At 70.4% G+C, this 54,896-nt stretch carries 54 protein-coding genes and 1 tRNA gene (2 of these 55 cut by a window edge); 21 read left to right on the top strand and 34 right to left on the bottom strand.

The window, feature by feature from the left end; all coding sequences use genetic code 11:
* From ABS772_RS20075 to ABS772_RS20030, 10 genes are all read right to left on the bottom strand, one after another.
* Positions 1–447, bottom strand: the beginning of a protein-coding gene (locus tag ABS772_RS20075) for a phosphotransferase (RefSeq protein WP_238258692.1). The gene continues 489 nt to the left of window position 1, outside the view; 447 of the gene's 936 nt are visible here — the first part of the coding sequence; its start codon is at positions 445–447; its stop codon lies off the left edge, out of view.
* Positions 448–457: 10 nt separating this feature from the next.
* Complete coding sequence (locus ABS772_RS20070) at positions 458–1,438, bottom strand: phosphotransferase (protein WP_350396503.1); 981 nt, start codon at positions 1,436–1,438, stop codon at positions 458–460.
* A complete protein-coding gene (locus tag ABS772_RS20065; protein ID WP_350396502.1) occupies positions 1,435–2,739 on the bottom strand; it encodes a Zn-dependent hydrolase in 1,305 nt (434 codons plus the stop codon). The genes ABS772_RS20070 and ABS772_RS20065 overlap by 4 nt, the downstream gene beginning before the upstream one ends.
* Before the next feature lie 32 nt (positions 2,740–2,771).
* Entirely contained in the window at positions 2,772–4,610 is a 1,839-nt protein-coding gene (locus tag ABS772_RS20060) for an ABC transporter ATP-binding protein (RefSeq protein ID WP_350396501.1), read from the bottom strand.
* Positions 4,610–5,533 (bottom strand): ABC transporter permease, encoded by a 924-nt coding sequence (locus ABS772_RS20055; protein WP_350396500.1) that lies wholly within the window; start codon positions 5,531–5,533, stop codon positions 4,610–4,612. The genes ABS772_RS20060 and ABS772_RS20055 overlap by 1 nt, the downstream gene beginning before the upstream one ends.
* The gene (locus ABS772_RS20050) at positions 5,533–6,513 is read right to left on the bottom strand and encodes an ABC transporter permease (protein ID WP_350396498.1); all 981 of its coding nucleotides are present in this window, start codon (positions 6,511–6,513) and stop codon (positions 5,533–5,535) included. Before ABS772_RS20050 ends, ABS772_RS20055 begins: the two co-directional genes overlap by 1 nt.
* 65 nt (positions 6,514–6,578) lie before the next feature.
* A complete protein-coding gene (locus tag ABS772_RS20045) occupies positions 6,579–8,162 on the bottom strand; it encodes an ABC transporter substrate-binding protein (protein WP_238257053.1) in 1,584 nt (527 codons plus the stop codon).
* A gap of 266 nt (positions 8,163–8,428) precedes the next feature.
* A complete protein-coding gene (locus ABS772_RS20040) occupies positions 8,429–10,969 on the bottom strand; it encodes a TonB-dependent receptor (protein ID WP_350396497.1) in 2,541 nt (846 codons plus the stop codon).
* Positions 10,970–11,138: 169 nt separating this feature from the next.
* Complete coding sequence (locus tag ABS772_RS20035) at positions 11,139–12,110, bottom strand: FecR family protein (RefSeq protein ID WP_350396496.1); 972 nt, start codon at positions 12,108–12,110, stop codon at positions 11,139–11,141.
* A 96-nt stretch (positions 12,111–12,206) separates the two neighbouring features.
* Positions 12,207–12,749 (bottom strand): RNA polymerase sigma factor, encoded by a 543-nt coding sequence (locus ABS772_RS20030; RefSeq protein WP_373875195.1) that lies wholly within the window; start codon positions 12,747–12,749, stop codon positions 12,207–12,209.
* Between the two features lie 619 nt (positions 12,750–13,368).
* Here ABS772_RS20030 and ABS772_RS20025 point away from each other — a divergent pair.
* From ABS772_RS20025 to ABS772_RS19990, 8 genes are all read left to right on the top strand, one after another.
* On the top strand, positions 13,369–13,554 hold the full coding sequence (locus ABS772_RS20025) for a hypothetical protein (protein WP_350396495.1): 186 nt from the start codon (positions 13,369–13,371) through the stop codon (positions 13,552–13,554).
* A 118-nt stretch (positions 13,555–13,672) separates the two neighbouring features.
* The gene (locus ABS772_RS20020; RefSeq protein WP_350396494.1) at positions 13,673–15,454 is read left to right on the top strand and encodes an IucA/IucC family protein; all 1,782 of its coding nucleotides are present in this window, start codon (positions 13,673–13,675) and stop codon (positions 15,452–15,454) included.
* A complete protein-coding gene (locus ABS772_RS20015; RefSeq protein WP_350396492.1) occupies positions 15,438–18,446 on the top strand; it encodes an IucA/IucC family protein in 3,009 nt (1,002 codons plus the stop codon). The genes ABS772_RS20020 and ABS772_RS20015 overlap by 17 nt, the downstream gene beginning before the upstream one ends.
* Before the next feature lie 8 nt (positions 18,447–18,454).
* Positions 18,455–19,804: a DUF6005 family protein gene (locus tag ABS772_RS20010; RefSeq protein WP_350396581.1), complete on the top strand. Its 1,350-nt coding sequence runs from the start codon at positions 18,455–18,457 to the stop codon at positions 19,802–19,804.
* A complete protein-coding gene (locus ABS772_RS20005; RefSeq protein ID WP_350396491.1) occupies positions 19,801–20,637 on the top strand; it encodes a sugar phosphate isomerase/epimerase family protein in 837 nt (278 codons plus the stop codon). The genes ABS772_RS20010 and ABS772_RS20005 overlap by 4 nt, the downstream gene beginning before the upstream one ends.
* Positions 20,638–20,658: 21 nt before the next feature.
* A complete protein-coding gene (locus ABS772_RS20000) occupies positions 20,659–20,937 on the top strand; it encodes a DUF2218 domain-containing protein (RefSeq protein ID WP_350396490.1) in 279 nt (92 codons plus the stop codon).
* A 289-nt stretch (positions 20,938–21,226) separates the two neighbouring features.
* On the top strand, positions 21,227–21,727 hold the full coding sequence (locus ABS772_RS19995) for a GNAT family N-acetyltransferase (protein ID WP_350396489.1): 501 nt from the start codon (positions 21,227–21,229) through the stop codon (positions 21,725–21,727).
* Between the two features lie 166 nt (positions 21,728–21,893).
* Entirely contained in the window at positions 21,894–22,586 is a 693-nt protein-coding gene (locus ABS772_RS19990; RefSeq protein ID WP_350396488.1) for a DUF4142 domain-containing protein, read from the top strand.
* A 353-nt stretch (positions 22,587–22,939) separates the two neighbouring features.
* On the opposite strand, the gene ABS772_RS19985 is transcribed toward ABS772_RS19990, so the two are convergent.
* The 5 genes from ABS772_RS19985 to ABS772_RS19965 all read right to left on the bottom strand — a co-directional run bounded on the left by ABS772_RS19985 (position 22,940) and on the right by ABS772_RS19965 (position 26,504).
* Positions 22,940–23,512 carry a cytochrome b gene (locus ABS772_RS19985; RefSeq protein WP_350396487.1) on the bottom strand — a complete coding sequence of 191 codons (573 nt, stop codon included), beginning with the start codon at positions 23,510–23,512 and terminating at the stop codon, positions 22,940–22,942.
* A gap of 176 nt (positions 23,513–23,688) precedes the next feature.
* Positions 23,689–24,468, bottom strand: a complete 780-nt coding sequence (locus ABS772_RS19980) for a TetR/AcrR family transcriptional regulator (protein WP_238257164.1) — start codon at positions 24,466–24,468, stop codon at positions 23,689–23,691.
* 70 nt (positions 24,469–24,538) lie between these two features.
* On the bottom strand, positions 24,539–25,369 hold the full coding sequence (gene proC, locus ABS772_RS19975) for a pyrroline-5-carboxylate reductase (RefSeq protein WP_350396486.1): 831 nt from the start codon (positions 25,367–25,369) through the stop codon (positions 24,539–24,541).
* Between the two features lie 22 nt (positions 25,370–25,391).
* Complete coding sequence (locus tag ABS772_RS19970; protein ID WP_238257166.1) at positions 25,392–25,898, bottom strand: type III secretion system chaperone family protein; 507 nt, start codon at positions 25,896–25,898, stop codon at positions 25,392–25,394.
* A 324-nt stretch (positions 25,899–26,222) separates the two neighbouring features.
* Positions 26,223–26,504 (bottom strand): accessory factor UbiK family protein, encoded by a 282-nt coding sequence (locus ABS772_RS19965; RefSeq protein ID WP_350396485.1) that lies wholly within the window; start codon positions 26,502–26,504, stop codon positions 26,223–26,225.
* A 504-nt stretch (positions 26,505–27,008) separates the two neighbouring features.
* Here ABS772_RS19965 and ABS772_RS19960 point away from each other — a divergent pair.
* Positions 27,009–27,731, top strand: coding sequence for a response regulator (locus tag ABS772_RS19960; RefSeq protein ID WP_238257168.1), 723 nt, complete (start codon positions 27,009–27,011; stop codon positions 27,729–27,731).
* Positions 27,728–29,275, top strand: a complete 1,548-nt coding sequence (locus ABS772_RS19955) for an ATP-binding protein (RefSeq protein WP_350396484.1) — start codon at positions 27,728–27,730, stop codon at positions 29,273–29,275. The genes ABS772_RS19960 and ABS772_RS19955 overlap by 4 nt, the downstream gene beginning before the upstream one ends.
* Positions 29,276–29,325: 50 nt before the next feature.
* On the opposite strand, the gene ABS772_RS19950 is transcribed toward ABS772_RS19955, so the two are convergent.
* Positions 29,326–29,982, bottom strand: coding sequence for a glutathione S-transferase family protein (locus ABS772_RS19950; RefSeq protein ID WP_238257323.1), 657 nt, complete (start codon positions 29,980–29,982; stop codon positions 29,326–29,328).
* A 380-nt stretch (positions 29,983–30,362) separates the two neighbouring features.
* Between ABS772_RS19950 and ABS772_RS19945 the strand changes: the two genes are divergently transcribed.
* Both ABS772_RS19945 and rpsU read left to right on the top strand, forming a co-directional pair.
* The gene (locus ABS772_RS19945) at positions 30,363–31,577 is read left to right on the top strand and encodes a polyhydroxyalkanoate depolymerase (RefSeq protein ID WP_238257324.1); all 1,215 of its coding nucleotides are present in this window, start codon (positions 30,363–30,365) and stop codon (positions 31,575–31,577) included.
* 305 nt (positions 31,578–31,882) lie between these two features.
* Positions 31,883–32,191: a 30S ribosomal protein S21 gene (gene rpsU, locus ABS772_RS19940; protein ID WP_238257325.1), complete on the top strand. Its 309-nt coding sequence runs from the start codon at positions 31,883–31,885 to the stop codon at positions 32,189–32,191.
* Between the two features lie 271 nt (positions 32,192–32,462).
* On the opposite strand, the gene ABS772_RS19935 is transcribed toward rpsU, so the two are convergent.
* Positions 32,463–32,852 carry a response regulator gene (locus ABS772_RS19935; protein ID WP_350396483.1) on the bottom strand — a complete coding sequence of 130 codons (390 nt, stop codon included), beginning with the start codon at positions 32,850–32,852 and terminating at the stop codon, positions 32,463–32,465.
* 282 nt (positions 32,853–33,134) lie between these two features.
* Here ABS772_RS19935 and ABS772_RS19930 point away from each other — a divergent pair, with 282 nt between their 5' ends.
* Positions 33,135–33,920, top strand: a complete 786-nt coding sequence (locus ABS772_RS19930; protein ID WP_350396482.1) for a class II glutamine amidotransferase — start codon at positions 33,135–33,137, stop codon at positions 33,918–33,920.
* A 151-nt stretch (positions 33,921–34,071) separates the two neighbouring features.
* Positions 34,072–34,863, top strand: a complete 792-nt coding sequence (locus ABS772_RS19925; protein WP_350396480.1) for a TSUP family transporter — start codon at positions 34,072–34,074, stop codon at positions 34,861–34,863.
* A 28-nt stretch (positions 34,864–34,891) separates the two neighbouring features.
* On the opposite strand, the gene ABS772_RS19920 is transcribed toward ABS772_RS19925, so the two are convergent.
* Complete coding sequence (locus tag ABS772_RS19920; RefSeq protein WP_350396479.1) at positions 34,892–35,938, bottom strand: MaoC family dehydratase; 1,047 nt, start codon at positions 35,936–35,938, stop codon at positions 34,892–34,894.
* Between the two features lie 199 nt (positions 35,939–36,137).
* Positions 36,138–36,428, bottom strand: a complete 291-nt coding sequence (locus ABS772_RS19915; RefSeq protein WP_238255408.1) for a YggT family protein — start codon at positions 36,426–36,428, stop codon at positions 36,138–36,140.
* Positions 36,429–36,550: 122 nt separating this feature from the next.
* On the opposite strand from ABS772_RS19915, the gene ABS772_RS19910 reads away from it, so the two are divergent.
* Positions 36,551–36,626 (top strand) — tRNA-Ala (locus ABS772_RS19910).
* Between the two features lie 294 nt (positions 36,627–36,920).
* On the opposite strand, the gene ABS772_RS19905 is transcribed toward ABS772_RS19910, so the two are convergent.
* The 7 genes from ABS772_RS19905 to ABS772_RS19875 all read right to left on the bottom strand — a co-directional run bounded on the left by ABS772_RS19905 (position 36,921) and on the right by ABS772_RS19875 (position 42,214).
* The gene (locus ABS772_RS19905) at positions 36,921–37,550 is read right to left on the bottom strand and encodes an FRG domain-containing protein (RefSeq protein ID WP_003604313.1); all 630 of its coding nucleotides are present in this window, start codon (positions 37,548–37,550) and stop codon (positions 36,921–36,923) included.
* A 172-nt stretch (positions 37,551–37,722) separates the two neighbouring features.
* On the bottom strand, positions 37,723–38,910 hold the full coding sequence (locus ABS772_RS19900; protein ID WP_012455858.1) for a carbohydrate kinase family protein: 1,188 nt from the start codon (positions 38,908–38,910) through the stop codon (positions 37,723–37,725).
* A complete protein-coding gene (locus ABS772_RS19895; RefSeq protein WP_017484369.1) occupies positions 38,907–39,227 on the bottom strand; it encodes a hypothetical protein in 321 nt (106 codons plus the stop codon). Before ABS772_RS19895 ends, ABS772_RS19900 begins: the two co-directional genes overlap by 4 nt.
* Before the next feature lie 36 nt (positions 39,228–39,263).
* On the bottom strand, positions 39,264–39,908 hold the full coding sequence (locus ABS772_RS19890; RefSeq protein WP_003604316.1) for a 7-cyano-7-deazaguanine synthase: 645 nt from the start codon (positions 39,906–39,908) through the stop codon (positions 39,264–39,266).
* Positions 39,905–41,089: a nucleoside 2-deoxyribosyltransferase gene (locus tag ABS772_RS19885; protein ID WP_003604317.1), complete on the bottom strand. Its 1,185-nt coding sequence runs from the start codon at positions 41,087–41,089 to the stop codon at positions 39,905–39,907. The genes ABS772_RS19890 and ABS772_RS19885 overlap by 4 nt, the downstream gene beginning before the upstream one ends.
* A complete protein-coding gene (locus ABS772_RS19880) occupies positions 41,086–41,487 on the bottom strand; it encodes a hypothetical protein (RefSeq protein ID WP_003604318.1) in 402 nt (133 codons plus the stop codon). Before ABS772_RS19880 ends, ABS772_RS19885 begins: the two co-directional genes overlap by 4 nt.
* 61 nt (positions 41,488–41,548) lie before the next feature.
* Complete coding sequence (locus ABS772_RS19875) at positions 41,549–42,214, bottom strand: 8-oxoguanine DNA glycosylase (RefSeq protein ID WP_012455859.1); 666 nt, start codon at positions 42,212–42,214, stop codon at positions 41,549–41,551.
* Between the two features lie 114 nt (positions 42,215–42,328).
* Between ABS772_RS19875 and ABS772_RS19870 the strand changes: the two genes are divergently transcribed.
* Positions 42,329–42,661 (top strand): helix-turn-helix domain-containing protein, encoded by a 333-nt coding sequence (locus ABS772_RS19870; protein WP_003604320.1) that lies wholly within the window; start codon positions 42,329–42,331, stop codon positions 42,659–42,661.
* A gap of 185 nt (positions 42,662–42,846) precedes the next feature.
* The gene (locus tag ABS772_RS19865; RefSeq protein WP_350396478.1) at positions 42,847–43,773 is read left to right on the top strand and encodes a type II toxin-antitoxin system PemK/MazF family toxin; all 927 of its coding nucleotides are present in this window, start codon (positions 42,847–42,849) and stop codon (positions 43,771–43,773) included.
* 300 nt (positions 43,774–44,073) lie between these two features.
* On the opposite strand, the gene ABS772_RS19860 is transcribed toward ABS772_RS19865, so the two are convergent.
* Positions 44,074–44,820, bottom strand: a complete 747-nt coding sequence (locus ABS772_RS19860) for a hypothetical protein (RefSeq protein ID WP_003596783.1) — start codon at positions 44,818–44,820, stop codon at positions 44,074–44,076.
* A gap of 147 nt (positions 44,821–44,967) precedes the next feature.
* Positions 44,968–45,501, bottom strand: a complete 534-nt coding sequence (locus ABS772_RS19855) for a hypothetical protein (RefSeq protein WP_003596784.1) — start codon at positions 45,499–45,501, stop codon at positions 44,968–44,970.
* Positions 45,502–45,903: 402 nt separating this feature from the next.
* On the opposite strand from ABS772_RS19855, the gene ABS772_RS19850 reads away from it, so the two are divergent.
* Positions 45,904–46,416: a hypothetical protein gene (locus tag ABS772_RS19850; RefSeq protein ID WP_003596786.1), complete on the top strand. Its 513-nt coding sequence runs from the start codon at positions 45,904–45,906 to the stop codon at positions 46,414–46,416.
* 965 nt (positions 46,417–47,381) lie between these two features.
* Here ABS772_RS19850 and ABS772_RS19845 read toward each other — a convergent pair.
* From ABS772_RS19845 to ABS772_RS19825, 5 genes are read right to left on the bottom strand one after another with little or no spacing between them, the layout of a single operon-like run.
* Positions 47,382–48,662, bottom strand: coding sequence for an MFS transporter (locus tag ABS772_RS19845; protein WP_003596788.1), 1,281 nt, complete (start codon positions 48,660–48,662; stop codon positions 47,382–47,384).
* The gene (gene arsB / locus ABS772_RS19840; protein ID WP_003596790.1) at positions 48,652–49,719 is read right to left on the bottom strand and encodes an ACR3 family arsenite efflux transporter; all 1,068 of its coding nucleotides are present in this window, start codon (positions 49,717–49,719) and stop codon (positions 48,652–48,654) included. Before arsB ends, ABS772_RS19845 begins: the two co-directional genes overlap by 11 nt.
* 7 nt (positions 49,720–49,726) lie before the next feature.
* Entirely contained in the window at positions 49,727–50,152 is a 426-nt protein-coding gene (arsC, locus tag ABS772_RS19835; protein ID WP_003596791.1) for an arsenate reductase (glutaredoxin), read from the bottom strand.
* Entirely contained in the window at positions 50,152–50,679 is a 528-nt protein-coding gene (locus ABS772_RS19830) for an arsenate reductase ArsC (protein ID WP_003596792.1), read from the bottom strand. Before ABS772_RS19830 ends, arsC begins: the two co-directional genes overlap by 1 nt.
* Positions 50,672–51,031, bottom strand: coding sequence for an ArsR/SmtB family transcription factor (locus ABS772_RS19825; protein WP_003596793.1), 360 nt, complete (start codon positions 51,029–51,031; stop codon positions 50,672–50,674). The genes ABS772_RS19830 and ABS772_RS19825 overlap by 8 nt, the downstream gene beginning before the upstream one ends.
* A 50-nt stretch (positions 51,032–51,081) precedes the next feature.
* Here ABS772_RS19825 and arsH point away from each other — a divergent pair, with 50 nt between their 5' ends.
* The 3 genes from arsH (at position 51,082) to ABS772_RS19810 (ending at position 54,174) form a co-directional block, all read left to right on the top strand.
* Positions 51,082–51,828: an arsenical resistance protein ArsH gene (gene arsH / locus ABS772_RS19820; RefSeq protein WP_017484361.1), complete on the top strand. Its 747-nt coding sequence runs from the start codon at positions 51,082–51,084 to the stop codon at positions 51,826–51,828.
* 262 nt (positions 51,829–52,090) lie between these two features.
* Positions 52,091–53,431: an anti-phage deoxyguanosine triphosphatase gene (locus tag ABS772_RS19815; protein WP_003596795.1), complete on the top strand. Its 1,341-nt coding sequence runs from the start codon at positions 52,091–52,093 to the stop codon at positions 53,429–53,431.
* Positions 53,432–53,736: 305 nt separating this feature from the next.
* Entirely contained in the window at positions 53,737–54,174 is a 438-nt protein-coding gene (locus ABS772_RS19810) for an EamA family transporter (RefSeq protein WP_003596796.1), read from the top strand.
* A gap of 167 nt (positions 54,175–54,341) precedes the next feature.
* Here the strand turns inward: ABS772_RS19810 and ABS772_RS19805 are convergent, their stop codons facing one another.
* A protein-coding gene (locus ABS772_RS19805) for a recombinase family protein (protein WP_003596798.1) crosses the window boundary here: on the bottom strand, positions 54,342–54,896 show its 3' portion. Its footprint extends 2,034 nt past the window's final position; the window shows 555 of its 2,589 coding nt (coding positions 2,035–2,589); its start codon lies beyond the right edge, outside the window — the gene reads right to left on this strand; it ends in the stop codon at positions 54,342–54,344.

The following is a 54,896-nucleotide window of genomic DNA, read 5'->3' as shown; positions in this document are numbered from 1 at the left end:
CTCGTCGATCATGTCGAACACGGTCTTGGTCAGCGGCAGGAGCGGCGCCGCGTGGAAGCGGCGGTAGACGCGCACGGCCTCCGCCCGCACGGCCGGGTCGGCGAAGTCGCGGTTGGTCGAGGGGCGGCGCCCGTCCACGAACTCGGCGATCTCGATGCCCTGCGCGTCGAGGTCGTCGAAGGTGCGGGGGCCCAGGCCGATCACCTCCGCCTGCCGGCTGGCGGCGCGGGCGGCGGCGCGGTCGATGAACATCTCGGTGCCGCGGCCGGGCATCTTGACGAAGTAGGGATGCGGCTCGCCTTCGATCTCGACGCGCCAGTTGACGTTGCTGATCCCGCCGAGAACCGGCCGATAGCGCGTCGGCCGCCCCTGCCAGCGTGGGACGGCGCGCAGGGCCGCCTCGAAGGCGTGCTCGGCCTCCGTGGCGGCGTGACCCAGAGCGATCATGGCGACCTCCTCACAGCGACCTCAGGGTTTCCTCGAAGCCCGGCCGGCCGACGCGCATCCGGCAGCGCAGGAAGCGCCACGCGGCGTATTTGCGGAATTCGAGCGCGCGGCGCGGCGAGAGCCGGTCCATCGCGAGCGCCCGCAAGCCCCAGTGCAGGTCGTCGGCGGCGGCGTAGGCGCGGGCGCGGTTGAACGCGTCCGCCCGGAACGCGCCTTCCGCCATCTCGATGCCGGCCATCATCGCCGTCTCGAAGGGGCAGGCCTCGTTGAGGAAGGCGCCGAGCTGGTAATGGGGGTCGGTGTCGCAGGCCATGTCGAAATCGACGAGCCGCAGGGTGCCGTCGGGGCCGAACAGCAGGTTCGAGGCGTGCGGGTCGGCATGCGCCGGGCGGATATCGGTGCCGGCGGCCGTCAGCGCCGCCTCGATCGCCTCCGCCCAGTCGAACAGGAACCACGCGTCGGGCGGCAGGCTGTCGGCGTCCGGCCCGAGCAGGGCGCGCAGCTCACGGATCGCCGCGAACACGCTCCAGCGGCGCCCGAAGGCGTCACCCGCGCCGATGCGGCGGAAGGCGTCGATCACGGTCGCCATGGCGTCCGGCCGCTGCAGCGTATCGAGGGTGGCCGGGCGCCAGTCCGGGCCGAGACACCGGAACAGGATCGCGCCCTCCTCCTCCGCGAGGTGCAGCGGCTCCGGCGCGAGGCCGAGGGCGGCGATGCCTTCGGCCGCGCGGAACGCGGCGGCGGGGTCGAGGAGCGCGGCGGCGCAGGGCTCGGAGACCTTGAGGAACAGGGTCGGTTCGGCGCCCGCGGAGACGGCCACGCGATAGGTCGCGGATTCGACCCCGTGATAGGAGGGCGAGGCGAGGCCGGGCACCGCGACGGCGTAATGCGGCGCCGTCCCCCGAAGCTCCGGCCGGGCGGAAAAGGCCTGCGCCAGGGCGGCCTCGGCCAGCCGCTCCGACGCGTCCGCGGGGGCGCCCGGCGCCTTCACCGGTCCCCTCCCGCGGTCTCGATCGCGGCCATGCCCTCGACCGCCAGGATCATCAGCATGTCGGCCAGCACCTGGGTGCCGAAGGCCTGATCCTCCGGGCTCGCGAACTCGGTCGGGTGATGCATCACGCCGCCGCGGCAGGGCACCGCCAGCACCACCGAGGGGCAGACGGCGGAGAGGCTGACGGCGTCGTGGCCGCCGATCGTGTCGAGGTGGCGGGTCGTCGTGCCGTTGGCGGCGCCCGCGCGCTCGGCGAGCCGCACGAGGCCCGGCGCCATCGGCCCGGCGGCGCGGCGGTCGATCGCGCGCACCTCGTGGCCGATCCCGGCGCGGGCGGCCGCCCCTTCGATCGCCGCCTTCAGCCGAAGCTCGGCCTCTTCCAGGATCGCGGGCGAGCCGGAGCGCAGCTCGATGAACAGCACCGCCTCGCTCGGCACGGTGTTGGGCGAGTTCGGCCGCACTTCGAGCCGGCCGACGGAGGTGTGGAGGTCGAGGCCGTAATCGGCCGTCATCGCCTTGAGGTCGGCGATGAGGTAGGCGGCGCCGAGAAGCGCGTCGCGCCGCTCGGCCATCGGCGTCGGGCCGGTATGGGCCTGACGCCCGAGGAAGGCGAGGCGGTACTTGGTAGCGCCCCAGTAGCGGGTGAAGGCGCCGAAGCGCAGGCCCTCGCGCTCCAGGATCGGCCCGCCCTCGATATGCAGCTCGATGAAGGCGTCGGGCACCGGCACCCGATCGCTGCCGGCATAGCCGATCCGCGACAGGGCCTCGGCCACCGTGACGCCGTCGCCGTCGCGCCGGTCGAGCGCCCAGTCGAGGCCGGCCGCGCCGGTGAAGACGCTGCTGCCGAGCAGGCTCGGCTGGAAGCGGGCACCCTCCTCGTTGGTCCAGTTGGCGACCGCGACGTTGCAGGCCGCGGTCGCGCCCGCCGCCTCGAGCGCCTCGCGCACGGAGAGAAGCGCCTCGCAGGCGGCGAGCACGCCGAGCGTCCCGTCGAAGCGGCCGCCATTGGGCTGGCTGTCGAGATGCGAGCCGACCATCACCGTCGGCGCGCCGGGTCCGGCAAGGTCCAGGAAACCGAACTGATTGCCGATGGCATCGACCCGCGGCGCGAAGCCGTGCGCGGAAAACCACGCGGCGAGCCAGTCGCGCGCCTGCCCGTCCTCGGGCGAGAGCGTCAGGCGGGTCAGGGCGCCGTCGGCCCCGCCGCCGAAGACGGAGATCGCCTCCATCATCGCCCGGAGGCGGTCGGGGTCGATCCGCACGGGGGGCAGAGCCATCCTGTCGGCCGTCATGTCGGGCATGGATCTCATTGATATCTCGGGGAAGGACGGCATCAGGCGGCGCCCGCGAGCAGGGCGGCGCCGGCTCCCGGCACGCGGTGGCAGGCGGCGAAGTCGCGCGCGCCGCGCACGGTGAGGAACGGCGGGTGATGGGCGCAGGCGTCGAAGGCCTGCGGGCAGCGGGAGCGGAAGGCGCAGCCCTGCGGCAGGTCGATCGGGCTCGGCGGCTCGCCCTCCATCAGGCAATCCTCCGGCCGGTAGCGCCGCGCCTCCAGGGCCGGCATCGCCGAGAGCAGGGCGCGGGTGTAGGGATGGCCCGGATCGAAGAACAGGCGCTCGTTCTCGGCGAGCTCCACGACCTCGCCGAGATACATCACGGCGACGCGGTTGCAGGCCTTCCTCACCATCGCGAGGTCGTGGCTGATGTAGATGTAGGTCAGCCCGTGCGCGCGCTGGAGTTTCTCGAACAGGGCGAGCAGCTTGAACTGCTCGGTCTGGTCGAGGGCCGAGAGCGTCTCGTCCATCAGCAGGATCTCGGGCTCGAGCACCATGGCGCGGGCGACGTTGATCCGCTGGCGCTGCCCGGCCGAGAGCCCGAGCGGCAGGTCGTCGTAGAGCGCGGGCGCCAGGCCGACATCGTCCATCACCGCGCGCACCCGCTCGCGGATCTTTTTGGCGTCGCGCCAGCCATGGGTGCGCAAGGGGGCTTCCAGCATGGCGCCGATGCCGGTGCGCGGCGGCAGCGAGTTGAACGGGTCCTGCAGCACCAGCTGCAGCTTGCGGCGGAAGCCGAGGAGCTCCGATCCCGACAGCCCGGCGATGTCGCGGCCCTCGCACAGCACGCTGCCGCCGCTCGGGCGCTCCAGGCGACTGAGCAACCGCATCAGGGTGGACTTGCCGCAGCCGGATTCGCCGACCACGGCGAAGCTGTCGCCCCTGGCGATGTCGAAGGTGACGTTGCGGACCGCGCGCAGGTCGCTCGTGCCGGCAAAGCTGCCGCGGCGCTTCACCCGGTAGGTTTGCGACACGTCCCGCAGGCTGATGATCGCCTCGGCCGCCTGCGCGCCGGCGGCCCGCGGGACAGCGGGCAGGCTCGGGCGCTCGCCCCAGATCACCGGGATCTGCGCGACGAGATCGCGGGTATAGGCGTGGCGCGGGGCGGCGATCAGCGCCTCGGTCGGCTGCTCCTCGACCAGCCGGCCGCCGTCGATCACCAGGGTCCGGCTCGCCGCCTCCCGCGCCACGGGCAGCGAGGAGGAGACGAACAGGATCGCGGTCTCGAAGCGCTCGGTGAGTTCGCGCATCAGGCGGATCACCTGGGCGGCCACGGTCACGTCGAGGGGCTGGGTCACGTTGTCGGCCACCAGCAGCGCCGGGTTCGAGACCATGGCGTCGACGATCAGCGCGCGCTGCATCATCCCGCCGGAGAACTGCGACGGGTAATCGTGGAAGCGCGACGCGGCGGAGGGGATGCGCACCGCGTCGAGCAGGGCGATCACGCGCGCCTGCGCCTCCCGCGCGCCCACCTCCGGCATCACCGCGCGCAGCTTCTCGACGATCTGGCGCCCGACCGGCAGGGTCGGGTCGAGGGCGCCCATCGGGTCGGCGCCGACATAGGCGATGTCGCGCCGCAGCCCCCGCATCGCCCGCGGCGGCAGCGCCAGCAGATCCTTTCCGCGGAAGCGGACCTCGCCGGAGCGGATCGCGAGCGGGGCGGTGATCCAGTTGACCACGGCCCGCGACAGCACCGTCTTGCCCGCCCCGGAGGCGCCGACCACGCCGACGATCTCCCGCGGGGCGACGTCGAAGCCGATCCCGTCGAGAATCGTCCGCTCGCGCCCCGGGAGGGCGAGGGCGACGGTGAGGTCGCGGACGCAGAGCACCGGTTCCATCACGCGCCCCCGTGGATCGAGTTGCGGGCGCGCTCGAAGGCGGCGCCGATCAGGTTGATGCCCGTCAGCGTCAGGCACAGGAACACGCCGGGCATGGTGGCGATCCACCACGCGTTGAGCAGGTACTTGCGCCCGTCGGCGATGATGCTGCCGAAGGTCGGCGTCGGCGGCTGCACGCCGAGGCCCAGGAAGCCCAGCGTCGATTCGAAGATCATCATCCGCGCCACGTCGAGCACCGAGGTGAAGAGCAGCGGCGGCACCAGGAGCGGCACCAGCAGCGTCAGGATGATGCGCGGATGCGTGGCGCCCGAGACCTGCGCCGCCCGGACGTATTCGCGCCCGCGCTCGGCCATCACCACCGAGCGCATGACCCGGGCGTAGACCGGCCAGTTCGACAGGCCGAGCACGAGGATGATGGCGGGAATCGTCGGGCGGTCGGCGCCGAGCACCGCGATCGCCAGGATGATCATCGGGATCGAGAGCTGCGCGTCGGTGATCCGCATGATCACCGTGTCGGTGCGCCCGCCGAAATAGCCGGCGACCGTGCCGAGGGCGCAGCCGATGACCACGGTGACGGCAACGGACGCCACGCCGATCAGCAGGGAATAGCGCAGGCCGACGAGGCAGCGCACCAGCATGTCACGGCCGATCTGGTCGGTGCCGAGCGGGTGGACCCAGCTCCACTTGTCGCCAAGGAACAGCGGCGGCAGCAGGCGCGCCCGGATGTCCCGCATCGCCGGATCGATGCCGCTGAGTTCGGGATAGAGCGCGGCGGCGAGCACGAGGAGGGCGAGCACGGCGACGCCGACACGAAAGCCCCCGGAGCGGGCGGCGCGCCCGAGGATGCGCCGGCCGATGGAGCGCGACGCCGTGACGTCGACGCGCGGCGGCACGATCGCCAGGGAGGAATCCACGACGTCCATCAGTATTCGAGCCTCGGATCGATGGTGGTCGCGGCGAGATCGACGAGGATGTTGATCAGGACGAAGATCGCGCTGGTGACGATCGCGATGCCCTGGATCAGCGGGAAGTCGCGCTGGAGCACGGCGTTGATCGTGAGCAGCCCGAGGCCGGGATAGTCGAAGATGTATTCGACGATGATCACGCCCCCGAGCAGCGAGGAGAACTGCACGCCGAGCAGGTTGAGGAGCGGCACGGAGGCGTTGCGCAGGGCGTGCGCGGCGACGATCCGCGGGCGCGACAGGCCGCGGACATGGCCGACGGCGACGTAGGATTCGCCCATCTGCGCGGCCACCGCGCTCGACAGGGTCCGGATCAGCACCGGCGACACTTCGACCGCGAGCACCAGGGCCGGCAGCACGGTGTAGGAGAAGCCGCCGTAGCCGATCGCCGGCAGCCAGCCGAGCTTCACCGACAGGAGCAGGGCGAGCACGATGCCGAGCCAGAAGTTCGGGATCGAGATGAAGATCGAGGAGACCGCGAAGGCGATCCGGTCGAAGACGCCGCCGGGGCGCAGGCCCGCCGCGATCCCGAGCAGGCAGGAGAAGGCCAGCGCGATGGCGAGCGCCAGGGCGGCGAGCTGCAGGGTCATCGGCAGGGCGGCGAGGATGAGGTCGCCGACCCCGGCCCGCGCGCCGCGGGTCAGATCGTCGAAATTCGCGCCGCCCGTCGCCGCGCCGTTGGCCGGCCGCATGAAGCTGCGGCCGAGATCGCCCTGGACCACCTGGGCCGCGTAGCGGCCGAACTGCACGATGATCGGATCGCGCAGGCCCATCGTCGTGGCGATCTCCTCCACCAGGGAGTCGGGCGCCATCCCGCCCACCATCTGGCGCACCGGATTGCCCGACATCACCCGCAGGAGCGTGAAGATCAGCAGCGAGACGAGGAAGATGATGACCGCACCCTGCGCGAGGCGCCGGGCCAGGAAGCTGAGAACGAACATCGACGGTTCCGGGTCCGGTGACGGGATCGGCGGGCCGGGTCGCGGGCCGGGCGCGAGCAGTCCGGTCAGGCGGTCTTCGAGGCGTCGATGGAGCCGTCCGGGTAGACGTAGAGGCCCTTCAGGTCCCGCTGCATCGCGTGGATCATCACCGAGGTGAACAGCGACAGGGCCGGCACCTTGGCCGCGAGCAGCGGCATGGTCTCGTTCTGGAGGACGGCCTTGCGCGCCTCCAGGGTCGGCGCCGCGCGCTCCTTGTCCAAGCTCGCGTCGATCTCCGCATCCTCGATGCCGGTGATCCGGTGCGAGGAGGAGTGGAAGTGGGTGCGCAGCACCAGATCCGGCTCGGGCGAGCCGGTGGACCAGCCGCAATCGACCATGTGGCCCGGCCCGCCGCCGGGGCGGTGATAGAGCCGCTCGTTCCAGGCCGCCGGCTCCAGCACCGTGAGGCTCACCGGGAAGCCCTGCTCGTTGAGCATCGCGGTGATGACCTCGCCGTACTCCTTGGTCTTCGGATAGAAGCCGACCGAGGTGATGTATTCGAGCGGCGGCAGCCCCTTGCCCTTGGGGAAGCCCGCCTCGGCGAGCAGCGCCTGGGCCCTGGCGGGGTCGTAGGCCGGGTAATCCTTGAGGTCGACGTAGCCGAACTTCACCGGCGAGATGAAGTTGGCCGAGGCGTGGCCCGCCGCGCCCAGGATCTCCAGGAGCATCGCCCGGTCGATCGAGTGGCAGGCGGCCATGCGCAGCCGTACGTCGTTGAAGGGCGGCTTGGAGCAGCGGAACCAGAGATACTTGTTCTCGACCGAGACGACCGCGTTGACCGCGATCTTCGGATTGCCCTTCACGGTCTCGACCTGCTCGGGTTCGAGCCGCTCGACGATCGAGGCCTGGCCGTTCATCAGCGACAGCATCCGCGTGGTCGAGTCGCCGGTGAAGGTGAAGTCGATGCCGGGAATGCCGGGCTTGCCGCGGAAATAGCCGTCGTACGCCTTGAGCACGGTGTCGTTGCCGCGCTGCTCGACGAAGCGGAACGGACCCGTCCCGTTCAGGCGCCGACTGAGGGCGCCGCCCGGCCCCTCGGCCACGTCCTTGGCCGAGAGGATGGGGAGGAACGAGGCGAGGAAGATGAACAGGTGGGCCGGGTAGCCGCCCTTGGAGGTGTCGACGATCACGGTCTCGTCGTCGGGGGTGGTGATCGTCAGCGTCTCGGTCGGGCCGGGATACCACTGCGCCGGCCGGTCCTTGCCCGCGCCGTAGGCGAAGGTCGCCTTCACGTCCTCGGGCCCGAACGGCTTGCCGTCGTGGAAATGCACGCCCTTGCGCAGCTTGATCTGCAGGCGGTGCGGATCGAGGAGTTGGATGTCGGTGGCGAGTTCGTAGACGACCTTGCCGGGGTCATCGAGGGTCATCGGCGTGCGGGTCAGGAAGCCCATCACGAAGCCCTCGATGTTCTTCTGCGAGAGCGTGGTGTGGGCGGTCGGATCCCAGTTGCCGGTGATGTTCTCGGCCGAGAGGAAGACCAGCGGCTTGCCCGTCTGCGCGAAGGCCGATGAGATCAGGAAGTCGGGATTGATCTGGGCAAATCCCACAGCCGCGGCGCTGCCCTGCAACGCCCCTCGCAGAAACCGTCTGCGGTCCATCATGCCGGCCATGCTGAGGCTCCCGAGTTCCCACGCATCCATCAAAGCGGTCAAAAACCACATTGCAGGACGCGTGCCAGAAGCCACAAAAGGCACAGAGCGGTCAGCTTGGCCGTCGTGACCGCCGCGGCGGGGCGGGCTGGGCAGGCGGCGGGCAGTCGCTCCCGGATCTCTGCCCGTTTCGACGGCAGACGGCCCGCGGGAGCGGGCACGACCGGGCGCCCCGCCCCGTCACGACGAGGGGGCGGGGAGGGGCGGGGACCGTGCGGTCAGGCGCTTCAGAAATCGACCGAGGCGGAGACGATGAAGGTGCGGGGCGCGCCGACGGCGAGGAAGCCGCGGGCGGCGGAGGCCCAGTACGAATCGTCGAGCAAGTTCTGGACGAGGGCGCGGAACACGACGGGTTTTCCGTTCACGCCCTCGGTCGTGTAGCGCAGGCCGGCATCGAAGCGGGTCCAGTCCGGGACCGACTGGGTGTTGGCCTGATCGTAGAACATGCTGCTCGTGTAGATCGCCCGCCCGGTCAGGGTCAGGCCCGGCGCCAGCCACGGCGGCAGGTCGTACTCGGCGTAGAGGTTGAACGCCGTATCCGGCACGCCCGGCGCGGCCTTCCCGTTGAACTGTCCACCGGGGGTGTTGACCAGTTCCGCGTCGATGAAGGTGACGCCGCCGAGCAGGCGCAGGCCCGGGACGACCTCGCCGAACACGTTCAGCTCGACGCCGCGGTTCCGCTGACGGCCGCTGACCGAGTAGATGCGGGTTCCGGGATCGGTGAAGGCGTTGGGCAGCTCGATCTCGAACAGCGCCGCCGTGGCGGCGATGGTGCCGAAATCGTACTTCACGCCGATCTCCTTCTGCCGCCCGACGGCGGGCGGGAACAGCGCGTTGCTGTTGATCGCCGTGAGCGGCGCCGCGGCCACCGGATCGAGCGACTCGATGTAGTTGCCGTAGAAGGACAGGTTCGCGAAGGGGCTCAGCACGAAGGTGATGGCGGGGCTGAAGCGGCCCTCCTGATAGTCCGAGGTGACCTGCCCCTGCGTCGGCCCCGGCCGGGTGGCGAAGCCCTGCTGGTCGATCTCCTGGTAGCGCCCGCCGAGCGTCAGCAGGAAGCGGTCGTCGCCGAAGAGCGAGAGGGTGTCGGCGATCGCCACGCTGCGGGCGGAGAGCTGGGCGAAGAGCGGCTGCGAGGCGGAGCGGGGAAGCCCGATCGTCGGAACCGATCCGGTCGGCAGGTAGACCGGATTGTAGATGTTGATGGTGTAGGGGTTGAAGACGGGCGGGACGAAGCCGCCGCGGAAGTTCTTGTTGTTCGCCTCGACGGCCGAGATGTTCACCTGATGGTCGAGGAAGCCGGTGCTGAAGCGGGTGCGCAGGCCGACCTCGCCGGTGAGGCCCTGGATCTCCTGGGGCTGGATCGCGAGCGTGTTGGTCGCCAGCCCGGTCGGGCTCGTCACGCGGTAGTTCGAGGTGAGGAAGTCCTCGTTGTAGCGGCTGGCGCCGCCGGCGATGTAGACCGTCGTGTCCGGCAGGACGTCGTACTCGGCCCGGCCGGCGATCATGCCGTAGCGGCTGTCGTTGTACTCGAACGGGTTCGCGGTGTTGATGCGGTTGTTCGGGGCGCGCGGGATCGCGATGCCCGGCGCGACCGCGTTGAACAGCGAGGTCGGCGCCGTGACGTTCTGCGTCGAGTGGGTCATGTCGAGCGAGGCGCGGAACCGGTCGCCGCGATAGTCGAGGCCCAGCGCCGCCACGCCCACCTCGATCGCGTTGTTGTCGAGCGGCGTGGCGCCGGTGCGGTAGGCGCCGTTGAAGCGCACGCCCCATTCCTTGAATTCGCCGAAGCGGCGGCCGAGATCGGCATGGGTCCAGATCTGCGCGTCGCTGAGATAGGTCGTGGTGAGCCGCGCGAACGGCTCGTCGTAGGCGCGCTTCGGGATCAGGTTGATCGTGCCGCCGACGCGGCCGGTGCCGCCGCTGAGAAGCGCGGACGGGCCGAGTAGGATCTCGACGCGCTCGAGACCTTCGGTGAAGGAGCGGCGCGGGTTGGCGAGGTAGAACAGGCCGTCGAAGGCGGTGTCGAGGTTGGTGACCGAGAAGCCGCGGATGAAGTAGGAGTCGCGCTCGCTGTAGGGCGGCGCGTCGTTGCGCACGGACGAGTTGTTGAGCACGACGTCGGCGAGCGACACCGCCTGCTGATCCTCGATCAGCTTCTCCGTGTAGCCCGTGATGCTGAAGGGCGTCTTCAGGACCGAGCGGTTGCCCAGGAAGCCGACCCGGGTTCCCGAGCCGACCTGGCCGCCGGCATAGGGGACGGGCGGCTGCCCGACCGTGCCCGTGGGCGGCGGCAGGCCGGCGGCCGCGGCGCGGCCTTGGCCCTGCGCCTGGCCCTGGACGTGCAATTCATCGAGTGTCACCGTGCCCGCGGGCGCCGGGCCGAGCTGGACGTAGCGCGGGTTGACCAGGGTGATGGTCGAGGCGCCGGCCGGCCGGTAGGTGAGGCCGGTGCCCTCCAGGAGCCGGGTCAGGGCCTCGATCGGGGCGAACTCGCCGTCGATCCCTTGCGTCTCCAGCCGCGCCGTCAGCTCGGTCGGGTAGACGAGCTTGACCCCGGCCTGCTCGGTGAAGGCGACGAGACCGGTCTCCAGCGAGCCCTTCGGGATGGCGAGACGAACCGGCTCGCCGGCCGTCGGCGCTTCGGCCAGGATCGTCCGCGCCGCCGGGCCGCGGGCGCGTTTCGGTTCGCCGGCCTGAGCGCCGGCTTGCGCGGCCGCCTGCGCCATCACCGCGACCGACGCGCCCGCCAGCGCGATCCCCGCCATCCGGCCCCGTGAAAACCTGCGCGCGCGCGACGCCATACCAAAGCCCCATCGATCCAACCGGAGGGGCGGCACGCTTCGCGTCGTCCGCGCCCTCAAGCTTTAAGATCAACGGACGCGCGATCTCCTGACGTGGGGCGGATGATTTTTTTCGCCTGCCCGCTTCCTTCCCTCAGAGGGGCGACCCGACCAGCACCAGCAGGGGCGAGAGGCGCCGGATGCGGGCGCCCATGGTCGCGGCGATCACGTCGAGGGCGTCGTCGGTGTTGCGGGCATCGAACGCGCCGGTCACGCGCCGCGCCCCGAGGGTCCGGTCGAGCAGCAGGATGCGTCCGCGGCGGTAGCGGTTCAGCTCGGCCAGGACCGTGGCCAGGGGCTTTCCGGAAAAGATCAGCCGGCCGTCGCGCCACGCCGTGTCGCGCTCCACATCCGCCGCGGTCACCTGCAGGGCGCCGTCGCCGAGGCGGACTTCCTCCCCGGCCGAGACCACGGCGCGCCCGCCCTCGCCCGACACGTCGACGCGCCCCTCCGCCACCCCCACCGGGCTGTCGGCCCCGTCCGCGCGCAGGAAGAAGCGGGTTCCGAGCGCGCGCACGCTCAGACCGCCGCCGCGCACGACGAAGGGCCGGCTCGGATCGGGCACGACGTCGAAGCTGGCCTCGCCCCGCAGGAGCTCGATCCCGCGCTCCCGCTCGGTGAACCGCACCGCGATCGCCGTGTCCGTGTTGAGATCGACGCGGCTGCCGTCGGCGAGCGTCGCGTGCTCGATGGCGCCGACGCCGCTCCACAGATCCGCGCGCAGCCGGTCGATCAGGCCGGTCTGATCCGCCAGGGCACCGGCGATGAGGGCGGCGGCGGCGAGGCCGGCCAGCGTCTTCGGGGGGCCCTTGCGGGGTCGGGGATCGGGCAGATGCCCGAGCTTGCGCCACAGCGCGTCCATCTCGGCATAGGCCGCGGCATGGGCCGGGTCGGCGCCGTGCCAGGCCGCGAAGGCCCGGCGGTCGGCCTCGGTGGCGTCGGAGGAGGAGAGCCGAGCGACCCAGGCCGCGGCCTCGCGCTCGACCGGATCCTCGCCGTCCTCGGCCTCGTCGACCTCTCGAGCCTCTTGGGCCTTCTGGTCCTCCGTCCCGTCCCTGCCGGCCACGCCATTCCCCTTGGGCCCACCGCGGCCCGAGATGGCGCAGCGCAGGTCTCCTATCCCCTTAGATCAACGAGGTCGCGGGCTCCTGATGCGATCCGTTCAAAAAAGATCGAGGCGGCTGCGGCGGCAATGCAGGAGGGCCCTGATGATGTGCTTCTCGACCATGTTGCGCGAGATGCCGAGACGCAGCGCGATCTCCCCGTTGGCGAGGCCGTCGAGGCGGCTGAGCAGGAACACCTCGCGGCAGCGGGGCGGCAGGGCGTCGATCGCGTCCGCGAGGCGCCTCAGTTCCTGGCGGGCGATCGCCTGCCGCTCGGGGAGGGCGTAGCCGTCGGCCACCGCGGCGAGCTCCGCCTCGCATGTTTCCGCGAACAGGGTCCGCTCCAGCCGGCCGCGGTTGCGCATCCGCAGGGCGACGTTGGTAGCGATGCGGAACAGCAGGGCGGAGGGGTGCTCGATGCTCGTGCGCGAGAGCGCGGCGACCATGCGCAGATAGGTTTCCTGGCTCGCATCCGCGGCATCCGCCGGGTTGTCGAGCAGGCGCAGGAGGAAGCGCCGGAGCTTCAGGCCCTCATGCCGGTAGAGAGCGTCGATCGACACCCCTGCCGCCCCTCCCGCCACGAAATCGGTCCCGTCGCCCACAGATAATCCCGTACCGCTTGATGATCGATCACCGACCAGAAGGAGACGGGCGAATTATGCAAGTCACGCAATAGCTTGTATGACTTCCAGTCTACAGCGCAGCGCCCTTGCAAATCATTGTGCAGACAGCCGAAATGTTTCTGCGGGAAGCAAGACAAGAATTATTATAAATAAAGCATCGCAGCCATTTCGTGATCTCGTTGCAGATCAGCAACAGATCGCTCCACCCTGCGCGGTGGGCTTGAAGGCGCAGAGAACATCCAAGAGGCTGGGATCGAGGTCCGGACCGGAGCCGCGGGCGGACAGGCCCGGCGGTAACGTGCGGCGCGCCTGCTCGGAGGACTCGGCCTCCAGCCGCGGCGCAACTCAGGATCGTCCGCACGCCTTCGCAGGCTGGGCCGGGCGCCGTCCCAAGAGCGGCTCGGGCACGGAACATGCATGGCTAATGAAAGAATAAATTAAGAATATCACCACCGGCGACCGTCCGCCGCGGCAGAGCAGAAACGACTCTACCCTGTATCAAGAACAATTCCAATCGATTCAGCTTCCCTTGACGCACGCCTGAAGTTTGCGCAACACGCCCTTCAGCTTCACGCGATTCGAGGGAGTCCTCAGTCCGATGAGCAAGTACAGCGAAGAGCAGATTTCTTACTCTCTCCATTCGGCCAAAACCCTCTTCTTGCACCCGAAATCGCTTTGCCCTTCCACCCGCCGCCGCAACGGTGAGTTCGGCCTGTCCTCGGCCCGCGCGACGACGGTGATCCAGGCGCCGCCCGGCAACCGGACGACCGCATCGATCCGGTGACGCGCCGCGCGGTCCGAAGCCTCGGCGCCGGCCCCTCGGATCACAGAACTCGGATTCCCGCCCCGGCCGCGACACGGCCGGAGCCCGCCCTGACGGCCCTCACGAGGTTCGGAGGATCATGCCCCCATCGTCTCAAGCCGTGGCCGAGGCCGCCGCCTTCCGCAGCTTCGCCAACGGTTACCTGCGCGAGATCGACCCCGGCATCCGCGTCCGGCACGCGCTGCCGGACGGACCGCCGGCGCCCTGCGTCGAGTGGAACCTGCGCAGCCGCCGCCTCGCGATCCGCGCCGAGATCCTGTCGCCCTCGCTGTGCGGCGCGCACGCCTTCGGCCGCCTCTGGACCCGCCACCTGCACGAGCCGCGCTGGCGGACGGTGGCGCCGATGCGGGCGCTTCAGGAACTCCTCGGCGAGGCCTATTCCCGCGCCGACGACGGACGCGGCGACACCGCCCGCGAGCGCGAACTCGAACTGCTCGGGCGCGTGCTCGACAGCTACCGCGAGACCGCGCGCCTGCTCGACCGGACCGGACGGGAGCCGGACGCCACCGGCTTCATCGCGGCCGAGCGCGCCCTGGTCTTCGGCCACTGGCTGCACCCGACGCCCAAGAGCCGGCAGGGCCTCACCACCTGGCAGGCCCGCGCCTACGCGCCGGAGGACGGCGGCGCGTTCCGCCTCGCGGTGTTCGCCGCCGAGGCCGGCCTCGTCCGCCACGATTCGGCGGAGACCCGTGCCGCGCCCGACCTCGCCCTCGACCTCCTCGGCGCCGACGCCGCCCGGCTGCCCTTGCGTGACGGCGAGGTCGCCCTGCCGATGCATCCACTCCAGGCCGAGGCGCTGATGCTGGAGCCGCACGTCGCCGCGTGGGTCGAGGCGGGCCGGCTCCGGCAACTCGGGACCTTCGGTCCCCGCTTCACCGCGACCTCGTCGCTGCGCACCGTCTACGCCGCCGAGAGCCCGTGGATGGCGAAGTTCTCGCTGCCCGTCACCCTCACCAACTCCCTGCGGGTGAACCGGCTCGCCGAGCTGAAGGCCGGCGTCGCCATGGCCCGCCTGCTTGCCAAGAGCGGTTTCGGCGCCCGGCACCCCGACTTCCGCATTCTCGCCGACCCCGCCTACCTCACCCTGCACTGCCCCGATCGCGAGGAGAGTGGCTTCGAGACGGTTTTTCGCGAAAATCCCTTCCGCGACGGCGCCGAGCGGGGCGTCGCCACCCTGGCGGCCCTGACCGCCGAGCCGCTGCCCGGCCGCCCCTCGCGGCTGGAGGCGCTCCTGCGGCGGGTCTGCCCGGAGGGTCCGGCCCCGCGGGCGCAGGCCGCCCGCACCTGGTTCGGCCGCTATCTCGACTGCATGCTGGAGCCCGTCGTCGCCCTCTACGACGGGCACGGCATCGCGCTGGAAGCCCACCAGCAGAACGCGCTGCTCGACGTCGCCTCGGGCTGGCCGGAGCGCGGCTTCTACCGCGACAACCAGGGCTTCTACCTGTCGGAGGCCGCCCGGCCCCGGCTCCTGCGCGACGCGCCCGAGACCGCTTCAATCGCCTCGCTCTACTTCCCGGACGGCGAGATCCGCCGACGGCTCGCCTACTATCTCGTGGTCAACCAGATCTTCTCCGTCATCGCCCGGATGGGCCATGACGGGCTGGCCCGCGAGGAGATCCTGATCGACGACCTCGCCCGCCGCCTGGAGGCGATGGCCCGCCGCCTGACCGGCGCCGGCCGCGCCTTCGCCCGCTCGGTGCTGGAGGGGCCGACGCTCTGCACCAAGGCCAACCTGCGGGTGCGCCTGTCCGACCGCGACGAGCTCGCCTCGGGCGACGGCTCCGGCAACTACATCGACATGCCGAACCCGCTCATGCTGCGGGCGGCGCGGGGCGAGGCCGGCCATGCCCTCGCGTCCTGACACCCTCTCTCTCGAACCCTCGGAGCGGCCGGAGGCCCGCGTCCTGCGCCAGCTGGCGGAAGCCGTCCTGTTCGAGGGGCTGGCCGAGCGCGAGCTGGCCCGCGACGCCCCCGATCGGATCGCGTGGCGCCTCGGCAACCGCCGCTTCCGCGCGAGCGGCAGGCTCGGCCCCTTCGGCCGCCCCCGCCTCGATGCCGGCTCGGTCGAGATGGCCGGCGGCGACAGGACGGAGGGGGAGGGCGCCTGGGCGCCCGCCGACCTCGCCGCCCTGGTGGACGCCCTTCCCGCCGCCGCCGAGCACCGGGCGCGGCTGCGGGCCGAGCTGGAGCAGACGGTCGACCTCTGCCGCTGGAACACCCGGAATCTGACGCCGCCGGAGCGCCGCGCCCTGCCCTTCGCCGCGCTCGACGCGGCCTTGTGGGAGGGCCATCCCTACCATCCGAGCTTTAAGGCGCGCACCGGCTTCACCCTCGCCGATCACCGCCGCTACGGACCCGAGGCCGCCGCGCCGTTCCGCCTCGAATGGCTCGCCCTGCGCCGGGACGGACTCGCCCTCGCGCTGCCGGGCGCGGAGGCCGCGTTCTGGCGGGCCGAACTCGGCGGGGAAGCGGAGGACCTGATCCGCCGCCTCGGCGCGGCCGGCCATTCCCTCGACACCCACGCGCTCCTGCCGGTCCACCCCTGGCAGATGCGCCGGCTCGAAGGAGAGGCCCTGCGCCCCTGGCTGGCGGAGGGCCGCGCGGTCGCGCTCGGCACCGCCGGCCCGCGCTACGGCGCGAGCCAGTCCCTGCGCACGCTGCACAACCTCGACGATCCGTTGGCCGCGAGCGTGAAGCTCTCCTTGAGCGTCGTCTCGACTTCGAGCCTGCGCATCCTCGACCCGCATTTCGTGCTGACCGGTCCGGCCCTGTCGGACTGGCTGGCCGCCATCGTCGCGGGCGATCCCCTGCTGCGCGGGCGCGTGGCCGTGCTGCGCGAATACGCCGCCGCCCTGGCCGACCGGGACGGGCCGCTCGCCGGGCATCTCGCCGCGATCTGGCGGGAGAGCCCGCGCCTCGCTCCCGACGAGGCGGCCGTGCCGTTCAACGCGCTCTGCGTCCGCGAGGCGGACGGCACCACCTTCGTCGCGCCCTGGCTCGACCGTTACGGCCGCGACGCCTGGCTCGACCGCCTCGTCGAGGTCGCGGTGCTGCCGGTCTGGCACCTGCTCGCGGCCCGCGGCGTCGCCCTGGAGGCGCACGGCCAGAACATGATCCTCGTCCACCGCGACGGCTGGCCGGAACGGGTGATCCTGCGCGACTTCCACGAGAGCGCGGAATACGCCCCCGACTTCGTGACGGATCCGGAGCGCGTGCCGGATTTCGGGGCGATCGACCCCGCCCATGCCGGCCCGGCGGATGACCGCTTCCACGCCATGCGCTCGACCGCGACGCTGGCCGAACTCGTCACCGACAGCCTGTTCGTCTTCAACCTCAGCGAGATCACGGCCCTTCTCGAACGCCGGCACGGCCTCGACGAGGCGGCGTTCTGGCGCCGCCTCGGCCGGCGGCTGCGGCGCCACGCGGCTGCGCACGGGCTGGAGGCGCGCTTCGCCCGGCTTCAGGTCGAGGCGCCCCGGCTGCGGGTCGAGGCGCTGCTGTCGCGCAAGCTCGGGCTCGGCGAGGCGCGGGGCAGCCTCCACGCCCCCAACACCCTGTTCCCGTCCCCCGACGCCCTTTCCGGAGACCGCATGATCGAGATCGACGGCCGCACCATCCCCGCGGACGAGATGGAGGCCGCCATCCGCCGCGTCGAGGCGGCGGCGGGCTTGCGCGGCGGCAGCGGCGAGCGCGTCGCCGCGCGCTTGCGCGACACCGCCGAGGCCCTCGCCTTCCTCCTCGCCGCCCGCCGATGCGGGGCGAGCCTGCTGCCGATCCATCCGGCCCTGCCCGACGAGGGCGCGCGCCGGCTCGCCGCCCGCGCCGGCTGCCACCGCCTGTTCCTCGACGGCCTGGAGGGCGAGGCCCTGGAGGCCGCCCCACCGGTGCCGGGGGAGGGCGAGCTTCTCCAGATGAGCTCCGGCACCACCGGCGAGCCGAAATGCATCGCCCGCCCCTGGAGCGCGGTGGCGCGCGAGGTCGAGAGCTACGTCTCGGCCTTCCCCGAGCCGGACGGGATGACACCGGTCATCGCCTGCCCGATCACCCATTCCTACGGGCTGATCTGCGGCCTGTTCGTCGGCTTGCGCCGCGGCCGCGTGCCGGTGATCCTCGACACCACCAACCCGAAATACCTCTTGCGCCGCCTGCGCGAGATCGAGCGCCCGGTGCTTTACACCGCGCCGGCCATGCTGCACACGCTGGCCCGGCTGATGCCCGAGGGCGAGACCCTCCACGCGGCGATGGTCTCGGGCACGCTCCTGCCGGCGCCGTGGTTTTCCGCCATCCGCGGACGCGTCACCCACCTGTTCCAGCAATACGGCTGCTCGGAAGCCGGCTGCATCGCGATCAATCCGGATCTGCGCCGGGCCGACGCCATCGGCCGCCCGCTGCCGCACCACCGCGTCCGCGCGGGAACGGGGCCCGAGGCCCCGGCGGAGATCGTGGTCGAGGGGGAGGGCGGGACGGTCCGCACCGCCGACCTCGGCTATCTCGAACCCGACGGCATGCTGGTCTTCGTCGCGCGCAAGGACGACACGATCAACGTCTCGGGCCTCAACGTCTATCCCGGCGAGGTCGAGGACGTGGTGATGGCCATGCCCGGCGTCACCGATGCGGTCGCCTTCGCCCGGCCCGACCCGTTCGCGGGCGAGCGGGTGACGCTGCTGTTCAGCGCCGAGAGCCCCGTGCCGCCCCGCGCCCTGCAGGACTGGTGCCGCCGCTGGCTCGCCGGCCATCAGGTGCCGGTCGAGGCGGTGCAGGTCGGCGCCATCCCGCGCGAGGCCAACGGCAAGATTTCGCGACGCGCGGTCGCCGCGCAGTACCGGGACGGCGGCCTGGAGGCGGTGGCGTGAGTTCCCCCATGAACGACGAGACGCTGATCGCGGCCATCGGCACGGTTTTGCGCGAGGAGATGCGCCATCCCCATCTCGACGGCTTCGGGCCGGAGGCGCGGCTGAACGAGGATCTCTACCTCGATTCCGTCCAGCTGCTTCAGCTCATCCTGGCGCTGGAGATGACGCACGGGGTGTCGGTTCCGGAGGAGGCGATCAACCGGCAGGACGTCTCGACCGTCGCCGACCTCGCCCGGCTCCTGGCGCCGGGCGCGCAGGAGGATGTGGCGTCGGATGCGGTGCCGGCCGAACCGGCGGCGCCCTCCGAGGGCGTCCACGGCGCGATGCCCTACGACCTGAAGATCCACTGCTTCGTCAGCTGCGTCTGCGACGGGCTGAAAACCCGCGGCATCGACCACCGCCCGTTCTACGCCCTGATCTGGGACGCCGAGTTCGCGATCACCGATCGCTCGCGGCTCGCCTACCACGCGGACGCGATGGACCACGAGTCGTTCCGCTACTGGTTCGAGCGGCTCTACGGCGTGCCGCTCGTGTCCTGGTACGACCATTCCCGCACAAAGGAGGAGAACGTCGCCACCCTGCTCGCCCTCATGGAGCGGCGGGCGCCGGACGAGGGCATCATGGTGATGCTCGACATGTTCCACCTCCCCGAGCGGGAGAACAAGTTCAACCAGAACCCCTTCCCGCACTACCTACTGGTGTCGCTCTCCGACGATCCCGACCTCTGGCAGGTGCGCGACCCCGACTTTCGCTGGGAGGGGGTGATCGAGCGGGAGCGGATGCTGAACGCCATCCGCCAGCCGAGCGTCGCCGGCGGCTACCGCTTCGATCCCTCGCGCGCCCATCCGCCGACGAAGGCGGATCTGACGGCCTTCTTCGAGGCCTGCTTCCGGCTCGACACCAACCCGCTGATCGATGCGGCCCGCGCCATCGTGCTCGCCCATGCCGAGGGGCGCGGCGGGCTGCGGCTCGCCGACCTCGGCGAGGCCCTGCGCGAACTGCCCGTCATCACCATCCGCAAATGGGCCTACGAGCACGGCTTCGCCTTCTTCTGGCGCGCCCTGCGCTGGCCGGATCCGGAGTTCCAGCGGATCTGCGACGAGATCGAGGCCCTGGTCAACGGCCTCACCGCCCTTCACTACGCCGTGCTGAAGCTCGCCCGGACCGGGGAAGCGGGAGAGGACGCCGCCGGGGTCGCCGCCGTCCTCGCGCGGCTCGACGCCCTCGACGCGCAGGAATTCGCGATCAAGCGGCAGCTCGCCGCGGCCTACGCGGCGTGGCGGCAGGCTGGCACAGGGCCCGGTCAGGCCGCCGTGCCCTTCCGCGCGACGCCCTCCCGCGAAAGGCTCTCCGCATGAGAATCGCGCTCTGCACCATCAGCTTCCGCCACCATCTGGTGTCGATCGGCGAGCTGGCCCGCTTCGCCCGCGGCCACGGCTTCGACGGCATCGAACTCTGGGGCGTGCATGCCCGCAATCTCGGCCCCGGCGACCACGCCGAATGGCTCGCCGCCTACGGCCTGCGGGTGCCGATGCTGAGCGACTACCTGCCCCTCGACGCGCCGCAAGAAACCCTGACCGAGCGGACGGCCGAACTCGCCGGGCTCGCGCGGAGCTGGGGCGCGCCGCGGCTGCGCACCTTCGCCGGCACCAAGGGCAGCGCGGCCGCCTCGGCGGAGGAGCGCGCCCACGTCGCCGGGCGCCTGCGGATGGCGGCGGCCCAGCTCGCCGACCAGGGGCTGCGGCTGGTGGTGGAGACGCATCCCGGCACGCTCGCCGACACCACCGCCTCGCTCCTCGACCTGCTGGCGGCGGTCGATCACCCGAACCTCAAGGTGAACTTCGACACGCTCCACGTCTGGGAGGGCGGCGACGACCCGCTCGCGGCCCACGACCGGCTCGCTCCGCATATCGACTACTACCACCTCAAGAACGTGCGCAGCCGCGCCGACCTGCCGGTGTTCGAGCCGGCCAACGTCTACGCCGCGGCCGGGCGGCGCGAGGGCATGACCGCCCTGTTCGAGGGTGCGCTGGATTACGGCGCCTTCCTGAAGACGCTGCCGCCGCAGGCGGAAGGCTCGCTCGAATGGTTCGGCGAGGCCAGCTTCTCGGTCCTGCCGACCGACCTTTTTCGCGTGCGCAGCGCCACCGCGGGCCGGCGCGCCGCGAGCCCCCGCCACGCCGCGCGCTGACCCGACATCAAGGAGACCTCCGTGACGAAGAGCCACGCCGTCGTCAGCACCCCGCATGCCGGCCGCTACCTCCAGCAGCTCTGCAAGCACTGGGCCCACCGCTTCGAGACCGAGTTCAGCGCCACCGAGGCCCGGATCGCGCTGCCGCTCGGCGAGACCCGGCTCGCCGCCGACGCCGAGACCCTGACGATCGACCTGACCGCGCAGGATCCCGCCCACCTGCCCGACCTGCGCGACGTGGTCGTGCGCCACATCGAGCGCTTCGCCTTCCGCGAGACGCTCCGCTTCGAGTGGAGCTGAACGCCCTGCGGCGGACCTCGGCCCCATCATGCGGAGCGCTGGTCGGCAGGACGGCATCGGTGAGGAGATCTGGCAAGCTCGTCGCGCCTCATGCTGAGGTGCCGAGCGGCAGCTCGGCCTCGAAGCACGCCCCAACGGTCGATCCCACGGCGTCGGGCTGCCGGAGGATCCATTGCGGGGTGCTTCGAGGCTGCTGTCGCAGCACCTCAGCATGAGGACCGTCGGAAACACCGGAACAGGTCAGACGACAACTTCCAGCAGCCTCTGAAAGAGCAGTACGAGGAACGATATGGACCTAACGATACGGGCGATGCGGGAAGAGGACGCGCCGGATCTCTTCGAGATCTACAACCAGCCCGCCTTCCGCTTCGGCACCCTCGCCCTTCCTTACGAATCCTTCGAGGCCGTGAAGAAGTGGGCCGAGCCGCGCTCGCCGCGGGATCTCCACCTCGCCGCGGAGCGGGACGGCCGCGTCGTCGGGGCGGCGGCCCTGCGCCCCTTCTACGGCCGGCGCGCGCACGCGGCGGAGTTCTGGATCGCGGTCCACGAGGATTTCGCCGGAAACGGCATCGGCTCGCGCCTGCTCGCGGCGGTGATCGATACGGCGGACAACTGGATCAACGTTTCGCGCATCGAGATGACGGTCTTCACCGACAACGCGCGCGCCATCGCCCTCTACGAGAAATTCGGCTTCGTCATCGAGGGCACGCACAGGGCCGCCAGCTTCCGCAATGGCCGCTTCGACGACGTGCATTGCATGGCCCGCCTGCGCCCTCCGACCGGGCACTGAAGCACTTCCGAAAGGCCGGCGCGGTCGGGTGAGCGTCTTCGATCGAAACCGCTCCCGGCCGCCAGGAACATTGCTGATTTCGCGAAGGTTTCGCCCGTCAGACTCCGGCATCGCTCGAAGACAATCGGCGCCCGGCTGTCGTTTCCAGACCGGGAGATCCGAGACCATGCATCGGCGCGACTTTCTGACGACTCTGCTGACGGCAACGGCGGCGCTGGCCGTCACCCGCACGGCGCTGGCCCAGCCGGCGCCGGCCGGTGCCATCCCGGCTCCCGTCTACCTCGCCATGGCGACGAAGGGCGGCCTGTTCCTCGAGAACACGGCGCGCGACGCCCACACCAAGACCCGCAACCCGCGCGTCAAGGCGTTCAGCCGGGCGGAGGTGACCGAGCAGGTCAACCTCGCCCGCAAGCTCGATCCGTATGTGGGCGCGGGCGGTCCCATGGCGGGCGGCGCGCCCGCCGGTCCGGGCGGCCTCGTCGGCGGCCTGGTCGCGGCGCCACTGGCGGTCGCGGGCGGTGTCGCGGGGGCCACCGTCGGCGCGGTCGGCGGCGTGGTCGGCGGCGCTCTGGGTGCGCCCGGCGGACGCGGTCCCGGCGGCATGACGACGGACGAGCAGAAGGCGCAGATCCTGTCGCAGCTCTCCGGCATGCCGGGCGGCCCCGACTACGACGCGATGTTCGTCAACGCCTCGCTCCAGGGCCACCAGGAAGCCTACCAGATCCACGGCTCCTACGCCCAATCCGGCGACGACCCGGCGCTGCGCCGCATCGCGGCGGGCGCGATCCCGCTGATCCAGCGCCACATCGCGCAGCTCTCGCGGATGCAGGCGATGATGGGCGGCGCGCGGCAGGGCTAGGGCCGGGGCCGAGCACGCCCGCGGAGGACAGGACCCTCGCGCGAGGGTCCTGTCCCGGCGCGGGACCGGGAACACGGCGCATCGCCCCGGTCTCCGGAGGGATGCGCCGCGTCGGCACCCGGCGGGGCTACCTCGACTGGCACGCGGGATGCGTCTTCCGGGCCACGGAACGAAAGCTTTGGCTTGCCGTTCTTGAAGACCAGCCACCGGAAAGGCGCAGTCGATGAACGCCGAAGTGATCAAGAGCCGCGACGAAGCCCTGGCTCTGCTTGATGCCGATCTGATCACCATCCACGACTTCGTGACGCTGTGCGACCTGAAGGGGTGGGATCGGTAGAAGCCGGACCAACGGATCACCGCCGTCCGAGCCGCCGGGGATCCTGCTCCGGCAGCATCCGGTCGAGCACGCCGTCGCGGCGGATCGCGACGTGCCAGGCAGTTCCGGCGATGTGCAGCAGCACCAGCGCGTAGACCGCCCACTGGCCGGCGAGATGGGCCGAGCGGAAGACGTCGCGCACCGCCTCGTTCTTCTCGAAGCCCGGAATCGGGAAGAGATAGAAGTACTGCGTCGTGTTGCCGTTGAAGGCGCTGAGCAGGTAGCCGCTCACCGGCATGAGCAGGAACACCGCGTAGAGCAGCCAGTGGCTGATCCGGGCGACCCGCGCGAGGCCCGCCGGCTCGCTCACCTCGGGCGGCGGCGGGTTGAAGGCGCGCCACAGGATGCGGGCCACCACCAGCGCGAAGATCGTCAGCCCGACCGACTTGTGGAACTGGAACAGCACGGGCTTGGCCGCCTCGTCCCGGGCGAGGCTGGTGGCGACCCAGGCCAGCGGCAGGACGGCGAGGACGAGGACGGAGGTCAGCCAGTGCAACGCCTGCGCGGTGCGGGTGTAGCGCGGGAACGCGGGCGCAACGGTCGAGGGCATGGCGCGATGGCTCCCTGATGGTCAGGAAGCCCAGATAGGCGAGGCCGCGGCCGCGCCTACCGCAGATTGCAGCGAATGGCCCTTACGTCGCACCCGACCGGGCGGCGATCCCCCTGAGCGCCCCGGCGGCACCGGCGAAGGCTCATGGCCGGATGCCGCCCCTCAAAGCCCGACCCTCAGATCGCCGCGGCCGGATCGCGGTCCTCGGCCTCGCCCGCGGGCGGGGTCCGGTCGCGGCGGGGGCGGCGCTCCAGCAGGGCGCGGCCGAGGGCGCGCAGGGGCGCCGTCAGCCGACGGGCGTCGTCGGCGCGTTCCATGAGGGTCTCGCCGCGGCGGATCTCGCGGTCGAGCTTGGCCATGGTGCGGGCGAGCGCCGGGTCGTCGTCGTCCAGCCAGACCTCGACGGTGCGGGCGAACGCGATCACGGTGCCCTGGAGCTTGAGCCGGCCGAGCGGCCCCTCCGTGTCGATGCCGGCGGCGGCGAGCATGTAGCGGTGGGAGTTGAGGGCGACCCCGTTGAGCGCCAGCATGGAGAGGACGTCGCCGCGCAGGGCGAAGGCGATGCGGCGCAGGGCCGTCTTGTAGGGCGTCATCGCGTCGAGCCGGCGCATCAGCACGTCGAACAGGCGCTCGCGGGCCGGCTCGTCGGCGAGGTCGGCGGTGTCGACCTCCAGCACCTTGCGGTCGATGATCCGCGACAGCCCGCCGAGCACCGCCCCCTTCGAGGGGAAGAGGTCGCGCAGTTCGGCGAGGCTCAGGTTCGCCTCGCGGGCGATGTCGCCGATCTCGATGTCGTTCCAGGGCTGCTCGGCGGCGAGCCGCATCAGCGCCTCGACCGCGGCCTCGCGCGGGTTGGGCTTCGGCGCGCTCTTGGTCCGCGCCTTGCCGGAATGCGACGAATCGGACCCGCCGGTCTCGGGCTTGCCGCCGGTGTTGGGCTCGGGGGCCGTGTCCATGGTCCGTGCTCCGTGTTCGGTGTCACGTCTCATGTAGGGGCAAAGCCGCCGGGTTGAACCCGCCGCCCCGTCAGCCGGACAATTCGCCCGCCCGCCGCTCGGCCGCGGCGACCGCCTCCCGCATCAGGTCGGGCAGGGCGCCCTCGCGCATCAGCACGGCGAGCGCCGCCGCGGTGGTGCCGCCGGGCGAGGTGACGTCCCGGCGCAACTGCCCGGCCTCGCGGGCATCGGCGTCGAGCAGGGCGCCGGCCCCCGCGACGGTGGCGCGGGCGAGCTGCGCCGACAGCTCCGGCGGCAGGCCCGCCGCCACGCCGGCCTCCGCGAGCGCTTCCGCCAGCAGGAAGACGTAGGCCGGCCCCGAGCCCGAGACCGCGGTCACCGCATCGATCAGCGCCTCGTCGTCGAGCCACGCCACGAGGCCGGAACTGGAAAGAAGCGTCTCCGCTCCCGCCCGCGCCTCCGGCCCGACCTCGGGGCTGCCGACGGCGCCGGTGGCACCGCGGCCGATGCTGGCGGGCAGATTGGGCATCACGCGCACCACCGCGCGGGCGGCCGGCAGGCGCCGCTTCAGGTCGGCGATGGTCTTTCCCGCCAGGATCGAGACGACGAGGGTGTCGGGGCCGATCCAGGCTCCCAAGGCCGCGGCGGCCTCGTCGAGAACCTGCGGCTTGATGCCGAGCACCAGGGCGCCGGCCGGGGACGCGGCCTCGGGGTTGAGGCGCAAGGCGCGCTCGGCGCAGAGCGCGGCGATCTCCGGGGAGGGCTGCGGATCGACGATCGTCACCGCGGCGGGGTCGAGGCCGCCCGCGAGCCAGCCCCGCAGCAGCGCCGCCCCCATCTTGCCGGCCCCGGCCAGGACCAGGGGCGTGGGGAAGGCGGACGGGGCTTGGTCTCGGGTCATCTCGGTCGTCCCGCGCCGGCGCTCACGCCTCGCCTTCGGTCTCGAACAGCACCGCGTCGAGGGCCTCGCGGGCATCCTTGCCGGCCCAGAGCACGAATTGGAAGGCTTGGTAGTAGCGCTCGCAGGCGTCGGTGGACGTCTTCATCATCATCGCGCACTGCCCCTGCGTCGGGGCGATGCCGTCGGTGAGCAGCAGCGAGTGGCGGAACATCACGACGCTGTCGGACGACCACAGGTCGAAATGGCCGATCCAGAGCTGCTCGTTCACGAGGGCGACGAGGCGCAGCATCTCGGCGCGGCGCCGCTCCGGCACCTTCAGGTCGAAGGCGGCGGCCACGTGCAGCGACTCCACTTCCTCGATCCAGGTGAAGGCGACGTGGTACTCGGCCCAGCGCCCCGAGACGGAGACCGACATCTCGTCGGTCTCGATCCGATCGAAGATCCAGTCCCTCAGCGAGGCGAGGCGCTCGACGACGTCGAGCGGGTGCTCCGGCCGGTCGCTGTCTTCGATGAAGCTGAGCTGGGTCATGGCGATCCAAGTTGTCGACCCGGTCGAGGGCTCGATCGGGCCGGCGGGCAAAGCAGGGCCGTGACGGGAATCGAGGCGACGCCCGTCGATCTCCGTCCTGCGGAGGGGTTCAATCAGATTTCACCACCCCGGGGTTCGGTTCCACCTTTCCGCCGGGGCGAATCAACTTCGGATCGTTTATAGCCCGCGCCCCCCGCGGGCTTCAAAGCGTCGCCCCGGCATCAGCGGTGGGCAACGCGGCTATCCACCGATGCTTCCTGTGCAAAGAAATCCGGATTCGCGCTTTCCCGCGAGGGTGAGTCCGGGCTGCCGCGCCGGTGCCGCTCAGACCGATTCCGTGCTTCCGGCGCTCCCCGCCTCGGCGCCGAGGCGGGCCTCCAGCGCGTCGACGCGGGCGGCCAGCGCGTCGTTCTGGCTGCGCAGGGCGGCGACGAGGTCGCGCAGCACGTCCACCTCCTCGTGGGTCGCGACGTCCATGTCGCGGATCAGGCGCTCGACCTGGCCCTTGAACATGGTCTCCGCCTCGCGGCGCACGCCCTGCGCGGCCCCGGCGGCATCGGTGAACAGGCGGGCAACGTCGTCGAAAAGGCGGTTCGAGCCTTGCATGGGGATCTCCTCCGGCGCCCGGACCTGTTCGAGCACGTGCCACCGACATAAGAATCGGCGGCCGGCAGGGCAATCGAGGGGCCTGTATGAAACAGGACCATCGCCCGGAAAGCATCGAGCGGAGCGAAAGCCCAGGGAACCGAGGCCGTCCGCGGAGAGGGGCGCCGGCGTTTAATACCGTTTCCGGTTGATCGGATCGGTTCCTCCTTCGTCATTGCGAGGCGAAGCCGTGGCAATCCAGGGCGCGACATCTCCGAAAAGGTCGCGCCCTGGATCGCGTCGGCTCCGCCTCGCGATGACGGAGTGGGCGAGGCTCGAGGTGATCAGCCGGAAACTATGAGGCAAGACAAAAATCGGAGCGATCGCTCCGAGCGATCACTCCGGAAAACCGGCCCGGATTGTTGCCGCAGGTCTCCGATCCGGCACCGGAAACGCGCGGTTACAATCTTCAGCATCGAGGCGACTTCCGGGCCGGGCGCACGCGGCGCTAAGACTTGTGCCGTCATGACCACGAACCAGCCGACGCCCCACATCCTCGTCGTCGAGGACGACCGCGAGATCAGCGCCCTCGTCGCGCGCTACCTGCGCGCCAACGAGTGCCGCGTGAGCCTCGCGGGCGACGGGCGCGAGATGGACCGGGTGCTGGCCGATGCCCGGGTCGATCTCATCGTCCTCGACCTGATGCTGCCGGGCGAGGATGGGCTGAGCCTGTGCCGGCGCCTGCGCGCCTCGTCGCAGGTGCCGATCCTGATGCTCACGGCGAAGTCGGAGGAGATCGACCGGATCGTCGGACTGGAGATCGGCGCGGACGATTATCTCGGCAAGCCGTTCAACCCGCGCGAATTGCTGGCGCGCATCCGTGCGATCCTCCGGCGCAAGGGCGCCGAGCCTCAGGACGGGGACGGCGCGCGCCGCTTCCACTTCTCGGGCTGGACCCTCGATGTCGGCCTCCGGCAGGTGCTGAGCCCGGAGGGCGCACGCATCGCCATCACGGGGGCCGAGTTCGACCTGCTCCACGCGCTGTGCCTGCGGCCGGGCCGCGTCCTCTCCCGCGACCAGCTCCTCGACCTGACGCAGGGCCGGGCGGCGGGGCCGTTCGAGCGCAGCATCGACGTCCTGGTCTCGCGCATCCGCCAGAAGATCGAGCGCGACCCGCGCAACCCCGAGATCATCCGCACGATCCGCTCGGGCGGCTACCTGTTCGCGCCGGAGATCGGCCGCTCATGAGCACCGTCAGAACCGCGACCGGCCCGGCGGAGGCGCCGACGGCCCCCGAGGCGGACCGCGCGCGGCGCCCGGCTTGGCGACGCCTGCCTTGGCCGCGTTTACCTTGGCCGCCCCTGCCTTGGCCGCGCCCGAGAAAGGCCGCCGGGCAGATCGCGCTCCTCGTCGTGGCGGCCCTGCTCGCCGCCCACGTCCTGGCGGCGGTCATGCTGCTGGCGCTCCGCGAGCCGTGGCGGCCCGACGAGCGGCCGGGGGTGGCCGCGACCCGGCTTTCCGTCGTCGCGCGGCTGCTCGACGCCGCCGCGCCGGACGAGCGCGACGGGATCCTCCGGGCGGCGGCGCGCAGCCTGCCGACCCTGCGCCTCGGCCCCTGGGACGGAACCGTGCCCTCGGCGGGGCAGGGGGAGACGCACGGGAATGCGCAGGGGAACACGCAGGGGAACACGGAGGACGAGATCGGGCGCCATCCCCTGATCGAGCGCCTGCGCGACGGATTCGGGCGGGCGCTGCCGGTGACGGACCTCTCCCCCGGCCACGACCGGGGGAAGACCGGGACCCTGCAGATCGGCATCACCACCCCGGCCGGCGCCCGGCTGCGGGCGGTGCTGCCCGACGACTTTCCCCGCCCGCCGGCGCAGGGACCGATCATCTTCACCTTCGTCTTCCTCGGGGTCAGCCTCACGCTGCTCTCGTTCTGGGCGACGCGGGCGCTCACCGCTCCGCTCGCCGGACTCGCGGCGGCGGCGGAGGCCTTCGGCACGGCGGAGGAGCCGCCGCCGCTCCCCCGGCGCGGCCCGGAGGAGGTGCTGGCGCTCGCCCGCGCGCTGGACCGGATGCGCACCCGCCTGCTGCGCCTGCTCGACGACCGCACGCAGATGCTGGCCGCGATCAGCCACGATCTGCGCACCCCGATCACCCGCCTGCGGCTGCGCGCCGAGTTCATCGAGGACGAGCGCGCCCGCGAGATGACCTTGCGCGACCTCGACCAGATGAACGGGCTCGTGGAATCCGCGCTCTCCTACGTCCGCGACGGGCAGGGGGCGCCGGGCGAGGGCGAGACCACGCTGATCGACCTCGCCTCGGTGGTGCAGACGGTCTGCGACGGGTTCAGCGATGTCGGCGCGGCGGTGAGCCTGGAACGGACCCGCCACGTCCTCGTGCGCGGCCGCCCCGACGACCTCCAGCGGGCGATCACCAACCTCGTCGACAACGCGGTGAAGTACGGCGGCGGCGCCCGCCTCGTGATGGGGCCGGCTGGCTCCGGCGACCGGCCGGGCGTGGCGGTGGAGGTGCTCGACGACGGCCCCGGCATCCCCGATGCCGAGCGCAGCGCCATGCTCCAGCCCTTCGTGCGCGGCGACCGTGCCCGCAACCTCGACGCGGCCAGCGGCTTCGGCCTCGGCCTGTCGATCGTGCTCGCCATCGTCGAGGGCCATGGCGGGCGCCTGCGCCTGGAGAACCGCCCCGGCGGCGGCTTCTGCGCCCGCATCGAGCTGCCGCTCGCCGCCGGCCGCTCCGGGGAGGCGGGGTCGGTCGAAAGCGCGTAGCCTTCCGGTTCCGCGGGCAATCCGGACCGGACCGCCCGACCAGACCGCCCCTAGAACTCCATGTCGAGTTCCACGATCTCCTCCGGCTCGCCCTCGGCGAGCGCCGCCCACTCGCTCATCAGGTCCCAGGCGAGGATCGTGTCGCGGTAGGTCGCGGCGGTGAAGGGGAGGGTCACGTCGTAGGTGCGGAAGCGGGTGCAGACCGGAGCGTACATCGCATCCGCCAGGGTCGGCCGCGCGCCGAACAGGTAGGGTCCGCCCGAGCGCGACAGGCAATCCTCGAAGATCGTGCAGATGCGCTCGATGTCGCCCTTGGCGCCGTTGAAGATCCGGAAGCCGCGGTGGAGGCTGCGCAGGTTCATCGGCAGGGCCGAGCGCAGGTTGACGAAGCCGCCATGCATCTCGCCGGAGACGGCGCGGCAGCGCGCGCGCTCGGGCGCCCCCTCGGGCAGGAGGCCGGCGTCCGGGCGGATCTCGTTGAGATATTCGGCGATGGCGAGCACGTCCCACACCGCCACCGCGCCGTGCTCCAGCCGGGGCACCAGGAAGGACGGCGACAGGTGGAGCAGCTCGGCCCGCGTCGCCGCGTCCGAGCCGGACAGCACCGCCACCGAGAGGTCGAGCCCGGCCATCCGGCACAGCAGCCAGCCGCGCAGGGACCAGGACGAGTAGTTGCGGCTGGAGATCGTCAGCGTCGCCTCGGCCATGGCTCTCCCCGGATCACGCGATCGCCCGAGCTTGCCGCCCAGGTCTCCCGGACGACATCCAAGACTCGTGCCGCGCTGCGTAACACGCCTCGCGCCGGCTCCTCCGCCGCGTCTCCCCCTTGCCGGAATCGCCACGTCTCCGACAATAAATTTCCCGCTCCCGGCAGGCGTGCAAAGTGATGCATCCGCACCACAGCGGCGCGGCATGTACTTTTGATCAGTTGCGCCCAACCCAGAACCGCTTAGCCTGCTTGGTCCGGCATCGTCTCGAGAGGGCGGCGGGGTGATGCGGGAAGCGAAGCGGGCGAATCCGGGCCATTCGGGACGTTCGCGAGACAATGGCGCGTGCAGGCACTTTGCGCGCTTGGAGTTTGGGCCCGATGCTCTACCAGGCCTTCGATGTCCAGTCGGACATCGCCCGCCAGACCCGCCAGTGGGGCCGCCTCCTGCAGGAGGCCGCCGCCCCGTGGATGCGGACGCCCTGGCACGACACGGCGAAATGGTGGTCGGCGGGCGCGCGCATGATGATGCGGGCCGGCCTCACCTTCGCACGGCCGGCCTACGGCATCCACGCCGTCAAAGTCGGCAACCGCGACGTGCCGGTGATCGAGGAGCCGGTGCTCGCCACGCCCTTCGGCACCCTGCTCCGCTTCCGCAAGGACATCGACACCGTCCAGCCCAAGGTGCTGGTGCTCGCGCCCCTCTCGGGCCACTTCGCCACGCTGCTGCGCGGCACCGTGCGCACCCTGCTGCCCGATCACGACGTCTACATCACCGACTGGCACAACGCCCGCGACGTGCCGGTCTCGGAAGGGCGCTTCGGCTTCGACGACTATGTCGACCACGTCGTGCGCTTCCTGGAGACCATCGGCGAGGGCGCCCACCTCATGGCCGTGTGCCAGCCCGCGGTGCAGGCGCTCGCCGCCACGGCGGTGATGGCCCACACCAAGAACCCGGCGCAGCCGCGCAGCATGACCCTGATGGCCGGGCCGGTGGATTGCCGTGTCAGCCCGACCTCGGTGAACGCGCTCGCCACCTCCAAGCCGATCGAGTGGTTCGAGCAGAACCTGATCGAGACGGTGCCCGGCCGCCACAAGGGCGCGGGGCGGCGGGTCTATCCCGGCTTCATGCAGGTGGCCGCCTTCGTCTCGATGAACGCCCGGCGCCACTCGGACGCGCATGCAGACCTGTTCTGGCACTACGTCGACGGCAGCGCCGACAAGGCGCAGGCGATCGAGACCTTCTACGACGAGTATTTCGCCGTCCTCGACCTGACCGCCGAGTTCTATCTCGAGACCGTCAAGACCGTCTTCCAGGACTACACGCTGGCCCGCAACAAGCTCACCTATCGCGGCGAGCCCATCGACATGGGCGCCATCCGCCGCACCGCCCTGATGACGGTAGAGGGCGAGCGCGACGACATCTGCGCGGTGGGCCAGACCATGGCCGCCCACGACCTCTGCTCGGGCCTGCCGCCGCACATGAAGAGCCACCATCTCCAGACGGGGGTGGGCCATTACGGCGTGTTCTCGGGGCGCAAGTGGGAAGCGCAGACCTACCCGATCGTGCGCAACTTCATCGCCTCGCACGCGTAGGACGGTCTTCCGGTCGTCCTTGCGATGACGGGGTCGCGGGCGCGCACCGCGCGGTCCCGAACCGGCAGGAGGCTTTCAAGGGGCTTCCAAGAAGCTTCCAAGAAGCTTTCCCGCACTTCCAACACGATCCCGTTTCGTGTATGCCGCGCGCTCAGGTGCAATTCTTTCGCACCGATTCGGCTGCCGTCACGACGCCTCCTCCGGACTTGAAACCGGGGCAGGGGCGCCTGACGGCTTTTTCCCGGTTCCGCCGGGAATCCGAGGCCGGTGCGGTTCGAAACAACAGATCCTAGGGGTTGATTCCGTTGCAGGTACTCGTTCGCGATAACAACGTCGATCAGGCGCTCCGCGTCCTCAAGAAGAAGATGCAGCGCGAGGGCATCTTCCGCGAGATGAAGCAGCGCAAGGCCTACGAGAAGCCGTCCGTGCGCAAGGCGCGCGAGAAGGCGGAGGCCGTCCGCCGCGCCCGCAAGCAGGCCCGCAAGACCGCGATCCGCGAGGGCCTGATCGCCGCGCCGAAGCCGAAGCCCCGGACCGGCGCCCCGCGCCGCCCGAGCGCCCCGAGCTTCTCGCAGCAGCCGGCCGCCGGCCAGGCGCCCGCCGTCGCCTCCTGAGATCGATCGTCCGGAACGGCTCGCCGAGACGGGCCGCACGGCATACGAACGGAAAAAGGCCCCCCGGTTCGCCCGGGGGGCCTTTTTCCGTTCGAAGCACGGCTCATACGGTTTCCGGTTGATCACGTCGGGCATCACCCAATCCCGTCATCGCGAGGCGGAGCCGAAGCGATCCAGGACGCGACTTATCCGGAAAAGGCGCGCCCTGGATTGCCACGGCTTCGCCTCGCAATGACGGAGGTGAGACCGAAGTGATCAAACGGATGACGGCTCAGGCGGCGCGCGCGGTGAGCGTGGCGCGCTCGGCCTGCCGCAGAAGCTCCAGGGGCAGCCAGGGCTTGCGCATGTAGACCGCGTGCGGCGGGATCTCGGTCCGACGCTCCTCGCGGGCCTCGGAGGTCACCACGAGCCGCACCTCCGGCCAGCGATCCTCGACGGTGCGCGCCAGCGCCGCGCCATCCATCTTGCCCGAGAGATGCGTGTCGGCGATCACCATCGCCACCGTCACGTCGCCGCGCTCGAGCACGGCCAGCGCGTCCTCGGCGCTCGAACAGGCGATGACGTCGAGGTCGGTTTCCTCGATCAGGACGGTCGCGAGATCGCGGGCGGCCTCGTCCTCCTCGACGACGAGCGCGACCGGGCTGTCTCCGGTGTGAGCCATGATGTCTCCCTGAAAGCTGCGAGCGGGTCAGAAGCGGCAGCCCGGCCAGGGGCGCGCCGCGGCGGAGTCGGCGGCGCCGACGATGCTTGCCCTGCGACAACAAGTTCGGGGATGATCGGTTCAGCGAAATTGTGCCGGCCCGAACCGTTCGATCCGCGCCGCCCCTTAACCGACTGTTCACCTCCCGAACCGAATTGTTACAGTCCGGCGACGCAGGGCGGTCCGAACGGACCGATGCTTGCATGTTCGGCTTCGGACCGCAAAGGAGGCTCTTGTTCCGCCATGTGCCGCTTCCTCGCCTATCTCGGTGAGCCGGTTTTCCTGAACGAGCTGGTCTGCGCCCCGACCCATTCGCTGGTCCATCAGTCGCTGCACGCGTCGGAGGCCAAGACCGAGACCAACGGCGACGGGTTCGGGATCGGCTGGTACGGCGAGCACGCGGAACCCGGCCTCTACCGCGACATCTGCCCGGCCTGGTCGGACGAGAACCTCGTGAACCTCTGCCGGCAGGTGCGGGCGCGGACCTTCTTCGCCCATGTCCGCGCGGCGACCGGCACGGCGACGACCCGGGCGAACTGCCACCCCTTCGCCCACGGCCGCCACCTGTTCATGCATAACGGCCAGATCGGCGGCTATCACCGGATCAAGCGGCGCCTGGAGGCGCTGATCCCGGACGAGTTCTACGACACCCGCCGCGGCTCGACCGATTCGGAGGCGATCTTCCTGCTGGCGCTGGCCAACGGCCTGGAGACCGACCCCGTCGCCGCCATGGAGGCGACCTGCGCCACCGTGCGCGGGCTGATGCAGGAGGCCCGCATCGCGGAAGCCTTCCGCTTCACCGCCGTGCTCACCGACGGCGAGAGCCTCACCGCCTTCCGCTGGGCCTGCGACGGGCGCCCGCCGAGCCTCTATTATCGCGAGAGCGAGCGCGGCCTCACCGTCGTCTCCGAGCCGATCGACGGCTGCAAGGAGGGCTGGACGATGGTGCCCAAGGGCGGCACGCTGCGGGCGAGCCGCGGCACCCGCGCCGTCGTCAGCCTGCCTCGGGCGGAGCGCGCCGCGGCCTGAAGGCTTGCCCAGATTGGGCAGTCGTGATCATGGATTCGAAAGGACGAGTCCTTTCGCGGGTGCAGGGCAGAGCCCTGCGAATCGGCTCCGCCGACGTCAGGGCGCCGCCCTGACAACCCGCCAAAGGGTCTGAGGCCCTTTGGGATCCCCGATGAGTGTTGAGCTTGAGACGGTCGCGGGCCTGTTCGGCGTGGCCGTGGTGGCGGGTGCCATCGATGCCATCGCCGGCGGCGGCGGGCTGATGACCCTGCCGGCCCTGCTGCTCGCCGGGCTCGACCCCGTGAGCGCCATCGCCACCAACAAGCTCCAGGGCAGCGCCGGCTCGGTCTCGGCCACGATCGCCTTCGCCCGGCGCGGCCTGATCCGCTGGCGCGAGGCCGCCCCCGCCGCGCTCGGCGCCGGCCTCGCCTCGATCGCGGGCGCTCTCTGCGTCAGCCTGCTGCCGCGCCCGGTCCTCGACGCCCTGGTGCCGCTGATGCTCGTGGGCATCGCGCTCTACTTCGCCACGGCGCGGCGGATGAGCAACGAGGACGCGGCGGCGCGCATCACCCCCGGCCTGTTCGCCGTGACCCTGGCGCCGGCCGTCGGCTTCTACGACGGCGTGTTCGGGCCGGGCGCCGGCTCCTTCTACATGATCGGCTTCGTCACCCTGCTGGGGCTCGGCGTGGTGCGGGCCACCGCCCACACCAAGCTCTCGAACGCCGCGAGCAATGTCGGAAGCCTCGCCCTGTTCACGCTCCAGGGCGCGGTGATCTGGCCGGTGGGACTCGCCATGGCGGTCGGCGCCTTCCTCGGCGCTCAGGTCGGCTCGGCGCTGGCCGTGCGCCTCGGCGCCCGGCTGATCCGGCCGCTCCTCGTCGTCATCGCCTGCGCGATGGCGCTCCGCCTCCTATCGAACCCGGCCAACCCGTTGCGTCAGGCCGTGGCCGGGTTCTTTTCGTAGATGCGTCAACCGATTACGGGCCGACGTTTCAGCGCGGGATGAAGGCCCAGTAATCGAGATCCAGGATCACCGACGGGTCGTAGCCCTCGCCCTGCCTGTCCGGATAGCCGCTGCAGGGCTGGTTTTTGGCCGCCACCGTGCGCAGGCGCAGCGCGCCGACATCGCTGCGGCCGGGGAGTTCGGCGGTCTCCAGCACCTCGGACCACGCGTAGACCGTGTCGCCCGCGAACAGCGGCGCGACGTGGCGGCCGGCATTGATGCCGCCGATGGCAAACGCGTTGGCGAGGCCGTTGAAGCTCAGGGCGCGGGCGAGCGAGATGACGTGGCCGCCATAGATCAGGCGCTTGCCGAACTTGGTCTCCCGCGTCGCCACCGCGTCGAAATGGACCTTGGCGGTGTTCTGGAACAGGCGCGTGGCGATCTGGTGTTCGGCCTCCTCGACGGTCATGCCGTCGACGTGGTCGATCTTTTCGCCGACCGCGTAATCGCCGAAGCGGTGCGGGCTGCCGGCCAGCGCGTCGTCGTAGGCCACCGGATCGAGCGGGGGCAGGGCACCCGCGAGGTCGGCCGGGCTCACGACCTTGGCGAGCTGGGGCACGTGCTCCTCGGCGATCTTCGCTTCGGGGTCGCGCTTGCGCACGAGAACCCAGCGGCAATAGCTCAGCACGGTCCGGCCCGAGGAATCGGAGCCGGTGGAGCGCACGTAGACCACGCCGGTCTGGCGGTTGGAGCTCTCCTTCAGGCCGATCACCTCGGAGACGGTGGAGAGCGTCTCGCCGGGATAGACCGGGCGGTGGAAGCCGCCCTCGGCGTAGCCGAGATTGGCCAGGGCGTTGAGGGAGATGTCCGGCACGGTCTTGCCGAACACGACGTGGAAGGTGAGTAGGTCGTCGAGCGGGCTCGCCGGGTAGCCGATCGCCTTGGCGAAGGCGTCCGAGGACTGGACGGCGAAGCGCGGGCCGTAGAGGGCGGTGTAGAGTGCCACGTCGCCCGTGGTGACGGTGCGGGGCGTGGCGTGGCGGATGGTCTCCCCGAGGCGGAAATCCTCGAAGAAGCGGCCGGGATTGGTCTTCATGGCGCGCGCGTCGCTCCCTGTGCGGCTCTTGCTGGCCGAGCGGGGCCCCGCCTTGAATACGATATTCAGAACGAGGCCCTAAACTTCTGACATTGCATCGGCTTTTCGGCCGAGCCGACGCCCGACCGCCTTAGCAACCAGCCCGGCGCCCGCGCAATGCCGCGCTGTGCGCGGGGGAGACGTCGCGCCGGGAACGGGGTCAGAAGGCGAGCTGGATGTAGAGGTCGGTGATGAGCTTCTGCACGAACAGCAGCAGCAGGATCAGGATGATCGGCGAGATGTCGACGCCCCCGAGATTGGGCAGCAGGTTGCGGATCGGCCGCAGCGCCGGCTCGGTGACGCGGTAGAGGAATTCGCCGATCTGCGAGACGATCGGGTTGCGCACGTTGACCACGTTGAAGGCCACGAGCCAGCTCAGCACGGCGCTCGCGACGAGGACGTAGATGTAGAGCTGGATGATGGTGGTGATGAGCCAGAGCAGGGCGTTCATGCGGGGGGTATCGGTCCTCGTCGCCCCAAACGCGCGCCGGCGCGGGATGCGCGGGGCGCGGGCGGGAAAATTCCGGAATTGACAGCTCGAAGCGGACAAGCCTACAAGGCCCTCGCCTCGACGGGGCTGTAGCTCAGATGGGAGAGCGCCGCAATCGCACTGCGGAGGTCAGGGGTTCGAATCCCCTCAGCTCCACCACCGACTTTCGCTTGAAAATTGGTGTGTGGCATCAAGGACTTGGGGAGTGGCAGCTCCCGGATAAATCCCAATTCCTCCCACGCTTCCGTTTCGCTAAATCCCAGGCGTGGTCCGGTTTTCGACAGGATATCCACACCACCCCCGCGCAGCTACGGGGGCAACCCTTGCTGTGCCTGACCCACGCCGTGCGCGTTGGTAGAGGGCGCGCCGGCCGGTGAATATCGAAGCCTGCACCGGCTTGGCGGGACCGCCGTCGTCCGGACCGGATGATCCAGGGATTCCGAGCGGCGGGGGCTACAAGGCCGCGCCGAGCCCGATTCGGAGGCGGTACTGCCACGTCAGCGAGAGGCAGACGCCTTCGAGGCTGGCCCAGATGTGGGCCGCATCCACGCCGAGCTGGAACAGGTTGCGCTGGAAGACCGCGCGGGTGTCCCGCGGGATCTCGAAGCTGTTCTCCGCCATGCCGGGCGGCGTCCACGCCGAGGCCGGATCGGGGTGGGCCGAGAACAGGCCCTTCTGGCTCGCGATGCGGGGCGCCAGGGCGGAGGGCAGCAGGAAGCCGACCTCGGCGATCTCGAAGGGGCCGGGACCCCGCTCGGGGTCGATCATGGAACTGCCGCCGAGCGGATGCGCGTACACGATGGCGTCCTCGTTCGCGGGCTGGCTGGCAACGGCGAAGAAGCAGGCGATGAGCGGATTGGTCGTCCAGTCGAGCAAGCGGGTCGGGAGACCGTAATGCTGACCCAGCGCCAGCCAGTCCCAATCCGTCGCCCCGGGCATCGCGACGTGCAGCCTGGCCTCGCGCTTGAAATCCTGGAACAGTTGCCGTTCGTGGCGCGGGTCGAACTCGGCGCCCCGGCCGGCGCTGGGCTTGCACTCGAAGGCCTTCGACGCGCAGCCGCGGAACACCCATCGTGAGTTCATGCGTGCCGCCAGGAAGGCGTGGAACGCCTGCCAGCGCTCCTGCGCCGGCCCGCCCTCTCCATCGCCGGACCCCGATGGTCCGGACGGGGACGGCGTGCGATCAGGCGCCCGCAGGCGCGCCGGAGCGGGTGGAAACCGTGGCGGCCTCAACGGGTGCCCTCCCGGCCGCCGATCACCGCAGGCATGCCACACACGTCCGGTAGAGCGCCGTGGCGAGATCGTGCGTCACCTCGCAGCCGCTTCCCGAGAACATCGTCAAATCCCCGCCGGAGGCCGTCTCGGCGAGCAGCACCACCGGCATGCCGTTGGCTTGCGCGTAGCCGACGTGAAGGTTCGTCCCGAGGTCGGCGACGTCGCCCAGGGCTAGGAGGGCTGAATGGGGCACGCGAGGCCGGGGCGGCCAATTCGCTCGCGTGGGTGAGCGGGGGCCGTCGTCCGCAAACGCCGTCTCCGTCCTGAACCCGAGCGCGTCGAGGTAAGCGGCCGCCTCGTCGAAGAGCCATCTTTGGGCCATGGTCCGGCGCGGTCCGGACAGGTAGACCCGGCAACCCGACGCGGGGCGCCCGGGCACCGCCTCCATCCCTTCGAGCTCGTCCGGCGGAGGCAGCGGCAACCGAGCCCCGTCGTTGAACCACGCCACGCAGCGGGACGCGAGGTCGGCCGCCCCCACGGCGTCGAAGCCACGCTCGCCCCAATAATGCGCGAAGGCCGCGCAGAAGACGTCGCCGGCCCCGATCCTGAACCAGCGGCGGGCGGCGTACGCCGGCACCGGGATGCCGGGGGCGTCGCCCCGGTACACCGTGGCACCGCCGAATGCGTGGCGCGACACGACGAGCGTGGCGCCCTCGCGGGCCATGACGCCGGTCGCGGCGTCGCGCGGGTCCGGGAGCGGCCCGAGCCGGACCAAGTCGGCATCCTGCACCACGTAGGCGAGTTGCTCCGTCGCCCGCGAGCCGGAACGCACGAAGGAGGACGCGGGGTCGGCGGAGCGCGGGTCGTAGACCGCCCGGCCGGCCGTGAGCCGGGCCGTGCCCTCCAGCATGCCGAACCCGAGCACGACGTCGCCGGTGACGGCCAGGTCGGCGTAGCGCCGGCCGGCCTCGGGAACCCAGCTCTTGCGAAGGGGATGCCAATACTCGAATTCGAGCCGCTCCCCGATGGCGACGATGTCCGTCTCGACCTCGAAGGCGGCCATGGTCGCCCGGAGGTCGCCGGCCGACTCGGCGTAAGCATACGTGCTCAGGCGGGTGCCCGGGGACAGCGCGCTCACCGCCATGGCGGCGCGCGCGCCCGAACCGAACAGGCCGGCCCAGGCGGGGAACGCGCAGCTCTCGAAATATGTGCCGCCGACGACGTTCACGCCTCGGCCCTCGTGACCGTAACGGTGCAGCGCGTCGCGCCGACATCCTCGATGAGGGCCTCGAACCGCACCCCCTGGTCGAGGCAGCCGAGCAGGCTCACGAGGCCGCGGAACGCGGCGAGGGCGCCGACGGTCGCCCCGTCGGCGGTGCGGCAGACTGCGGTGCTGGCGCCCGCGCCGGCCACGAGGTCCACCTCCAACACGTCTCCGGCCTGCAGGCCGCGCGTGGCGTCGCGGCGGACACCGATCAGGTCGACCGTGAAGGTCAGGTCGCACTCGTCGGACCCTGTCCGGACCTGTCCCATGCCGTACGGCATGCGGCGGCGTTTGGGTGGGAGCCCTCCGCCCATTCGTCAACCCTCCGCCCGCGCCGCGTCCGGTCGGTCCGGGGCCGCGCGGGATGCCTTCACGTCGGACCGCAGGCCGAACGACCGCAAGGTCTCGCGATGCTTCTCGCATCCGCGGCACTGCCCGCAGGCATATTCCATGACGTGACAGGAGAATGTCGCACCGAGCGCCGAGGCGGGAAGGCCGGACGCCGCGAGAAGGGCCGGCCCGCTCAGGTGCCGTGCGGGCGCCACGACGCGCACCCCACCCTCCTGGAGCCGCATCAGTCGGTCGAGCGTCCGCAGGAATGGGGCGCGTCCGTCGGCGTGGACATCGGTCGCCACCGTTCCGATGAGGATCTCCGACAGGCCTTCCGCGACGAAGCGCATGCCTGCGAGGGTGACCAGGATCTGGTTGCGGTAGGGCCACCATTCGGGGGCACGCGCGAGCGCGGCGGGCTCCCCGCCGGCCAGGGGCCCGAGGCCAAGCCCGGACAGGTCGACCTGAAGCGTTTCGAGCCGCAGCCCGAACTCGGCCGCGATGGACGTCGCAGCCGCCCTTTCGCCCGCCGCCGGCCGCTGGCCGTAATCGACGAACAGGCAGGCGTCCGGCCTCTGCCACCAAGCGAGGGCGGTCGAATCGAGGCCGCCGGAAAACAGCAGAACCCTCATCGCAGCGAGGCCCACACGACCCGATAGAGGGCGGAGGCGAAATCGTCGACGACCTCGCAGCCGGTGCCGGCCAGCATGGTCAGGTGATGCTCGTCGAGGCGTTCGGCCAGCACGACCACTGGGATGCCGCGCGCCCGCGCATGTCCAACCTCGAAGATCGAGCCCGGGTCCGCCCCGTCGAGCAGGGCGAGCACGGCTTGGCAGCCGTCGAGCCCCGCGAGGTCGGCGGTGGCGAGGGCGACGGCGCCGCCCCCCGTGCCCACGTCGTGCAACGGCGAGAAGACAGACGCGCCGAGGGCGTGCAGCCGGTCCCGTGCCTCCTCGACGAGCCAGCGTTGGGCGATGTGGAAGAACGGGGCCGCGAGGTAGACGCGGCCGGGCTCCCCGCCCACGGGTGCGAGCGCCTGGTCGGCGAGGTCGGCGGCCGCGGGCAGCGGCAGCGAGCGCGTGTCGACGAAATGGTGGACCGCGCGCGACGCCAGGTCGGCCGCCGCCGCGGCGTCGAGGCCGCGCTCGCCCCAGTGATGCGCGAAGGCGGCGCTGAAGACGTCGCCCGAGCCGATCTTGAACACGCGGGCGGATCGATAAGCGGGCACCGCGACGGGGTCGCGACCAGGCCGGTGGACGGTCGCGCCCGAGCAGCCACGCTTGACCACGACCACGTCGGCCGCGTGCAGGGCGAGAACGGCCTCGCCTGCGGCCGGCCCCTCCTCGCCCGTCGCCCCCTCCGCCTCCCCCTCGTTCAGGACTACGGCCAGGGCCTCGGCCCGGGACCCGTTGGCGCGGAACGGGACAACGTCGTCGCCCTGCGGGTCGTGGACCGCCCGCTCCGCGGACACGACCGCGTCGCCCTCCACGAAGCCGAAACGCAGCACGACCCGCCCGTCGACCGAGAGGGCCGGGTGTCGCGTCGGCACGCCGGGCCGCAGCGTGGCCGGCGACAGGGCATGGAAGTAGCCGAAGCTGATCTCCTCGGCGATGGGCATTACCGTCGCCGTCACCCCGCAGGCGTGCATCGAGCTCTCGACGTCGCGGGCCCAGCCTGCGAAGGCATAGGTGTGAAGGCTGCTGCCCGGCGAGAGCTGCCCGACCGCCGCGGCGGCACGGCCGCCCGAACCGAACAGCCGGCGCCAGCGCGGGATCTCGCAGATCTCCAGGTAGGACCCTCCGGCGACGATCAACCCAGCACCGGTGCGATGGCGACGCGACAGAGGAGGCGGCCGACCTGCGTCACGGTCGCCGCGTAGCGGTGGTGGGTGCGCAGGCAACCGAGAAGTTCGTCGAGGCCTTCGACGTTCGCCAGCGTGCCGACCACCTGCCCGGCGGGGCGGGTACGGCACACGGCGGTCTCGAACGCACCCGCCCTGTGCAGCGCGACGTCCAGGACGTCGCCGATGCGCACGACGGCGACGACGTCGGCCCGGACCCCGGTCAGTTCGACGTCGTAACTGAGGTCGCAGGGCGAGCCCGTCGGCGCATTCCCGCCCTCCGATCCGGCGGTCGAGCTCGGCGCGCCCGGCCCTGCACCGGCCGGCGCGACCAGGCGACGGCCCGAACTTTTCTTGCTGCCCCCCGACATCCCGCTTGCCCGGCCACTGGTGAAGGAGACCTGATTTCTTATCGGCCTCCGCCGTCGCCGGTCAAACCGGTCCCCGGCCGATGTTGCGCATCGCCCGCCACATGACGGCATCGACCAGCGACGGCTTCGCGTCCAGGGCCACGCAGAACTGCAGGAAGCGCCGTTCGAGCGCCTCGTAGTCCCGCGGGAGGCGGATCGGCCGCTCGAACAGGCCGATCAGGAGGCCTGCACGGATGATGTGAATGTCGAGGATGGCGACCTCGTCCGAGCCCAGCCAGTTCCGGGTGACCCACGAGGCGGTCTTCGGACCGACGCCGGGCAGGCGCATCAGGTGGCGTCGGAAGGCCAGGGCGTCGCTCGACGGCGGAGGATCGGTCTCGATGAGCGTCAGCGCGTCGGCGAGCCTGCCCGCCCTCTGCTTCGGGAAGCGGTAGCGCACCGACCTTTCGCCGATGCGGACCGGCCTGCGCAGGAGGGCCTCGATCTCATCGGCCCCGGGACGACGGCCCGGCTCGAAGATCCCATCCGCGGCGAGCGCGCGATGGACCGCGTGGTTGACCTCGGCCGTGATGCCGTAGCCCCCGAGCAGACAGAAGCCGATCTCGTGGGCCAGGCTGACCTCCCGCCCCACGAACCCGTCGACCGGCTCGCTGGCCCGACCGACCATGAAAGCCCAGAACGCGGCACTCGGCACCCATTCCGGGCGCCCCCACCGCACCCCCGGCATCAATTCGGCCTCCGGGTCCGCGGGAATCGTCGCGACCGACCGCGTCCTCCCGGACGTCTGAGCCTGCATCCTGCGCGCCTTGATTATTCGTTATCATTCGATTTTATTGACTTCATGAGCGGAAGCAAGCGGGCGGCTGACGGCGGGGATGCGCATGCGCTGGCGATTGCCCTCGGTCGCGTGCGTCGAGAGCGCGGGCTTACGCAGGCTGCCCTTGCCAAGATCCTCGGCGCGAGCCAGGCGACCATATCGAAGCTATTGGCAGGGCAACATAAGCCTAGACCCGCGCTGCATCTCGCCGCGGTTCGGTTCATCGGTGCGCACCCGTCGGAGGATCCCGCGGCTTTCTCGAACCTGACGCTGCGCGTGGAGGCGGCTGCACGGCAGTCGGTCGCGTTCCGAGCGCTCCTGGAGGCCGCGGTGGCGCTCTTGAATGAAAACGAATAGCCGCGCCGGGCGGTGCGGCAAGGTCGGGAACCGTCGTTCTCGGCGCCGGATGGAACGTGCCCCGGGACCAGGCCGAGGCGGCGCGCCCGGGCGGCGGGACCCGGCGCCTCGATGACGAGCGCGGGTGCCGCCCCCCCCGGGCCTGGTCGCTCAAACGAATGCATCCACGGCGGGTAGGCCCCGGCATGATCGCGGCGCCCGGGCGCCGGCGGCGCTCGGCCCCTTCGGCGTGGGATGACAATGGTCCGGCGTGCGGATACGGCGTCGGCCGAGGTGTTTGCCGACTTCGAACGGATCGGCTCGCCCTCGGCCTGCCCGACGCGACGTCGCCCGGGCTACGCCATCGCCTTCCCATCGGCAGGAGCATTTGTCTCGGGGTGCCCCACGCCTTTCGCATGTTCAAGGCCATGACGGATCTCGGCTTCGCCCAGGGCGAGGCGCTCGCCGTCGGCGGATTGATGGAGATTTCCCGGCATCCCGATACCCGCTTCGACGGCGAGGCTTGCCTCGACCGGCTGTGCGAGGGAGGCTTCGCCGAAGAGGCCGCGGAGGCGGTGGCCAGCGCGTTGCGCCACTGCTTCCTGTCGGAGAAGGCCACCGCGCAGTACGAGCGGACCAAGCTGAAGACGGCGCTGGTTCGCGGCGGCATCGCCGCCGCGAAGGCGGACGCGTTCCTGACGACGCTGGAAGGTTCGGTCGTCACGCGCCGCACGGCCGAGGTCAGGCGGCCGGTTCCGCACGCTCCGAGCCCCGGCCGGGTCGTGATGTGCGATTTCACCTACCTCGTGAAGCCGGAGATGCAGAAGGAACGGCGGGCGATCGTCGTGTCCTCGCGCTCGGCCGGCGCCGCCGGGCGCTGCACGGTGGTGCCGGTGAGCAAGAGCCCGCCCCGGGAGAACAACACCCATCATTTCCGGTTCGAGCCGGGCACGTATCCCTTCTTCCACCAGACCGACCCGGTTTGGGCCGTCTGCGACTACATCTATACCGTTTCCCTGGTCCGGCTGTGGCAGGTCAACGTGAACCGCCGCCCGGCGCTGCCGTCCATCTCGCCCGCCGAGCTCGCCGGCATCCGAGCGCTCCTCGGAACCGTGCTGGGCCTCGATCATTGACCCGGCGAGGCGGATATGCGATATCCCTCTCACTCGCTGGAGGCGGGTCACACCGTCTTTTCAGCTGACCGAAGATGCTCGCCATCGGAGGTCGGGGTTTGCCCGCGGGTATTCCCCTCAAACGAAAGCTCCGCTCAGGCGGGGCTTTTTCGTTGGCGGTATGCGCCTCGAACGCACAAGGACCGCCGTACACCCACGCTGCGCTCCTTCCTGGCACACGTCACGGCCCGAGAGGCGAGAGCTTAAGCTTGGCGAGGGCCGGCCCTGCATCCGGGCGTCGGCGCCATCGGCCGACGCCGGCTAGGGCCGATCCGAGGCGGCACCCTGGCAGAACCGAACGAGGTCTGCAGGATCGACATCGTCGGATACGGCCCAGAACCAATCCAACAACTCGGGCAGCCACTGGCGACCGATGCAGCAGCGCGTGCGCCCGGGCCGACTCAGGTCGAGGCGCGACAGGGTGCCGGCCATGACCAAGCGCCGCTCTCGATGGACCAGGACGTGAAGTTCGGCACCGCTGCACGCGATCCGAACTCGGGTCTCCGGCGTGCCGACGACGAGGGCGATTTCATCGCCGCGCATCGAGTCCTTCGCTCCTAGGGAAGCGGTGCACTCGGCGAGGAACCGAACGAGCTTCGGGCCCGTGAGGCGGGCTTGGCGCGCCGGGAACCGTGCGACGAAGGGTGAGCGCTCGGAATGCGACCGGCGCGGCGGTACGAAGTTCCGCGGCGAGGTCTCGCCGGCGAACGCGCGCCATGGCGCAGCCAGTGCCTCCAGCACGGACAACCACTCTCCAACGAGGCAGTACCCGGTCGGCGGCGCCCCATCCCTCGCGGTCAAGGAGGCAACGAGCGTTCCCCGCACGATCAGGCGAAAGGCCCGCGCGCCCGCCGCGGTGACCAGGCCGCGGATGACCATGCCGGGAGCGATCTCGTGCTCGCTCATGGTTCCGTCGGCGGCCCGGCTGCGCGGCGGCGTCACGACCGAGAGCAGGGCGACGAGAGACAGGACGTGCAGGCGACGCGCGTCGCCGAACGAGGTGGTCATGTGCGCTCCGAGTCCATGTTTGCGTTGGATGGTCGAACGGGCGGTAGGCCGCGGGCTTGCCGGGTCTCGATCTCCGCCAGCGCCCTGCCTTCCTGCGCAGGGAGCCGATCTGCGAGGCGATGGATTCGCCTTGCCATGGGCGGGCGATCAGACCCGACCCGGCCCGGCGGGACCGGACCTGCCTTTGCTGCGGGGCCTCTTCGCCGACGGGCTGTAATGCGTCCCGTCGAAGTCGACCCAACCGGCCTTGCGAAGCCGCCGCATCGCGGCCAGGAGGGAATTGTCGCGCGCCTCGGTCCGCTCGCCCCCGTCCCAGTCCCTCAGCTGTCCGAGCAGCTCCCGGGATGTCAGGGGCTTGCCTGCGCGCTTGACGAGGTCGTACGCAGCGGCGCTCACCCCCTTGAGCGGGCGGGGGGACCTCTTGGGCCGAGGACCGGCTTGCGGTGCCGCGACCTCCTTGGCGCTTGGCGGCACCTGCTGCGCAGGCTCCGGGGATGGAGGCGGCGTGACAGCCTCGGCACCGCGCCCGATGGGCGCCGATGCCAGCCAGTTCGCCAAGGCAGGGGGCACGGCCGCCGTTCCGGACAGGAAGGCGTCGATGACGACGCGCTTGAGCACGGGTTCCGCGTGGAGCCGCCAGTATTCCTCAGCCCGCTCCGCCGCCCAATCCGAGTCGCCCATGGTGCCGCACCTCCGTTGCGCCACACTAACCTCCGACGGTTACACGTCCACATGGATATCTAAGCGGGGTTAGAGGCGACGCGATTTATCCACAGGGAGTTTCGCGTCACGGCGGAGGGATGGCCACGGCGGATTGCAGAGATCCTGGTGGACGTGGGTCGGCCGCCGACGTGGGGAAGGCGACAACGTACCCGACCGCTCCCGCGCTCGGCGACGGAACAGGCGCCCAGGTCGCGGACCAGGTCGCCGCCTGGGCGGCGGCGGTGAAGGGGCAAGGCGCCTTTCCAGCCGGACCTCGTCCTGGCCGGGGCGACCCGAAGCAGCTTCGGACGCGGCCTTGCCTTGACCGCTCCGTAGCGAGCTGAATCCATTGGCTCACCGTACGCAGTCCCATGGTCCGCGATGTTCCGCCCGTCCTCGATCTTCTTCGCAAACCGCAAGGTGCACGCCCTGCGCGCGCAACTCGCCAATGTCCGGCAGCCTATCGCCGAGGCGACCGCTCGACAGGTCGTCGCGCTGGCGTGGGGGTGGCAGTCCTGGAGCGAGTTGCTTTCGGCGCTTGAAACGCCCGGCACGCCCACGCCGCTCGACGAGGAACTCGTCGGCCCGGATGCCCGGGCCGGGGCCATGAGCCTCATCAACACGCGTATCGTGGGACAGCGCAGCAAGAGTTCAAGCTGCGCTCTCCAGACCGTCGTCGGCCTGCCGCCGCCAGTTTGCCTATCGCTGAGCGCCTTCCTGCGCCTGACCGGACGTCATCCCGTCGGCACTTGGCTGACACCTGAAGCATACCGTGAATTGTACGAAGCATCCGTCGCGCCGAGGCCGGATTGGGCCCTGGATCTCCTGGACCATAAGCGACGGTCGCGGGAGGTGCCGCAGCGGTTTCCGCTTCCGCCGGATCGACCACGCTGATCGAAGGACTCCGACGTACAGGTCACGTCGCCCGGGGGGGCAGCGGTTTCGGGCGGATCGGTCACGACTTGGATCAGGTGACCGGGCCATCGCCAGCCTTCCCCGAGCCGCGGATCGTGGCAAGCTGCCGAGATGGCCGGCCGGTCTGCCGGGTTCCGCTCGCGACCGACCGTATGGGCACGGCTCATGCGCTGCTAGACCCGTATCGACGCCTCGCTGGCTTGAGACCTGCGCATGCGTCGCCGACGAGGACGACGGCATCATCAGCGAAGCCAATATCGCGCGTGAGCGGCGGCGTCGCTGGGTGCCCTCGGCCTGTCGCTGATCGGCTGCGGACAGGAGACGGGCGCTGGCGGGCCGGCCGTGCGGGCGGATGACCGAAGTCGCGGTGTTCCACGTCGTGTGCATGGACGTGCGTCGCGCCCGCGGGGCGATGGCCCACGAGGGCGCTCGGGATCACACGGATGCTGCGCACTGGCTAATTCCAGTAAGCGCTCGGCCGCGGTGCTCCGATTGCTGCGGTTAGCAGACTTGAACACCACTCTAGCGACAAGGCGGCGGCAGCCATGCATGGCACGAAACTGCCGAGATGCCGTTCTTCGTTTCGGTTTCCGGGCCCGGGCGTAGGAGGCCAGTTATCTACTACAGGATCCTGAGGACACGTAACCACCCAAAATCAAAAAAATCGCGCATGTACAGATAGATATCGCAGAGAGCAGACATTTGGGCGACCGGCCTCCGCTGGCTCCCAAGCGGAGGCTCGGGAGCCAGCGGAGACCAGTCGCCCAATTTAGAGATGTCTGCCACAAATTGTTGAAAGATCAATGACATCGGGTGCTTTGCGCGGCCGCCAGAGGCCGACGTGGACGGGCCACTGCCGCCTGGATGTGGTGCCGAACCGGCCACCTTATGATGCTCAACCCGGTATTCCGGTGCCGGGCACCATTGTTCTGCACTGAAGCAACCTAGAGCGAAGAAGGGGGGCCGTTTCGAAGGCGGCCTTTCGGCTTGGCTGCTGACGCGAAGCACCTGTTCTTCGAAACCGCCTCGGCCTCGCCAGGGATGCCGACCGCTTCCGGTCGTGTGCCCCACAAGGCGCCTGCCAAACCGACGTTCGCGAGCGCGAGCACCGCCAGAAGGGCATAGGCCAAATCGGGGCCGCCGTAGGTGAGGACCGTGGCCCCCAGCGACGGAGCAAGAGCCTGGGCGATCAGGCTCGGCCGGGCGAGCCGCCCCGCCAGAACCGGGTAGCGTTCCGACCCGAACAGGGCGAGCGGCACCGTGCCTCTCGCGATCGAGTAGATCCCGTTGCCGGCACCGTAGAGCACCAAGGCGATGCCGACCGCAGGAATGCCCAATGCCAGGATTGCCAGCCCGAACGCCACGAGGGCCATGGCCACGTTTAGCGTCCAGAGCGGGTGGTGCCGCCCCTTATTGGCCATCTCGACAACGCGGGCTCCGACCTGGGACGGCCCGATCAGGGCGCCGTAGGATACGGCGGCGGCAAAGGCCACGCCGCGTGCCTGCAGCAAGGTAATCAGGTGGACCGAGATCAACGTCATCACGGTGCCGCCGAAAACCAGCACGCCGGCCATCAGCGCGAAGGCGCGCCGTTCCCGCGAGGTGAGCGGCGCCTCGCCAAGGTGTTTTACGTCCCCGCCGTTAGCCAAGGCAGGCGCCTCAGGGATCAGACCGAGCACCAGGGGAAGCGTGACGAAGAGGTGCAGCCCGGCATAGGCAAGACATGTCGAGCGCCAGCCGACCTGCTCGACGAGAAGGGCCGAGAGCGGCCAGCAGACGGTGCTGGCGAACCCACCCCATAGGGTCAGGGTGGTGATGGCCGGGCGCGCCTCGTCGCCGTAGAGCCGGCCGAGGGTGGCGAAGGCCGGGTCGTAGAGGCCGCAGCCCATCCCGAGCCCAATGACCAGCCAGCCGGACAGGAACACCGGAAGGTTCGGTGCCAGGCCGATCACCAAGTGGCCACCCGCTAGCAGCAAGGCCGCAGATACAAGGACCGGCCGACCCCCGTGCCGGTGGATGGCGATCCCGACCCGGGGCGAGGCGATTGCCGCGACCAGCAGGCCGACGGACAGCCCCCCGACCACCCAGGCGAGCGGCCAACCCGTGTCGGCGGCGATGGGCCCCGCGAGCACCGCCGGCAAGTAGAAGGACGAGCCCCAGGCGAGGATCTCCACCACGCCCAGGGCCGAGATGACGACGAGGCGGTTGTGGACCTCAGACCTCACGGGAGGCAGGCTTCAGCGCCGCTGCCTTGCCGGCCGCTCCACGCTCGTACCAGCCCTGCGAGCGGTTCACGATCCATACGACGGAAAGCATGACCGGGACCTCGATGAGGACGCCGACCACGGTGGCCAGCGCCGCGCCCGAGTTGAAGCCGAACAGGCTGATCGCGGCCGCCACCGCGAGCTCGAAGAAGTTCGAGGCGCCAATCAGTGCCGAGGGCCCGGCCACGCAGTGCTGCTCGCCCGCGGCGCGGTTCAGGATGTAGGCCAGTCCCGAGTTCAGGTAGACCTGGATGAGGATAGGTACCGCCAGGAGCGCTATCACCGCGGGCTGCGCCAGGATCTGCTCGCCCTGGAAGCCGAACAGCAGCACCAGGGTCGCGAGGAGCGCCACGAGCGAGGCCGGCCCGAGCTTGGCGAGCAGCCGGTCGAGCGCCGGCTGCCCGCCCGAGGCGAGGAGGGCGCGGCGCACGACCTGGGCGATGATCACCGGAACGACGATGTAGAGCACCACCGACAGCACCAGCGTGCCCCAGGGCACGGTGATGGCCGACAGGCCGAGCAGCAGGCCGACGAGGGGCGCGAAGGCCACCACCATGATGGTGTCGTTGAGCGCCACCTGGCTCAAAGTGAAGTGCGGCTCGCCGCGGGTCAGGTTCGACCAGACGAACACCATCGCCGTGCACGGCGCCGCCGCCAGGATGATGAGCCCGGCAATGTAGCTATCGACCTGGTCGGCAGGCAGGTAGGGCCGGAACAGGTAGCCGATAAACAGCCAACCGAGCGCCGCCATCGAGAAGGGCTTCACGGCCCAGTTGATGAACAGCGTCACGCCGATGCCGCGCCAGTGCCGCCCGACGTGGCGCAGCGAGGCGAAGTCGATCTTGAGCAGCATGGGGATGACCATGAGCCAGATCAGGACGGCGACCGGCAGGTTCACCTTGGCGACCTCAGCGTCGCCGACGGCGTGGAAGAAGCCGGGCATGACGTGGCCGAGGGCGATGCCGGCCACGATGCAGAGGGCGACCCAGAGGGTCAGGTAGCGTTCGAAGGTGCTCATGGTGTCCTCAAGCGGTGGCGACGCGGCGGCCGCGCTCGTCGACCACGCGCTCGCCGTCCTCCTTCACGAACTCCCCCTGCTGGGCGGGGAGGAGGTCCAGCACCGCCTCGGATGGGCGGCACAGGCGCACACCCTTGGGGCTGACGACCAGCGGGCGGTTGAGCAGGACGGGGTGCGCCTCGACCGCGTCGAGGAGTTGCTCGTCGGTCAGCGCCGGGTCGGCGAGGCCGAGCTCGGCGTAGGGCGTGCCCTTCTCGCGCAGGACATCCCGGACCGAGAGGCCCGCGCGGGCGAGCATCTGCTTGAGGAGCGCCCGGTTCGGTGGCGTCTTCAGGTACTCGACCACGTGCGGCTCGATGCCGGCGTTGCGGATCATCGCCAGGGTGTTGCGGGACGTGCCGCAGGCGGGGTTGTGGTAGATGACGACGTCCATCACGCGACCTCCGGGCGGGCCGAGGTCGCGCCGGCCATCTGGCCGATCTCGCGGACCTTCGACGACAGGGCGACCTGGTCGAGGCTGCCGAGCGGCAGGGCGACGAAGGCCGCGATCCGATTCTTGAGGTAGCGCTGGGCGGTGACGAAGGCGCGCTTGCGCTCCATCTCCGAGCCCTCCGCCGCGGCGGGGTCCTCGATGCCCCAGTGGGCCGTCACCGGCTGGCCCGGCCAGTACGGGCACGTCTCGCCGGCGGCGTTGTCACAGACGGTGAAGACGAAATCCATGACGGGGACTTCGGGACCGGCGAACTCGTCCCACGACTTCGAGCGCAGGCCCTCCGTCGGGTAGTCGCTTTCCCGCAGGACCTGCAGCGCCAGCGAGTGCGGCTCGCCCTTCGGTCGGCTGCCGGCCGAGAAGGCGCGGAAGCGCCCGCCGCCCTCCTTTTTGAGCATGGCCTCGGCCAGGATCGAGCGGGCCGAGTTGCCGGTGCAGAGGAACAGGACGTTGTAGACTGGCTCAGGCATGGAGGGTGTCCCCGGTGGTGCAGTCGCAGGCGGCGAGCGCGGCGACGGCCGGGGCGCACACCTCGGGGTGGCCCTGGCAGCAGTCACGCATGAGGAACTGGACGAGGTCGGACAGGCCGGCGTAGGCGGCGCTGTAGATGACCGACTTGCCCTCGCGCCGGGAGGTGATCAGCCCGGCGTGCGAGAGCTCCTTCAGGTGGAAGGACAGGTTGTTGCCGGCGACGTTCACCGTCTCGGCGAGGACGCCCGCGGCGAGGCCGCCCGGACCGGCGGTGACCAGGGCGCGCACGACCCGGAGCCTATGCTCCTGGCCGAGGGCGGCGAAGGCGGCGAGGGCTTGCCGTTCGTCCATCGAATGACCTACATATCAACTATCGTTGAAACATAGAGGAGTTAAGCGCCTTGGACAAGCCCCAGCAGCCGTTCGCCGACGGGGTGCCGAACCTCTCCGAGGCGCATTTCGAGGTGCCGACCGAGGAACGGATGGCGCCGCCGACGCCGCTCGACCATGCGCCTCGATTCCTCGTCCTCTACGGGTCGCTCCGGGATCGGTCCTTCAGCCGGTTCCTGGCCTACGAGGCGGCACGGCTGCTGGAGGCGATGGGCGGGGAGGTCCGCATATTCCACGCGGACGGGCTACCGCTGCCCGACGACGCGCCCGTCGAACATCCGAAGGTGCAGGAACTCCGGCAGCTCTCGATCTGGTCGGAGGGGCAGGTCTGGGTCAGCCCGGAGCGGCACGGCAACATGACCGGGGTGATGAAGGCCCAGGTCGACTGGCTGCCGCTGAGCGAGGGCTCGGTGCGCCCGACGCAGGGGCGGACGCTTGCGGTGATGCAGGTCTCGGGCGGATCGCAGAGTTTCAATGCGGTCAACAGCCTGCGGGTGCTGGGGCGCTGGATGCGGATGATCACCATCCCGAACCAGTCGTCGGTGCCGATGGCCTACAAGGAGTTCGATGACGCCGGCCGAATGAAGCCCGGGCCGCTCTACGACCGGGTGGTGGACGTCTGCGAGGAGCTGATGAAGTTCACTCTCCTGATGCGTGGACGGGCCGACTACCTCGTCGACCGCTACTCCGAGCGTAAGGAGCGCGAGCCCGAGCGCCTCAAGGGCGTCGCCGCCGACATCGGGTTCGTGCAGCGGTAGACGGACCGTTCCCCCGTGGAGCGAGCCTCGGTCCCGGCCTGCGGATTGCGCTGTCAGCCTCCCTTACGGGCGTAGCGGCCCTTGTCCCGCGGCTCGAAACACCGACGGTGGAAGACCCGCACATCCAACTGCCAAGGCTCCTAAGAGGACGGAGGCGCCGTGTGCAAGGAACCGCGGCGGCATCGACGCTTTCCGTTGGTACCCAGCGCAGCCGAGAGGTACCGGCTGCCTGGATCGAGTTTAGCCGCGAAAGTGATTGCATATGGATTGGTACGACCGCCGCGAACCATGGCAGGCCCAGGCCGACGACGCCCGCGATGGGGCCGCCACCGATTACAGCCGGGTCATCCACTCCGCGTCGTTCCGGCGTTTGCAGGGCAAGACGCAAATCCTGAACCTCGGCGACAGCGACTTCTACCGGACGAGGCTCACCCATTCGCTTGAGGTCGCGCAGATCGCCGGCGGGATCGCGCGGCGGTTCGAGAAGGTTTATGCCGACCATTCCGCCCGGCAATACATCCCGGACCTCAGCATGATCCAGGCCGTGGGCATGACCCACGACCTCGGCCACCCCCCGTTCGGCCACGGCGGCGAGGTCGCCCTGAATTTCTGCATGCGCGGTGCCGGCGGTTTCGAGGGCAACGGCCAGACCCTGCGCATCCTGTCCAGGCTGGAAAAGTTCTCCAAGGCCGCCGGCGCGAACCTGATGCGGCGCACCCTGCTCGGGGTTCTGAAGTATCCCGTGCCCTTCAGCCTCGCGATGAACGCGGACATCCGCCCCGCCCTCCACGTCGGCCCGGAGTCGATCCGGATCATCGACCGCGAGGCCTCCAAGCCGCCCAAGTGCTACCTGGATTGCGAGCAAGACGTCGTCGACTGGATCCTCGCCCCACTCAGCGAAAAGGACCGCAACGCCTTCACCGAGGCCCGCGATCAAGAGGGCAAGCACCGCAAGCCCCTCCACAAGTCGTTCGATTGCAGCATCATGGACGTCGCCGACGACATCGGCTTCGGCATCCATGACCTGGAGGATGCCCTCGCCCTTGGCCTGGTAACGCAGGTGGATTTCGAAGCGCACGTGACCGAGGAGAAGAGCTCAAGTTTCCTCAACAGTCTCAAGGAGAAATACCCGGAGGAGTTCGGCAACAACGTCTATGAGGGATTCCTTGATCGGCTGTTCGGTGCCGGCGATACCCGGAAGAGGTGCATCGGCCGGATGGTCCATCACCTGATCACGAACTGCGTGATCGAGACCAGGGAGGAGTTCGACGAGCCCCTCGTTCGATATCGGGCTGCCATCGAAGCCGGAGCGAACACCTTCCTGGAAGCGCTGAAGGAACTGGTCCGGGAGGTCGTCATTCGCAGCCCGGGGGTCCAGCACCTCGAATTCAAGGGTCAGGGTATGGTCGTCGCGGTGTTCGAGGCCCTCGCCTCGGAGCCGAAGTCGTTCCTGCCGCGGTCGACCTACGAGGCGTACGAAAAGGCGCCTGACGGTCGGCGCGTAATCTGCGACCACGTGGCCGGCATGACCGACGCCTTCCTCATGCGCACTTACGAGCGCTTGTTCAGCCCGAGGATGGGTTCCGTGTTCGACCGCCTCTGACCGACCCGCCGCCCGGTTTAAGCGAGCAACCCGTGATTCCTTCCTGCTCCCGGCCCACGTCAACCCCAGATGCGTGAGGGCCTCACCGATGCCGAAGGGGCGGGCAGACCGGGACGACCTCCCTTCCGGCGCCGGCGGAATGCTGAGGCGGCAGCCTCGCCCCGCTCCATCTTGCCGGGGCGCGGCAGCGCTACGGCGCCGTGGATCATCGGCATCCGCATAAGACCGTCGAACAGCGTTGCATGTTGCTCGGTTCGGCGGCTGCTCGTCACGACCCCTTTCGTTTCCGACTTTCGGAGATGCCCATGAAAGCCGTGCTGGCCTCCTGGCAGTTCTGGGCGTTGTTCTCGGCGGCATTTGCCGCGCTGACGGCGATCTTTGCCAAGATCGGGATAGAGAACATCAACTCGGACTTCGCCACCTTCATCCGTACGGTGGTGATCCTGTGCGTCCTCGGCGCGCTTTTGGCCGGCACGGGCCAATGGCAACCACTCGATTCAGTTTCGGGACGAACATACCTGTTTCTTGTCCTATCGGGGCTCGCCACCGGTGGATCGTGGCTCTGTTACTTCCGCGCCCTGAAGCTCGGGGATGCCGCCCGCGTGGCGCCCATCGACAAGTTGAGCGTCGTCCTGGTGGCGGTCTTCGCGACCATCTTCCTCGGAGAACGCCTGACCGTCCCCAACTGGTTGGGCGTCGGTCTGATAGCGGCCGGCACGATCCTGGTCGCCTACAGGAGCTGAAGGCTGGCCGCGTGCCCTTTCGCCCGGAGGCGTACGCAGGATAGCGCCCGGGACGCCGCGACCAGCACGGGCGTTGGCCGATCGCCATCGAGCACTCTCTGCATTCGTTCCTGCGCCCAACGTCCAGACCCTTGACGCTCGCCGTCCAAGAACACGGCTGGCGGCGCCTAGGCCGCGTCCCTCTTCCGCCCGGCAGGCGACTTGCGTCGGCGCGCTCGATGGACGGCCGGGGCCACGCCGCCGTTCCTGGCGTAGCGCGAGCGCCTGGGTGACGGGCCCTGCCACTGCGCCGAACCCCGGAGCATATTGGCCAAGCGCCCGACATCCAAGTCATCGAGAAGCTCAGGGAAGCGCAGCGCCCATAGCTCCAGCAACCGGTCCCAACTTCCGCTGCGGACCAGCCGGCGCACGGAATTCGTGAGGTTCCGTTCGTCACCGAACCGCTCCGGCATCCTGCGCCATGAGAGGCCGGTCCGCAGCGCCAGGATCACCGCCTCCAGAAGCAGCCGGCCGGGAATGCCCGGGGTGCCCTTGAACGAGATCTCGATGGACGAATGCAACAGCGGCTTCGAGGCCAGCCATTGCTCGTCGGTGAGCGCATCCTGGCCATTCAGGGCGTGGAAGCGTGCGGCCGGCCCCCTGCGCTTGCGCCAATCATCACCGCCAACCTTCCAGCGCGCCCGCGCGGCCTCGACCGGACCGAGGTCCAGTCCGGCCACGAA

Source organism: Methylorubrum podarium, from assembly GCF_040270385.1.
Lineage (GTDB): Bacteria > Pseudomonadota > Alphaproteobacteria > Rhizobiales > Beijerinckiaceae > Methylobacterium > Methylobacterium podarium.
This window is presented reverse-complemented; position numbering and strand designations above follow the sequence as displayed.

Excerpts from the sequence above, each read along its gene's own strand:
- ABS772_RS19995 (WP_350396489.1), top strand. The coding sequence starts at position 21,227 with ATGGACCTAACGATACGGGCGATGCGGGAAGAGGACGCGCCGGATCTC.
- ABS772_RS19930 (WP_350396482.1), top strand. The coding sequence starts at position 33,135 with ATGTGCCGCTTCCTCGCCTATCTCGGTGAGCCGGTTTTCCTGAACGAG.
- ABS772_RS20025 (WP_350396495.1), top strand. The coding sequence starts at position 13,369 with ATGAGCAAGTACAGCGAAGAGCAGATTTCTTACTCTCTCCATTCGGCC.
- ABS772_RS19880 (WP_003604318.1), bottom strand. The coding sequence starts at position 41,487 with ATGTCGGGGGGCAGCAAGAAAAGTTCGGGCCGTCGCCTGGTCGCGCCG.
- ABS772_RS19810 (WP_003596796.1), top strand. The coding sequence starts at position 53,737 with ATGAAAGCCGTGCTGGCCTCCTGGCAGTTCTGGGCGTTGTTCTCGGCG.
- ABS772_RS19970 (WP_238257166.1), bottom strand. The coding sequence starts at position 25,898 with ATGACCCAGCTCAGCTTCATCGAAGACAGCGACCGGCCGGAGCACCCG.
- ABS772_RS19945 (WP_238257324.1), top strand. The coding sequence starts at position 30,363 with ATGCTCTACCAGGCCTTCGATGTCCAGTCGGACATCGCCCGCCAGACC.
- ABS772_RS19960 (WP_238257168.1), top strand. The coding sequence starts at position 27,009 with ATGACCACGAACCAGCCGACGCCCCACATCCTCGTCGTCGAGGACGAC.
- ABS772_RS19860 (WP_003596783.1), bottom strand. The coding sequence starts at position 44,820 with ATGACCACCTCGTTCGGCGACGCGCGTCGCCTGCACGTCCTGTCTCTC.
- ABS772_RS19920 (WP_350396479.1), bottom strand. The coding sequence starts at position 35,938 with ATGAAGACCAATCCCGGCCGCTTCTTCGAGGATTTCCGCCTCGGGGAG.
- ABS772_RS19875 (WP_012455859.1), bottom strand. The coding sequence starts at position 42,214 with ATGCCGGGGGTGCGGTGGGGGCGCCCGGAATGGGTGCCGAGTGCCGCG.
- arsB (WP_003596790.1), bottom strand. The coding sequence starts at position 49,719 with ATGAGCACCTTCGAACGCTACCTGACCCTCTGGGTCGCCCTCTGCATC.
- ABS772_RS20015 (WP_350396492.1), top strand. The coding sequence starts at position 15,438 with ATGCCCTCGCGTCCTGACACCCTCTCTCTCGAACCCTCGGAGCGGCCG.
- ABS772_RS20010 (WP_350396581.1), top strand. The coding sequence starts at position 18,455 with ATGAACGACGAGACGCTGATCGCGGCCATCGGCACGGTTTTGCGCGAG.
- ABS772_RS20020 (WP_350396494.1), top strand. The coding sequence starts at position 13,673 with ATGCCCCCATCGTCTCAAGCCGTGGCCGAGGCCGCCGCCTTCCGCAGC.
- ABS772_RS19980 (WP_238257164.1), bottom strand. The coding sequence starts at position 24,468 with ATGGACACGGCCCCCGAGCCCAACACCGGCGGCAAGCCCGAGACCGGC.
- ABS772_RS20060 (WP_350396501.1), bottom strand. The coding sequence starts at position 4,610 with ATGGAACCGGTGCTCTGCGTCCGCGACCTCACCGTCGCCCTCGCCCTC.
- ABS772_RS19950 (WP_238257323.1), bottom strand. The coding sequence starts at position 29,982 with ATGGCCGAGGCGACGCTGACGATCTCCAGCCGCAACTACTCGTCCTGG.
- arsC (WP_003596791.1), bottom strand. The coding sequence starts at position 50,152 with ATGGACGTCGTCATCTACCACAACCCCGCCTGCGGCACGTCCCGCAAC.
- proC (WP_350396486.1), bottom strand. The coding sequence starts at position 25,369 with ATGACCCGAGACCAAGCCCCGTCCGCCTTCCCCACGCCCCTGGTCCTG.
- ABS772_RS19865 (WP_350396478.1), top strand. The coding sequence starts at position 42,847 with ATGATCGCGGCGCCCGGGCGCCGGCGGCGCTCGGCCCCTTCGGCGTGG.
- ABS772_RS19935 (WP_350396483.1), bottom strand. The coding sequence starts at position 32,852 with ATGGCTCACACCGGAGACAGCCCGGTCGCGCTCGTCGTCGAGGAGGAC.
- ABS772_RS19905 (WP_003604313.1), bottom strand. The coding sequence starts at position 37,550 with ATGAACTCACGATGGGTGTTCCGCGGCTGCGCGTCGAAGGCCTTCGAG.
- ABS772_RS19955 (WP_350396484.1), top strand. The coding sequence starts at position 27,728 with ATGAGCACCGTCAGAACCGCGACCGGCCCGGCGGAGGCGCCGACGGCC.
- ABS772_RS20040 (WP_350396497.1), bottom strand. The coding sequence starts at position 10,969 with ATGGCGGGGATCGCGCTGGCGGGCGCGTCGGTCGCGGTGATGGCGCAG.
- ABS772_RS19925 (WP_350396480.1), top strand. The coding sequence starts at position 34,072 with ATGAGTGTTGAGCTTGAGACGGTCGCGGGCCTGTTCGGCGTGGCCGTG.
- ABS772_RS19870 (WP_003604320.1), top strand. The coding sequence starts at position 42,329 with ATGAGCGGAAGCAAGCGGGCGGCTGACGGCGGGGATGCGCATGCGCTG.
- ABS772_RS19855 (WP_003596784.1), bottom strand. The coding sequence starts at position 45,501 with ATGGGCGACTCGGATTGGGCGGCGGAGCGGGCTGAGGAATACTGGCGG.
- ABS772_RS19990 (WP_350396488.1), top strand. The coding sequence starts at position 21,894 with ATGCATCGGCGCGACTTTCTGACGACTCTGCTGACGGCAACGGCGGCG.
- ABS772_RS20065 (WP_350396502.1), bottom strand. The coding sequence starts at position 2,739 with ATGCCCGACATGACGGCCGACAGGATGGCTCTGCCCCCCGTGCGGATC.
- ABS772_RS19825 (WP_003596793.1), bottom strand. The coding sequence starts at position 51,031 with ATGGACGAACGGCAAGCCCTCGCCGCCTTCGCCGCCCTCGGCCAGGAG.
- ABS772_RS19815 (WP_003596795.1), top strand. The coding sequence starts at position 52,091 with ATGGATTGGTACGACCGCCGCGAACCATGGCAGGCCCAGGCCGACGAC.
- ABS772_RS19850 (WP_003596786.1), top strand. The coding sequence starts at position 45,904 with ATGTTCCGCCCGTCCTCGATCTTCTTCGCAAACCGCAAGGTGCACGCC.
- ABS772_RS20050 (WP_350396498.1), bottom strand. The coding sequence starts at position 6,513 with ATGTTCGTTCTCAGCTTCCTGGCCCGGCGCCTCGCGCAGGGTGCGGTC.
- ABS772_RS20045 (WP_238257053.1), bottom strand. The coding sequence starts at position 8,162 with ATGGCCGGCATGATGGACCGCAGACGGTTTCTGCGAGGGGCGTTGCAG.
- ABS772_RS19965 (WP_350396485.1), bottom strand. The coding sequence starts at position 26,504 with ATGCAAGGCTCGAACCGCCTTTTCGACGACGTTGCCCGCCTGTTCACC.
- ABS772_RS19895 (WP_017484369.1), bottom strand. The coding sequence starts at position 39,227 with ATGCCGTACGGCATGGGACAGGTCCGGACAGGGTCCGACGAGTGCGAC.
- ABS772_RS19890 (WP_003604316.1), bottom strand. The coding sequence starts at position 39,908 with ATGAGGGTTCTGCTGTTTTCCGGCGGCCTCGATTCGACCGCCCTCGCT.
- ABS772_RS20055 (WP_350396500.1), bottom strand. The coding sequence starts at position 5,533 with ATGGACGTCGTGGATTCCTCCCTGGCGATCGTGCCGCCGCGCGTCGAC.
- ABS772_RS19985 (WP_350396487.1), bottom strand. The coding sequence starts at position 23,512 with ATGCCCTCGACCGTTGCGCCCGCGTTCCCGCGCTACACCCGCACCGCG.
- ABS772_RS19830 (WP_003596792.1), bottom strand. The coding sequence starts at position 50,679 with ATGCCTGAGCCAGTCTACAACGTCCTGTTCCTCTGCACCGGCAACTCG.
- ABS772_RS20005 (WP_350396491.1), top strand. The coding sequence starts at position 19,801 with ATGAGAATCGCGCTCTGCACCATCAGCTTCCGCCACCATCTGGTGTCG.
- ABS772_RS19915 (WP_238255408.1), bottom strand. The coding sequence starts at position 36,428 with ATGAACGCCCTGCTCTGGCTCATCACCACCATCATCCAGCTCTACATC.